At 72.0% G+C, this 56,263-nt stretch carries 56 protein-coding genes (2 of these 56 running past the window's edge); 27 read left to right on the top strand and 29 right to left on the bottom strand.

The features are described from left to right. A protein-coding gene (locus ABRP24_RS06870) for an SOS response-associated peptidase (RefSeq protein WP_349847095.1) crosses the window boundary here: on the bottom strand, positions 1-142 show its beginning. 590 nt of this gene lie to the left of the window's left edge; 142 of the gene's 732 nt are visible here — the first part of the coding sequence; its start codon is at positions 140-142; its stop codon lies off the left edge, out of view. 107 nt (positions 143-249) lie between these two features. Next, positions 250-894 (bottom strand): hypothetical protein, encoded by a 645-nt coding sequence (locus ABRP24_RS06875; protein WP_349847092.1) that lies wholly within the window; start codon positions 892-894, stop codon positions 250-252. 156 nt (positions 895-1,050) lie between these two features. On the opposite strand from ABRP24_RS06875, the gene ABRP24_RS06880 reads away from it, so the two are divergent. From ABRP24_RS06880 to ABRP24_RS06890, 3 genes are read left to right on the top strand one after another with little or no spacing between them, the layout of a single operon-like run. Continuing rightward, a complete protein-coding gene (locus tag ABRP24_RS06880) occupies positions 1,051-1,476 on the top strand; it encodes an organic hydroperoxide resistance protein (protein WP_301580687.1) in 426 nt (141 codons plus the stop codon). Positions 1,477-1,486: 10 nt separating this feature from the next. Next, complete coding sequence (locus ABRP24_RS06885; RefSeq protein WP_027465017.1) at positions 1,487-1,873, top strand: YchJ family protein; 387 nt, start codon at positions 1,487-1,489, stop codon at positions 1,871-1,873. A 34-nt stretch (positions 1,874-1,907) separates the two neighbouring features. Then, on the top strand, positions 1,908-2,861 hold the full coding sequence (locus tag ABRP24_RS06890; RefSeq protein WP_349847089.1) for an SDR family NAD(P)-dependent oxidoreductase: 954 nt from the start codon (positions 1,908-1,910) through the stop codon (positions 2,859-2,861). Positions 2,862-2,881: 20 nt separating this feature from the next. Here ABRP24_RS06890 and ABRP24_RS06895 read toward each other — a convergent pair whose 3' ends face one another. Beyond that, complete coding sequence (locus ABRP24_RS06895; protein ID WP_349847086.1) at positions 2,882-3,748, bottom strand: shikimate dehydrogenase; 867 nt, start codon at positions 3,746-3,748, stop codon at positions 2,882-2,884. 73 nt (positions 3,749-3,821) lie between these two features. Between ABRP24_RS06895 and ABRP24_RS06900 the strand changes: the two genes are divergently transcribed. Next, complete coding sequence (locus tag ABRP24_RS06900; protein ID WP_371836734.1) at positions 3,822-4,814, top strand: iron-siderophore ABC transporter substrate-binding protein; 993 nt, start codon at positions 3,822-3,824, stop codon at positions 4,812-4,814. A gap of 111 nt (positions 4,815-4,925) precedes the next feature. Here the strand turns inward: ABRP24_RS06900 and ABRP24_RS06905 are convergent, their stop codons facing one another. Then, positions 4,926-5,330 (bottom strand): DUF1304 domain-containing protein, encoded by a 405-nt coding sequence (locus ABRP24_RS06905; RefSeq protein WP_051596616.1) that lies wholly within the window; start codon positions 5,328-5,330, stop codon positions 4,926-4,928. Positions 5,331-5,390: 60 nt separating this feature from the next. Here ABRP24_RS06905 and ABRP24_RS06910 point away from each other — a divergent pair, with 60 nt between their 5' ends. Both ABRP24_RS06910 and ABRP24_RS06915 read left to right on the top strand, forming a co-directional pair. Continuing rightward, entirely contained in the window at positions 5,391-5,714 is a 324-nt protein-coding gene (locus ABRP24_RS06910; protein ID WP_027465022.1) for a chorismate mutase, read from the top strand. After that, a complete protein-coding gene (locus ABRP24_RS06915) occupies positions 5,711-6,799 on the top strand; it encodes a beta-propeller fold lactonase family protein (RefSeq protein ID WP_349847080.1) in 1,089 nt (362 codons plus the stop codon). The genes ABRP24_RS06910 and ABRP24_RS06915 overlap by 4 nt, the downstream gene beginning before the upstream one ends. A gap of 27 nt (positions 6,800-6,826) precedes the next feature. Here ABRP24_RS06915 and ABRP24_RS06920 read toward each other — a convergent pair whose 3' ends face one another. From ABRP24_RS06920 to purS, 4 genes are read right to left on the bottom strand one after another with little or no spacing between them, the layout of a single operon-like run. Then, positions 6,827-7,747, bottom strand: coding sequence for a 2-hydroxyacid dehydrogenase (locus ABRP24_RS06920; protein WP_349847078.1), 921 nt, complete (start codon positions 7,745-7,747; stop codon positions 6,827-6,829). 13 nt (positions 7,748-7,760) lie between these two features. After that, on the bottom strand, positions 7,761-10,142 hold the full coding sequence (purL, locus tag ABRP24_RS06925; protein WP_349847075.1) for a phosphoribosylformylglycinamidine synthase subunit PurL: 2,382 nt from the start codon (positions 10,140-10,142) through the stop codon (positions 7,761-7,763). A 17-nt stretch (positions 10,143-10,159) separates the two neighbouring features. Then, entirely contained in the window at positions 10,160-10,855 is a 696-nt protein-coding gene (gene purQ, locus ABRP24_RS06930) for a phosphoribosylformylglycinamidine synthase subunit PurQ (RefSeq protein ID WP_027465024.1), read from the bottom strand. Positions 10,856-10,860: 5 nt separating this feature from the next. Next, a complete protein-coding gene (purS, locus tag ABRP24_RS06935) occupies positions 10,861-11,112 on the bottom strand; it encodes a phosphoribosylformylglycinamidine synthase subunit PurS (RefSeq protein WP_017886272.1) in 252 nt (83 codons plus the stop codon). Between the two features lie 178 nt (positions 11,113-11,290). Between purS and ABRP24_RS06940 the strand changes: the two genes are divergently transcribed. Further along, positions 11,291-11,899, top strand: coding sequence for a PadR family transcriptional regulator (locus tag ABRP24_RS06940; protein WP_051596619.1), 609 nt, complete (start codon positions 11,291-11,293; stop codon positions 11,897-11,899). Next, positions 11,896-13,440 (top strand): DHA2 family efflux MFS transporter permease subunit, encoded by a 1,545-nt coding sequence (locus ABRP24_RS06945; RefSeq protein WP_027465025.1) that lies wholly within the window; start codon positions 11,896-11,898, stop codon positions 13,438-13,440. The genes ABRP24_RS06940 and ABRP24_RS06945 overlap by 4 nt, the downstream gene beginning before the upstream one ends. A gap of 94 nt (positions 13,441-13,534) precedes the next feature. Here ABRP24_RS06945 and ABRP24_RS06950 read toward each other — a convergent pair whose 3' ends face one another. Both ABRP24_RS06950 and ABRP24_RS06955 read right to left on the bottom strand, forming a co-directional pair. Beyond that, complete coding sequence (locus ABRP24_RS06950) at positions 13,535-14,356, bottom strand: cytochrome c oxidase assembly protein (RefSeq protein ID WP_138802560.1); 822 nt, start codon at positions 14,354-14,356, stop codon at positions 13,535-13,537. 166 nt (positions 14,357-14,522) lie between these two features. Further along, positions 14,523-15,836: an acyltransferase gene (locus tag ABRP24_RS06955; protein ID WP_214560056.1), complete on the bottom strand. Its 1,314-nt coding sequence runs from the start codon at positions 15,834-15,836 to the stop codon at positions 14,523-14,525. A gap of 169 nt (positions 15,837-16,005) precedes the next feature. On the opposite strand from ABRP24_RS06955, the gene ABRP24_RS06960 reads away from it, so the two are divergent. Both ABRP24_RS06960 and ABRP24_RS06965 read left to right on the top strand, forming a co-directional pair. Next, on the top strand, positions 16,006-16,527 hold the full coding sequence (locus tag ABRP24_RS06960) for a Fur family transcriptional regulator (RefSeq protein ID WP_250899105.1): 522 nt from the start codon (positions 16,006-16,008) through the stop codon (positions 16,525-16,527). Between the two features lie 95 nt (positions 16,528-16,622). Beyond that, positions 16,623-18,140 (top strand): catalase, encoded by a 1,518-nt coding sequence (locus tag ABRP24_RS06965; RefSeq protein ID WP_111056827.1) that lies wholly within the window; start codon positions 16,623-16,625, stop codon positions 18,138-18,140. Between the two features lie 76 nt (positions 18,141-18,216). On the opposite strand, the gene ABRP24_RS06970 is transcribed toward ABRP24_RS06965, so the two are convergent. The 3 genes from ABRP24_RS06970 to ABRP24_RS06980 form a co-directional block, all read right to left on the bottom strand. Next, on the bottom strand, positions 18,217-18,783 hold the full coding sequence (locus ABRP24_RS06970; protein WP_214521518.1) for a GNAT family N-acetyltransferase: 567 nt from the start codon (positions 18,781-18,783) through the stop codon (positions 18,217-18,219). Positions 18,784-18,893: 110 nt separating this feature from the next. Then, positions 18,894-19,763: a VOC family protein gene (locus ABRP24_RS06975; protein ID WP_349847068.1), complete on the bottom strand. Its 870-nt coding sequence runs from the start codon at positions 19,761-19,763 to the stop codon at positions 18,894-18,896. A gap of 69 nt (positions 19,764-19,832) precedes the next feature. Further along, positions 19,833-20,618, bottom strand: a complete 786-nt coding sequence (locus tag ABRP24_RS06980; RefSeq protein ID WP_259588641.1) for an SDR family oxidoreductase — start codon at positions 20,616-20,618, stop codon at positions 19,833-19,835. Between the two features lie 127 nt (positions 20,619-20,745). Between ABRP24_RS06980 and ABRP24_RS06985 the strand changes: the two genes are divergently transcribed. The 4 genes from ABRP24_RS06985 to ABRP24_RS07000 are packed head-to-tail and all read left to right on the top strand — an operon-like array spanning position 20,746 to position 23,676. Then, complete coding sequence (locus tag ABRP24_RS06985) at positions 20,746-21,321, top strand: hypothetical protein (protein WP_349847066.1); 576 nt, start codon at positions 20,746-20,748, stop codon at positions 21,319-21,321. Next, on the top strand, positions 21,318-21,965 hold the full coding sequence (lepB, locus tag ABRP24_RS06990; protein WP_301625409.1) for a signal peptidase I: 648 nt from the start codon (positions 21,318-21,320) through the stop codon (positions 21,963-21,965). Before ABRP24_RS06985 ends, lepB begins: the two co-directional genes overlap by 4 nt. Next, entirely contained in the window at positions 21,941-22,780 is an 840-nt protein-coding gene (locus ABRP24_RS06995; protein WP_349847064.1) for a helix-turn-helix transcriptional regulator, read from the top strand. Before lepB ends, ABRP24_RS06995 begins: the two co-directional genes overlap by 25 nt. 38 nt (positions 22,781-22,818) lie before the next feature. Beyond that, entirely contained in the window at positions 22,819-23,676 is an 858-nt protein-coding gene (locus ABRP24_RS07000) for a helix-turn-helix domain-containing protein (protein WP_259475510.1), read from the top strand. Positions 23,677-23,717: 41 nt separating this feature from the next. Here the strand turns inward: ABRP24_RS07000 and ABRP24_RS07005 are convergent, their stop codons facing one another. Then, on the bottom strand, positions 23,718-24,257 hold the full coding sequence (locus tag ABRP24_RS07005) for a hypothetical protein (RefSeq protein ID WP_349847062.1): 540 nt from the start codon (positions 24,255-24,257) through the stop codon (positions 23,718-23,720). Positions 24,258-24,534: 277 nt separating this feature from the next. Here ABRP24_RS07005 and ABRP24_RS07010 point away from each other — a divergent pair, with 277 nt between their 5' ends. Next, positions 24,535-25,266 (top strand): alpha/beta fold hydrolase, encoded by a 732-nt coding sequence (locus ABRP24_RS07010; RefSeq protein ID WP_071248357.1) that lies wholly within the window; start codon positions 24,535-24,537, stop codon positions 25,264-25,266. 81 nt (positions 25,267-25,347) lie between these two features. Then, positions 25,348-26,967: an MFS transporter gene (locus ABRP24_RS07015; protein ID WP_349847061.1), complete on the top strand. Its 1,620-nt coding sequence runs from the start codon at positions 25,348-25,350 to the stop codon at positions 26,965-26,967. A 99-nt stretch (positions 26,968-27,066) separates the two neighbouring features. Here ABRP24_RS07015 and ABRP24_RS07020 read toward each other — a convergent pair whose 3' ends face one another. After that, complete coding sequence (locus tag ABRP24_RS07020; protein WP_027465033.1) at positions 27,067-27,384, bottom strand: hypothetical protein; 318 nt, start codon at positions 27,382-27,384, stop codon at positions 27,067-27,069. Positions 27,385-27,472: 88 nt separating this feature from the next. On the opposite strand from ABRP24_RS07020, the gene ABRP24_RS07025 reads away from it, so the two are divergent. Next, a complete protein-coding gene (locus ABRP24_RS07025; RefSeq protein WP_349847059.1) occupies positions 27,473-28,705 on the top strand; it encodes a GAF domain-containing SpoIIE family protein phosphatase in 1,233 nt (410 codons plus the stop codon). Positions 28,706-29,516: 811 nt separating this feature from the next. Here the strand turns inward: ABRP24_RS07025 and ABRP24_RS07030 are convergent. Both ABRP24_RS07030 and purD read right to left on the bottom strand, forming a co-directional pair. Beyond that, positions 29,517-30,386, bottom strand: a complete 870-nt coding sequence (locus ABRP24_RS07030) for a phosphoribosylaminoimidazolesuccinocarboxamide synthase (RefSeq protein ID WP_349847058.1) — start codon at positions 30,384-30,386, stop codon at positions 29,517-29,519. After that, positions 30,383-31,651: a phosphoribosylamine--glycine ligase gene (gene purD / locus ABRP24_RS07035; protein WP_111056840.1), complete on the bottom strand. Its 1,269-nt coding sequence runs from the start codon at positions 31,649-31,651 to the stop codon at positions 30,383-30,385. Before purD ends, ABRP24_RS07030 begins: the two co-directional genes overlap by 4 nt. Before the next feature lie 57 nt (positions 31,652-31,708). Here purD and ABRP24_RS07040 point away from each other — a divergent pair, with 57 nt between their 5' ends. Then, positions 31,709-32,080, top strand: coding sequence for a sterol carrier family protein (locus ABRP24_RS07040; protein ID WP_071248502.1), 372 nt, complete (start codon positions 31,709-31,711; stop codon positions 32,078-32,080). Between the two features lie 280 nt (positions 32,081-32,360). Here the strand turns inward: ABRP24_RS07040 and ABRP24_RS07045 are convergent, their stop codons facing one another. Beyond that, a complete protein-coding gene (locus ABRP24_RS07045; RefSeq protein ID WP_349847057.1) occupies positions 32,361-34,949 on the bottom strand; it encodes a LuxR C-terminal-related transcriptional regulator in 2,589 nt (862 codons plus the stop codon). Positions 34,950-35,057: 108 nt separating this feature from the next. On the opposite strand from ABRP24_RS07045, the gene ABRP24_RS07050 reads away from it, so the two are divergent. Further along, positions 35,058-35,459 carry a hypothetical protein gene (locus ABRP24_RS07050; RefSeq protein ID WP_051596625.1) on the top strand — a complete coding sequence of 134 codons (402 nt, stop codon included), beginning with the start codon at positions 35,058-35,060 and terminating at the stop codon, positions 35,457-35,459. 85 nt (positions 35,460-35,544) lie between these two features. Here the strand turns inward: ABRP24_RS07050 and purF are convergent, their stop codons facing one another. Beyond that, positions 35,545-37,002: an amidophosphoribosyltransferase gene (gene purF, locus ABRP24_RS07055; protein ID WP_027465037.1), complete on the bottom strand. Its 1,458-nt coding sequence runs from the start codon at positions 37,000-37,002 to the stop codon at positions 35,545-35,547. A gap of 73 nt (positions 37,003-37,075) precedes the next feature. Here purF and purM point away from each other — a divergent pair, with 73 nt between their 5' ends. Next, entirely contained in the window at positions 37,076-38,191 is a 1,116-nt protein-coding gene (gene purM / locus ABRP24_RS07060; protein WP_349847056.1) for a phosphoribosylformylglycinamidine cyclo-ligase, read from the top strand. 690 nt (positions 38,192-38,881) lie between these two features. Here the strand turns inward: purM and ABRP24_RS07065 are convergent. After that, positions 38,882-39,100, bottom strand: a complete 219-nt coding sequence (locus tag ABRP24_RS07065) for a DUF3073 domain-containing protein (protein WP_017886249.1) — start codon at positions 39,098-39,100, stop codon at positions 38,882-38,884. A 158-nt stretch (positions 39,101-39,258) separates the two neighbouring features. On the opposite strand from ABRP24_RS07065, the gene ABRP24_RS07070 reads away from it, so the two are divergent. Continuing rightward, positions 39,259-40,404 carry an NAD(P)-binding domain-containing protein gene (locus ABRP24_RS07070; RefSeq protein ID WP_349847055.1) on the top strand — a complete coding sequence of 382 codons (1,146 nt, stop codon included), beginning with the start codon at positions 39,259-39,261 and terminating at the stop codon, positions 40,402-40,404. Positions 40,405-40,530: 126 nt separating this feature from the next. On the opposite strand, the gene ABRP24_RS07075 is transcribed toward ABRP24_RS07070, so the two are convergent. From ABRP24_RS07075 to ABRP24_RS07090, 4 genes are all read right to left on the bottom strand, one after another. Beyond that, positions 40,531-40,971, bottom strand: a complete 441-nt coding sequence (locus ABRP24_RS07075; RefSeq protein WP_349847053.1) for a DoxX family protein — start codon at positions 40,969-40,971, stop codon at positions 40,531-40,533. 120 nt (positions 40,972-41,091) lie between these two features. Then, positions 41,092-41,367: a DUF3072 domain-containing protein gene (locus tag ABRP24_RS07080; protein ID WP_017886246.1), complete on the bottom strand. Its 276-nt coding sequence runs from the start codon at positions 41,365-41,367 to the stop codon at positions 41,092-41,094. A gap of 124 nt (positions 41,368-41,491) precedes the next feature. After that, positions 41,492-42,247 (bottom strand): hypothetical protein, encoded by a 756-nt coding sequence (locus ABRP24_RS07085; RefSeq protein WP_214521529.1) that lies wholly within the window; start codon positions 42,245-42,247, stop codon positions 41,492-41,494. 11 nt (positions 42,248-42,258) lie between these two features. Continuing rightward, the gene (locus ABRP24_RS07090) at positions 42,259-44,517 is read right to left on the bottom strand and encodes an APC family permease (RefSeq protein ID WP_349847051.1); all 2,259 of its coding nucleotides are present in this window, start codon (positions 44,515-44,517) and stop codon (positions 42,259-42,261) included. Between the two features lie 130 nt (positions 44,518-44,647). Here ABRP24_RS07090 and ABRP24_RS07095 point away from each other — a divergent pair, with 130 nt between their 5' ends. Beyond that, positions 44,648-45,079, top strand: coding sequence for a MerR family transcriptional regulator (locus ABRP24_RS07095; RefSeq protein ID WP_111056844.1), 432 nt, complete (start codon positions 44,648-44,650; stop codon positions 45,077-45,079). A 94-nt stretch (positions 45,080-45,173) separates the two neighbouring features. Here the strand turns inward: ABRP24_RS07095 and ABRP24_RS07100 are convergent, their stop codons facing one another. The 3 genes from ABRP24_RS07100 to ABRP24_RS07110 all read right to left on the bottom strand — a co-directional run bounded on the left by ABRP24_RS07100 (position 45,174) and on the right by ABRP24_RS07110 (position 47,493). Then, a complete protein-coding gene (locus tag ABRP24_RS07100; protein ID WP_176708200.1) occupies positions 45,174-45,755 on the bottom strand; it encodes a PadR family transcriptional regulator in 582 nt (193 codons plus the stop codon). Then, positions 45,752-46,624, bottom strand: coding sequence for a DUF4097 family beta strand repeat-containing protein (locus tag ABRP24_RS07105; RefSeq protein ID WP_027465045.1), 873 nt, complete (start codon positions 46,622-46,624; stop codon positions 45,752-45,754). The genes ABRP24_RS07100 and ABRP24_RS07105 overlap by 4 nt, the downstream gene beginning before the upstream one ends. Before the next feature lie 179 nt (positions 46,625-46,803). Beyond that, positions 46,804-47,493 carry a hypothetical protein gene (locus tag ABRP24_RS07110; protein ID WP_349847049.1) on the bottom strand — a complete coding sequence of 230 codons (690 nt, stop codon included), beginning with the start codon at positions 47,491-47,493 and terminating at the stop codon, positions 46,804-46,806. Between the two features lie 61 nt (positions 47,494-47,554). Here ABRP24_RS07110 and ABRP24_RS07115 point away from each other — a divergent pair, with 61 nt between their 5' ends. The 3 genes from ABRP24_RS07115 (at position 47,555) to ABRP24_RS07125 (ending at position 53,298) form a co-directional block, all read left to right on the top strand. Then, entirely contained in the window at positions 47,555-49,006 is a 1,452-nt protein-coding gene (locus tag ABRP24_RS07115) for a PLP-dependent aminotransferase family protein (protein WP_349847047.1), read from the top strand. A gap of 166 nt (positions 49,007-49,172) precedes the next feature. Beyond that, on the top strand, positions 49,173-49,847 hold the full coding sequence (locus tag ABRP24_RS07120) for a DUF6518 family protein (RefSeq protein WP_349847046.1): 675 nt from the start codon (positions 49,173-49,175) through the stop codon (positions 49,845-49,847). A gap of 94 nt (positions 49,848-49,941) precedes the next feature. Further along, the gene (locus ABRP24_RS07125) at positions 49,942-53,298 is read left to right on the top strand and encodes an efflux RND transporter permease subunit (RefSeq protein WP_349847044.1); all 3,357 of its coding nucleotides are present in this window, start codon (positions 49,942-49,944) and stop codon (positions 53,296-53,298) included. On the opposite strand, the gene ABRP24_RS07130 is transcribed toward ABRP24_RS07125, so the two are convergent. After that, on the bottom strand, positions 53,295-53,591 hold the full coding sequence (locus ABRP24_RS07130) for a hypothetical protein (RefSeq protein WP_027465048.1): 297 nt from the start codon (positions 53,589-53,591) through the stop codon (positions 53,295-53,297). The genes ABRP24_RS07125 and ABRP24_RS07130 overlap by 4 nt on opposite strands. A gap of 135 nt (positions 53,592-53,726) precedes the next feature. Then, positions 53,727-54,743, bottom strand: coding sequence for an alpha/beta hydrolase (locus ABRP24_RS07135; RefSeq protein ID WP_139179289.1), 1,017 nt, complete (start codon positions 54,741-54,743; stop codon positions 53,727-53,729). A 106-nt stretch (positions 54,744-54,849) separates the two neighbouring features. Between ABRP24_RS07135 and ABRP24_RS07140 the strand changes: the two genes are divergently transcribed. Beyond that, complete coding sequence (locus tag ABRP24_RS07140) at positions 54,850-55,704, top strand: polyphosphate kinase 2 family protein (protein ID WP_181433175.1); 855 nt, start codon at positions 54,850-54,852, stop codon at positions 55,702-55,704. Positions 55,705-55,973: 269 nt separating this feature from the next. Then, positions 55,974-56,263 carry the 5' portion of a DEAD/DEAH box helicase gene (locus tag ABRP24_RS07145; RefSeq protein ID WP_349847041.1) on the top strand. Its footprint extends 1,906 nt past the window's final position, so only the first 290 of its 2,196 coding nucleotides appear in the window; its start codon is at positions 55,974-55,976; the stop codon falls past the right edge of the window.

Here is a 56,263-nt window from a genome sequence, read left to right on the forward strand (position 1 = left end):
GGGCGACGTTCCAGCTCGGGGCGAGGCCGGGGTGCACCTCGCCGGTGTCCTCGTCGACGTGCTCGGTCCGGGCGGCGAGCTCGCCCATGAGCTCGGGCAACAGATCGGCCGTGATGTCGGAGACGACGAACCTTCCACACATGCGCCCAGTGTGCCCGCCACCGCCGACAGTGGTGCGCGTCGGGGGGTCCTGTTCCGCTTCGTGAGCAGGAATGGTCGAGTGCCCCACAGCGACTCGACCGCTTCTGCTCACGAAGCGGGGCGGGCGGGGGTCTCGGGTGCGGGCGTCTCCGGGACCGGGTCGAGGGACTCGGCGGCCAGGCGGGCGCGTTCGGAGCGGCCGAGGTGGACGAAGTACTCCGACAGCCCGATTGCGTAGACCGCGATCCAGAGCACGTGGAACCAGCTGACGAGCCCGAGGACGAACGCCCCGAGGACGGCGACGAGAGCCGAACCGAGCAACGGTGTCGTCCGGGCGAGCGTGCCGATCACCCCCCGCCGCAGCAGGACCGTGTCGGTGCGGACGATGTCGCGGTGCTCCGGCAGGACCGGCACCGGACGACGCTGCACGTACCGCTGCGTGGCGCCCCGCGCGGCGAGCTGCCACGAGGGCCGCACCTGCCGACCGTTGATCGTGGTCGAGGGGTCCGGAGGCTGCCACGTCGGGACGCACGCGAAGGTGAGCAGTCCGACGCCGAGCGCCAGCAGCACCATCGCGACCACGCTGCGGACCGGAGTGGCCCCCGTCCAGTCGACCCGGGCCTCCAGGACGGCCATGCCGACCAGCGCGACGACCGCCGCGAAACCGGACCACCGGGCAGCACGACGGACGCGTGCCGGATCCAGCACGTCCGTGACGTGCCGGCGGAAGACCTGCCAGCCGAGCGTGAACATCCATCATGTCTACCTGATGGGGGTGCCGGGTGCCCGGATGCTTGCCTCGGCCGCTCCACCCGGACACGCCCGAGCGCTCCCCGCCCCGAGTCGCCGCACTCGCGACGTGGTGCTGCCGCTCAGGATTCGTCCAGGCGAGCACGGTGACCTCGGACCATGAGTCTCGACATCGTCTACACCGCCGCTGCCCACGCCACCGGAGGCGGCCGCGACGGACACGTCCGCAGCGAGGACGACCGGCTCGACCTCGACACCCGCCCGCCCAAGGAGATGGGCGGCAGCGGCGAGGGTACGAACCCCGAGCAGCTCTTCGCCGCCGGGTACGCCGCGTGCTTCCTCGGTGCCCTGCACGCCGCCGGCAAGGAGCTCGAGGTCGACACCACCGGCGCCGAGGTCTCCGCCGAGGTCGGCATCGGCGGCACCGGCAACGGCGCCTTCGGTCTCGCGGTCGAGCTCGACGTCTACGCCCCGAACGCCCCGCAGGAGCAGCGCCACCGCCTGGCCGAGCGTGCACACGAGATCTGCCCGTACTCGAACGCCACCCGCGGCAACATCACCGTCACGCTGTCCATCGTCGACTAGCGTTCGGCCGGTGGTCACCGACACGACGCGCTGCCCCTGCCTGAGCGGCAACCCCTACGGGGAGTGCTGCGGCCCCCTGCACGCCGGGGCCGTGGCACCGACCGCGGAACGGCTCATGCGCTCCCGCTTCAGCGCCTTCGCGCTGGGCCTGCCGGAGTACCTGCTGCTCACCTGGCACCCGCGCACCCGCCCCGCGGGTCTCGAGTTGGACCCGACCCAGCGCTGGACCCGGTTGGACGTGCTGGCGACCACCTCGGGAGGCCCGTTCGACTCCCACGGCACCGTCACGTTCCGCGCGTGGTGGCGTTCCGACGACGAGCGCGGCACGCTCGAGGAGACGAGCGACTTCGTCCGCGAGCAGGGACGATGGTTCTACGTGGACGGCGTGGTCGCCTGACGACTGCGCACCACGCCAGCTGACAGGAGCCCACATGCCCGCACGCGACCTCACCCGCTTCGGCGACCGGACCACGGCCGCCGAGGTCGTCGACGGCCTCGACCTGACGGGGCGCACGGCGGTCGTCACCGGTGCTGCGTCCGGCATCGGCGTGGAGACCTCCCGAGCGCTCGCGGGAGCCGGGGCGCGCGTGACGCTCGCGGTGCGGGACGTCGATGCCGGCCGACGGGTGGCGGACGACATCGCGCGGACGACGGGGACGGAAGCGCCGGCCGTCGTCGAGCTGCACCTGGACCGTCCGGCTTCCGTCGAGGCCTTCACCGCAGCGTGGTCGGGGCCGCTCGACGTGCTCGTCGCCAATGCGGGCATCATGGACGCGCCCGAGTCGTACACGCCCGCCGGGTGGGAGTCACACTTCGCGACCAACCACCTCGGGCACTTCGCCCTCGCGCTCGGGCTGCACGACTCCTTGGCCGCCTCGGGTTCGGCACGGATCGTCTCGGTGTCGTCGAGCGGACACGGTGGTTCGCCCGTCGTGTTCGACGACCTCTTCTTCCGCCGGCGTCGCTACGAGCCCGGGCTCGCGTACGGGCAGTCGAAGACCGCCAACGTGCTGTTCGCCGTCGCCGCCAGCCGCCGGTGGGCCGCCGACGGCATCACCGCGAACGCCCTCATGCCCGGCGGGATCTGGACCGGGCTGCAGAAGCACTGGGACCCGGAGGTCCTGGCCGCCACGAAGATCGCCGCGGCCGACGCCGTGAAGTCCCCGGAGCAGGGAGCCGCGACCTCGGTCCTGCTCGCCACCGCACCGGAACTCGACGGGGTCACGGGGCGGTACTTCGAGGACTGCCACGAAGCAGCGGTGGTGGAGCGGATCGAGGACGGCCTGCACGGCGTGCTGCCCTGGGCACTCGATCCGGACCAGGCCGATCGGCTGTGGGACGTCTCCGTCGCGCTGCTCGACGCCGAGGCGCGGTCCCGCGGCTGAGCGATGGCTGCCGGCGCCGGCTAGCTGCCGAGGACGGCGGGCAGGTCGACCGCGGTGCGCATCGCCCGGCGGACCCCGGCCTCGTCGGGGAGCAGTTCGTCCTCGTCACCGGTCAGGAAGAACCGGATCTGCCCGATCGCCTGCTCGGTGAGCATGTCGAGGCCGTTCAGCACGCGGCCCCCGGCATCGGTCCAGCGGCTGGCGACCACGGTGGGCCACGGTTCGTAGGCGACGTCGAACAGGACGGCGTCCGGCCCCGACGGACGGAACTCGAGCGGGTCGGCGGCGCCGCCCGGCAGCGTCGAGAGGACGAACCCGTGGTGCGTGCCGGCGAGTTCGCTCAGGGGGTGCACCTCGAGCGTCACCCCGAGCCGGACGGCCAGGTCGACCAGCGCGCGCGTCTTCGCGGTGTCACGGACGAACACCCGGACGAGCGACGCCCCGAGTCGCACGGCCGCGGTCAGGGCGCTCGCGGCAGTGGCTCCGCCGCCCAGGATCGTGGCCTCGCCGGGCAGGTGTCCGAGCGCCTCGACCGGGCGGACGAGCCCCTGAACGTCGGTGTTGGCGCCGGCTCGGACGAGCGTGGAGCCCTCGATGCGGAACGCGACCGTGTTGGCGACCCCGAGCTCGTCGACGAGCGGGGTGGTGCGGTCGAGCAGCGGCAGGACCTCGCGCTTGAGTGGCATCGTGAGACTCAGGCCACGCCATTCCGGACCCAGCCCCGCGACGAACGCGGCGAGCTCGCCGGACGCGACCTCGTGCCTCCCGTAGGTGAAGGGCAGGTCGAGCGCATCGTAGGCCGCTGCGTGGAGCGTGGGCGAGAGCGAGTGCGCGATGGGGGAGCCGAGCACCGCGAGGTGCGTGCGGCCTGGATCGGTGAACGCCACGGTCACCCAGCCTAGCCAGCCGTGTTCCTGAGCACCCCGTTAGGTTAGGCTACCCTTCGTGAACCGTTCTCCCTTGCGTCTCCGACGCGTGCTCGCCGCAGCCGGCGCCGTCGTCGCAGCGTCCCTCGTCCTCGCCGGATGCGCGTCCGGCTCCGACTCCTCGACCGACTCGGCGTCGTCGGGGTCGTCCGACGCCGCGTTCCCGGTCTCGATCACGACCGGCCTCGGCACCACCACCATCGAGTCGGCACCGAAGCGCGTCGTCGCGCTCGGGTGGGGCGACGCCGAGACCGCGCTCGAGCTCGGCGTCCAGCCGGTCGGTGCGAGCGACTGGCTCGCCTTCGGCGGCGACGGTGTCGGTCCGTGGCTCAAGGGTGCGTACGACAAGTCGCCGAAGATCATCCAGACGCTCGAGCCGAGCTACGAGGACATCCTCAAGCTCAACCCCGACGTCATCCTCGACGTGAAGTCCTCGGGTGACAAGGAGCGGTACGACAAGCTCTCCGCGATCGCGCCGACCGTGGCGATCCCGAAGGGCGGCGCGAACTACCTCGCCTCGACCGAGCAGCAGACGACCATGATCGCGAAGGCGCTTGGCAAGGAGTCCGAGGGCAAGAAGCTGCTCTCCGGCCTCGACGACGCCTACGCCGCCGCACGCAAGGCGCACCCGGACTTCGAAGGCAAGACCGCCGTCGTCGGTGCCTACAGCTCCGAGGGCTTCGGGGCGTACGCCTCCACCGACAGCCGTTCGACCTTCATGCGGAACCTGGGCTTCGAGATCCCGAAGGCCATCGACGAGCAGGCCGGCAAGGAGTTCTCCGTGCACCTGTCCGACGAGAACCTCGACCTGCTCGACGCCGACCTGACGCTGATCCTGCCGATCTACGTCGACGCGTCAGAGGCCTCGTCGAACAAGCTGTTCCAGAAGGTGCCGTCGGTCGAGGCCGGGCACGCGATCGTCTTCGACGACAAGGACGTCTCGTCGGCGTTCTCGATGGGTACCACGGCCGCGATCGAGTGGGCGCTCGACAAGCTGCCGGCGCAGTTCGAGGAGAAGCTCGGCTAGGGCTGGTCGTCGCTGCTGCCCGGTTCCGCTGGTCAGTACCACGAAAGCGACAGGGTGCCGCCGATGTCCGGTGGAACCCTGTCGCTTTCGCAGTTCGGGGGAGGAGCGGGGCTAGACGCCGATCGTGGAGCCCAGCAGCGCGAAGAGCAGCGCGATCAGGGGGAGCGTGCCCTGCTTGAACGCGGAGTTGACGTACTTGCGACCCGAGCCGAGCAGGATCACCGCGGCACCGAGCATGCTCGCCGTCGAGAACACCACGAGGGTCCAGCCGCTCACGGTGTTGCCGGCCAGCACGAGCACGACGCCGAGGATCGCCCCGATCGCCAGGAACAGGTTGTAGAAGCCCTGGTTGAAGGCGAGCGAGCGAGTCGCCACGGCTTCGGTCTCGGAAGCGATGCCGAAGATCCGGCGCGCTTGCGGACTGGTCCAGATGACCGATTCGAGGAAGAAGATGTACACGTGGATGAGGCCCGCGAGGACCGCACAGACACCCGAGATCACCAGCAGGACCGACATGTGCACATTCTCGCAGCAGCGGGCCGGGTTCCGCTGCACGTCCGCCAGTAGGCTCGGACCATGAACGACGACGTCACCCCGACCGAGGCCGACGCGAGCGCCGTCGCCGAACTGCGGAGCATCCGGCAGAGCATCGACAACATCGACGCCGCCGTCATCCACATGCTCGCGGAGCGTTTCAAGTACACGCAGCGCGTGGGGCACCTGAAGGCCGAGTCGGGCATGCCGGCCGCCGACCCGGACCGCGAACGGATCCAGGTCGCACGGCTCCGGTCGCTCGCCGCCGACTCCCACCTCGACCCCGCCTTCGCCGAGAAGTTCCTCAACTTCATCGTCGCCGAGGTCATCCACCACCACGAGCGCATCGCGGGCCGCGACGAATGAGCGCCGAGCTGCCGTCGCTGCTCATCGGGTCGTACACGGCGACCGGCGGCGGGAACGCCACGGGCATCTCGCTGGTCGACGCCGGACCGATCGGAGCCCTTCCGGCACCCCGGACCGTCGCGGTGCTCGACGATCCCTCGTTCCTGGCGGTCTCGGCCGACCGGGTCTACGCGGTCTCCGAGACGAACGACGGCGCCGTGTCGGCCTTCCGGCTGCAGGGCGGCGCACTCGAGCACCTGTGGGACGCCCCCGCCGGCGGAGACGCCCCGTGTCACGTGCGGGTCGACCCCTCGGGCGCGCTCGTCGTCACGAACTACGTCTCCGGTACGGTCACGGCGATCTCCCTCGCCCCGGCCGAGTCGCACGCCGCCTCGGTGACCGCCAGCGACGGCGTGGTGCTGCACGGGGACGCCGACCAGCGCTCCGTGCCGGCCGAAGCCGTCGCGGTCGCCGTGCTGCCCGACGCCACGGGTCCTGACGACGACCGCCAGGACGGCCCGCACGCCCACCAGTCGATCGCGACCCCGGACGGCACGGTGCTCGTCGCCGACCTCGGCGGCGATGCCCTGCACGAGTTCCGCGTCACGGTGTCGGCCGACGGGGTCCCCGACATCGAGGCGCTCCGTGTGCACCACGTGACACCCGGCGCCGGCCCGAGGCACATGGCGTGGGTCGACGGCGACCTGCTCGTCGCCGGTGAACTCGACGGGCACGTGCACCGCCTGCGCCGGGACGACTCCGGGTCGTTCGTGACGATCGCGGCCGTGCCCACGTTCGACGGTGCCGTGGGGGAGTCGCTGCTCAGCCACATCGAGGTCGACGAGGCCGGCCGCGCGTACGTGGCGGTGCGCGGGCGCGACCTGCTCGTGGTGCTCGACGCACGTGACGGTGGGCTCGCGGTCGTCGGGTCGGTGCCCTGCGGTGGGGTCTGGCCGCGGCACTTCGCGCGGGTGCCCGGGTTCGTCCTGGTGGCGAACCAGATGTCCGACGCCGTTGCCGTCCTGCCGCTCGACGCCGAGGGCATGCCCGGCGAGGCCGTCGCGCAGATCCCGGTCGGCACCCCGACCTGCGTCGTCCCGCTCTGACGCCGGCGTGTTCGGAGCCGCAGCCGGCTAGAACTCGATCAGGTTCTGGAACGGGCGGCCCTCGGCCAGTGCGGCGACCTGCTTGCGCATGAGTTCGATCGACCGCGGCACGCTCAGGTCGGTGTTGCCGCCGACGTGCGGGGTGAGCACGGTGTTCGGCGTCGTCCAGAGCGGGTGTCCGGCGGGCAGCGGCTCCGGGTCGGTGACGTCGAGGGCCGCGAACAGCCGCTCCGACCGCAGCTCGGCGACCAGGGCGTCCGTGTCGACGACCTTGCCGCGCGCCACGTTCACCACGAGGGCGCCGTCCGGCAGTGCCGCGAGCAGCTCCGGGTCGACCAGGCGTTCGGTCTCGGCGGTGAGCGGCGCGATGAGCACGAGCACGTCGGTCGTCGGGGCGAGCTCGGGCAGCTCGCCGAACGCGTGCACGTGCCGACCGTCCTGCTCGCGAGCGGTCCGGGCGACCACCGTCACCTCGGTGCGGAACGCCTCGAACCGGGTGGCGATCGCGGACCCGATCGCCCCGTAGCCGACGACGGTCACCCGGCGGTCGGCGAGCGATCGGGTCTCGCGGGCGTCCCAGACGCCGTTGGCACGGTCGACCTGGAACGCCGAGATCTCACGGAGCGACGTCAGCGCGAGACCGACCGCGAGCTCGGCGGTCTCGTCGTCGTGGATGCCGCGGCCGTTCGCCAGCTGCGCGTGACCGGGCACGTGCGGGACGGCGTGCTCGTACCCGGCGCTCGGCAGCTGCAGCAGCTGGAGTTCGGGCAGGTCGTGCACGAACTGCCAGCGGTGCCGCCCCTCGAAGTAGAACGGCAGGAACGTGATCGCGACGTCGTCCGGGCGACCGTACGGCGACTCGACGTCCCAGACGTCCAGCTCGATGCCGTCCGGCACGGGGCCGAACCGGTCGACGAGCTCGGCGAAGGGCAGGGTGACGATCGGCATCCGCGACCCGGGCCTAGGCGTCGGTGCGCGGCGAGAAGGCACCGTCGGAGTCGAGCGGCCCGCGGCCGACGTACCCCTCGGTGACGTCCTCGACGATCACGTCGCCGAAGCGGGCCGGCAGCGTCGCGGCGTGGGTGCCGCGCAGTTCGTCGACCGTGGCCTCGAACGCGCCCTGGACCTCGAGCGTGGTCGACGTCGCGTCGGTCACGCCGATGCGCAGCACCGGGAAGCCCCGGCCGTCGCACATGCCCTGGAACCGCACGTCGTCCTCGCGGCGGACGGTCACGATGACGCGACCGGTCGACTCGGAGAACAGGGCCGTCGCGGTGTCGATGCCGTCGCGGGTCTCGAGCTCGTCGAGGACCACGCGGGCGCCGATGCCGAAGCGGAGCACCGACTCGGCGAGGGACTGGCCGAGGCCGCCGTCCGCCAGGTCGTGCGCGCTGGTGAGCAGCTGCTCGCCGGACGCCGCGTACAGCAGCTCGGCGAGGGCCTTCTCGCGCTCGAGGTCGACCGCCGGCGGACGCCCGCCCAGGTGTCCGTGCACGGTGCCGGCCCACGCGGAGCCGTCGAGCTCGAGGCTCGTGGTGCCGAGCAGGTAGATGTTGTGGCCGTCGTCCTGCCACCCCGACGGCACGCGCTTGGCGACGTCGTCGATGATGCCGAGCACGCCGACGACGGGCGTCGGGTGGATGGGGGTCGAGCCGGTCTGGTTGTAGAACGACACGTTGCCGCCGGTGACCGGGATGCCGAGCTCCATGCAGCCGTCGGCCAGGCCCTCGACCGCCTCGGAGAACTGCCACATGACCTCGGGGTTCTCGGGGGAGCCGAAGTTCAGGCAGTCGGTGACGGCGGCGGGGACGGCACCGGTGACGGCGACGTTGCGGTAGGCCTCGGCCAGGGCCAGGCGTGCACCCTGCTTCGGGTCGAGCTGGCAGTAGCGTCCGTTCGCGTCGGTGGCGATGGCGACACCGAGCCCCGTTTCCTCGTCGACGCGGATCATGCCGCCGTCGTCGGGGAAGGACAGCGCGGTGTTGCCGAGCACGTAGGTGTCGTACTGGTTCGTGACCCAGTTCTTCGACGCCAGGTTCGGCGAACCGAGCAGGCTGAGGAACTGTGCCTTCAGCGCGGGGCCGTCAGCGGGTCGGTCGAGCGAGGCGGCGGTGTCGGCCTGCAGCGCGTCGATCCAGGTCGGGTAGGCGACCGGGCGGTCGTAGACCGGGCCGTCGACGGCGACGGTGCGCGGGTCGACGTTCACGATCTCCTGGCCCTGCCAGTCGATGACGAGTCGGCCGGTGCCGGTGACCTCGCCCAGCACGCTGGTCTCGACCTCCCACTTGCCGACGACGCTCAGGAACTCGTCGAGCTTGTCGGGGCGGACGACCGCCATCATGCGCTCCTGGCTCTCCGACATCAGGATCTCTTCGGCGGTGAGCGTGGGGTCGCGGAGCAGGACGTCGTCGAGCGAGATGTGCATGCCGCCGTCACCGTTGCTCGCGAGCTCCGAGGTGGCGCAGGAGATGCCCGCGGCGCCGAGGTCCTGGATGCCCTCGACCAGGTCCTTCTGGAACAGCTCGAGGCAGCACTCGATCAGGACCTTCTCGGCGAAGGGGTCGCCGACCTGCACGGCCGGACGCTTGGTCGGGCCACCCTCGGTGAAGGTGTCGGACGCCAGGATCGACGCGCCGCCGATGCCGTCGCCGCCGGTGCGGGCACCGAACAGGACGACCTTGTTGCCGGCACCGGACGCGTTCGCCAGGTGCAGGTCCTCGTGGCGGAGCACGCCGACCGCGAGGGCGTTGACCAGCGGGTTGCCCTGGTACACCGGGTCGAAGTAGGTCTCGCCGCCGATGTTCGGCAGGCCGAGGCAGTTGCCGTAGAACGAGATGCCACCGACGACGCCGTGCACGACGCGTGCGGTGTCCTCGTGGTCGATCGCACCGAAGCGGAGCTGGTCCATCACGGCGACGGGGCGGGCGCCCATCGAGATGATGTCGCGGACGATGCCGCCGACACCGGTGGCCGCGCCCTGGTACGGCTCGACGTAGGACGGGTGGTTGTGCGACTCGACCTTGAAGGTCACCGCCCAGCCGTTGCCGACGTCGACGACACCGGCGTTCTCGCCCATGCCGACCATCAGGTTCTTCGTCATCTCCGGCGTGACCTTCTTGCCGAACTGACGGAGGTAGTTCTTCGAGGACTTGTAGGAGCAGTGCTCGCTCCACATCACCGAGTACATCGCCAGCTCGCCCGAGGTGGGGCGGCGGCCGAGGATCTCCTTGATGCGGGCGTACTCGTCCGGCTTCAGGCCCAGCGCGTCGTACGGCTGCTCCTTGTCGGGGGTGGCTGCCGCGTCCTGCACGGTGTCGGGCTTCGGGCGAACGGGTGTCGTCACGGTGTCGTTGTTCCCTGTCACTTGACGAGCGCGTGCTCGATCACGGAGGTGAAGAAGGTCAGGCCGTCGGTGCCCGAGGCCATCGCAGCGGGGGTGTCCGGGCCGAAGCCGGCCTCGGTCGCGTGCTCGGGGTGCGGCATCAGGCCGACGACGTTGCCGCGCTCGTTCGAGACGCCGGCGATGTCGTCGATGGAGCCGTTCGGGTTCACACCGACGTAGCGGAACACGACCTGGCCGTTGTCCTCGATGCGCTTGATGGTGTCGGCGTCCGCGACGAAGCGGCCATCGGCGTTCTTCAGCGGGATGGTGATCTCCTGCTGGGCGCTGAAGCCGGAGGTCCAGGCCGTCGCGGTGGTCTCGACGCGGAGCTTCTGGTCGCGGCGGATGAACTGCTGGTGCGCGTTGCGGGTGTGCGCGCCGGGGACCAGACGGGCCTCGGCCAGCATCTGGAAACCGTTGCAGATGCCGAGCACGGGCATGCCCTTGCCGGCGGCGTCGATGACCTCGGCCATGATCGGGGCCTTCGCGGCGATCGCGCCGGCACGCAGGTAGTCGCCGTACGAGAACCCACCGGGCAGCACGATGGCGTCGACGCCCTGCAGGTCGTGGTCGCCGTGCCACAGGGCGACGGGGTCGGCGCCGGCGAGACGGACGGCGCGCTGGGCGTCGCGGTCGTCGAGCGAGCCGGGGAACGTGATGACGCCGATGCGCATCCGGGTCACTGGCCTTCGACGGTCACGGACACGACGTCCTCGATGACCGCGTTCGAGAAGACGTCGGCCGCGATGTCACGGACCTCGGCGAGCTTGGCGTCGTCGACGGGGCCGTCGACGGTCACCTCGAAGCGCTTGCCGATGCGGACGTTGGTCAGGTCGGCCTTGCCGAGGCGGGCCAGGGCGTTGCCCACGGCCTTCCCCTGGGGGTCGAGGATCTCGGCCTTGGGCATGACCTCGACGACGATCGTTGGCACGTGTTCTCTCCAGCACTTCAGGGGTGGGGGGACGCGACCAGTCTACGGGGCGCGCGCGACACGCCGGGACGGCCCCGGGCCTCCAGGCGGGTCCTTGCTGTGCGTTTGCTCACGTCTGTTCCAACGCGTATATTCCAAGCCGAATAGTCAACAACGAACAAGCGGACTGGAGGCACGTGTGCCGTCGCTCACGCCACTCGCGTTCGCCGCGCTCGGGCTCCTGGCCGAGGGGCCGACGCATCCCTACGAGATGTTCCAGACGATGACGCACCGCCGGGACGGCCGGAACGTCAAGGTCCGGCCCGGCACCCTGTACCACCAGGTCGGCCGCCTGGTGGAGCTCGGCCTTGCCGAGGTCGTCGGGACCGACCGGGCGGGCAACCGTCCGGAACGCACCACCTACGCCATCACGGACGACGGGTGGACGGCCCTGCACGACGGGCTCGTCCGGCTGATCGCCGAACCGGCCGAGGAGTACCCCGTCTTCCACCTGGCCGTCGCCGAGATCGAGAACCTGTCGGTCGACGAGGCTGAGTCCGCCCTCCGGGCGCGGGCCGTCGCACTCCGGGCCCAGCGCGACGAGGCGGACGAGATCCTCGGGGTCGTCCGTGCGAAGGACCTGCCCGAGCGGTACTGGCTCGACGTGTCGTACGTGCGTGCCATGCTCACGACGCAGATCGAGTGGCTCGCCGCCACGGCCGACCGGATCGCCGCCGGCCACATCTCCTGGGACGCCTCCGTCGCGTCCGCAGACACCACCACGAACAGCAAGGAAACCACTCGATGACCACCGTCACGCCTCCGCGGACGACCGAGAAGAAGCCGTGGCCTGCCCTGTGGGCACTCGTCGTCGGGTTCTTCATGATCCTCGTCGACTCGACCATCGTGTCGGTCGCCACCCCCACCATCGCCCAGAAGCTCGACGCGGACATCAACTCCGTGATCTGGGTGACGAGCGCCTACCTGCTCGCCTACGCCGTGCCGCTGCTCATCACCGGCCGGCTCGGCGACCGCTTCGGCCCGAAGGTCATGTACCAGATCGGCCTCGTGGTCTTCACGCTCGCCAGCCTGTGGTGCGGCCTGGCCGGCTCGATCGAGGTGCTGATCGTCGCCCGCGTCGTGCAGGGCCTCGGCGCCGCGATGATGAGCCCGCAGACCATGTCGGTCATCACGCGCATCTTCCCGCCGCAGAACCGCGGCGCGGCCATGGGCCTCTGGGGCGCCGTCGCCGGTGTCGCGTCGCTCGTCGGCCCGATCGTGGGCGGCCTGCTCGTCGACGGCTTCGGCTGGGAGTGGATCTTCTTCGTGAACGTCCCCGTCGGTGTCGTGGCGTTCGTGCTCGCGCAGCGCTTCGTGCCGTCGTTCGAGCGTCACGGACACCGCTTCGACTACCTCGGCATCTTCCTGTCGGCAGCGGGCCTGTTCCTGCTCGTCTTCGGCATCCAGGAAGGCGAGACCTACGACTGGGGCGTCATCGCGGGACCGATCTCGGTGTGGTCGCTCATCATCGTCGGCCTCGTGGTGCTCGCCGGCTTCGTCGTCTGGCAGGGCGTGCAGAAGGGCGAGCCGCTGCTGCCGCTCGGCCTGTTCAAGGACCGCAACTTCACGCTGGCCAACGTCGCCATCACCGCCGTCGGTGTCGCGATCGCCTCGTTCGCGCTGCCGATCATGCTGTGGGCCCAGGACGTCCTGCGCTTCTCGCCGACCCAGGCCGCACTGCTCCTCGTGCCGCAGGCCGTGCTGTCCGCCGCACTCGCGCCGATCGTCGGCAAGAACCTGAACCGCTGGAACCCGCGCTGGGTCGCCTCGTTCGGGCTCGCCTGCTTCTCGGTCGGCCTGTTCTGGTTCGGCGCCCTGCTGTCGAGCGGTGCCGAGTGGGGCTGGGTGCTCCTGCCGAGCGCGCTCCTCGGCCTCGCCAACGCCTGCATGTGGGGACCGCTGTCCGTCTCGGCGACACGCAACCTGCCGCCGAAGCTGGCCGGTGCCGGCTCGGGTGTCTACAACACCACGCGCCAGATCGGTGCCGTGCTCGGTTCCGCCGGCATCGCCGCCCTGATGGAGGCCCGGATCACGGCGAACTTCCCGGCGTCGTCCGGTGGGGCCACGGCCGGTGGCGCGGAGCAGCAGGTCGGCGCACTGCCGGGCTTCCTGCTCGAGCCGTTCTCCAAGGCCATGGGTGAGTCGCTCTACCTGCCGGCGATCGTGCTCATCGTGGCCATCGTCGCGGCGCTGTTCCTGGCGAAGCCGAAGCAGACCGTCGCCTGGCAGCAGACCGGCTCGGTGACCACGCAGCCCGACGCCGAGCCCGCGGGGGCCCCGTCGAAGTAGGGCACGAGCGCACTTCGTGAGCAGGAATGGTCGGGTCGCCTTCGGGTACCCGACCATTGCTGCTCACGAAGCAGGACGAGGGACCTCCCGACGCTCAGCCGCGGCGCTGCAGGTGCGCTCGGGTCAGCTCGTCCATCTGTTCGTCGGTCAGGGCGTCGACGGCCCGGGCCTCGCGGCGGTCGGTCCGCTGCCACCGGATGAACAGGGCGACGAGCACGGGGATGTCTGCCACCTCGGCGATGAACCACAGCAGGTCGCCCGCCAGGTGCTGGTCCTGCAGCGGCGACGGGTACCAGGCCCGCCCGACCACGGGCACGAGGGACCCGTCGAGCACGTGGTTCGTGATCCGCAGCACGATGCCGGGCACCGCGTCGACGACGAGCTCGACGAACGCCAGCAGGAACTCGGCCGTGGCGAACGTCGACGAGACGAGCACGCCGACCTCGGACAGCGGTGCGAGCAGGCCGAACCCGAGCGCCGGCACGGCCACGGTGATGACGGCGGCCCATGCGGGGGACTCCCGGATCACCGCCGAGAACGGGGTGAGCAGGACGGCGAACAGCGCGAGCGCGACCAGCGGCGCGACGATCGCGTTGCCGAGCAGGCGCACCGGACGTGACCCCATGACCGCGTCGGCGACCTGCGCGAGGCGAGCCGGGCCTCCGATCCGGAGCAGTGCGACGGGCGCACCGAGCGCGGCGAAGGTGGGGACCGCGAAGAACAGCAGGGCGGCCCGCAGGACGAAGGCCCAGCGCAACCGCTCGTCGTCGACGCCGACGATGCCGAACTGCAGGACGCCGAACAGCACGAGCGCCGTGGCGAAGGCGAGCGTGCGCCACCACGGCCACCGGGCACCCCGTCGAGCCGCGCCGACGACCCACCGGCCGTAGGCGACCGCGGCGACGACGAGGAGCACCGCCGCCAGTGGATCGAACCGCCAGGTGCTCCAGAACTCGGGTGTCGACGGCGTGGGGAGCCTCCTGGGGATCAGGCGAACTCGTCCTTCGCGCCGCCGGAACCATCCTCCGTCCGCCCGACGTCCGGCGGGGGTCCGTCGTGGCCCCGCGTCGGTGAGAACCGGTTCAGATCCGGGCGACCCCGCGTGCCGGAACGGTCCGCGACAGCAGCCAGACGCCCACCGGCACGGCCACGGCACCGACGAGCGCGACGCCGAACGACAGGTGCAGCTGCATCACGAGGAACGCCGGGCCGATCGTGCAGAGCGCGGCGAACGCGACGACCGGCCACGACGGACGGTCGGCCGACGGCAGCAGCCGGGGGAGCGGCCGGTCGAACCAGCGCAGGGCCCTGGCCACCCCGATCGCGACGGCGAGCACCACCACGAGTGCGACGATGCGCGACGCCCACCACGGACCGGAGCCCGGCGCCGGGAACGGCACCCCGACGAGCAGGGCGACGCCGTTCAGCGCGATGAACAGCGGCAGGTGCCACAGGTAGATGGTCATGCCGTCGCGGCCGAGGACGAACACGGCCCCGAGTGCGGCCCGCGTGCGCATGAGCCTGGTGAGCGGAGCGTGCACGAGCTGGACCAGGCAGGCCTGCGCGATCGCCAGGAACGCCAGCGGGAGCATCGGCGGGTTGAGGTCCTGCAGCATGTCCGGTGCCCAGAGCCCGACCGAGGTCATCGGCACGAGCACGGCGTACGCGGCGACGGCGATGCCGAGCAGGAGCACCTTCGACCGGCGAGCGAACCAGCCGTCGGCCCACAGGAAGCCGAGCTGCTGCGCGAAGAGCCACACCGGGCCCAGGTTCAGCAGCCCGACCTCGGCGACCCCGGTGGCCAGACGGACGGCGTCCACCGCCCCGGCGAGCACGAGCAGCACGGCAAGGGTGGCCCACGGTGCTCGCTCGTGCAGGCGCATCATCACGGGCACGCAGCACTGGGTGATGCCGTAGGCGGCCAGGAACCAGAGGGGCGAACCGATGCCGAACGCGACCTCGGCCAGGAGCTCCGGCGGCGTTCCAGCGGCCGTGGCGACCCCGAGCCCGAGCGCGAGGAACACGAACAGCGGTACCGCGGGCCGGAACAGCCGCACCAGGCGGGTGGCCACGTAGTCGCGGGCGGGGCTCGGCGCGCCACGGGCGACGGTGCTGCGCCAGCCGACGGCGCTCGCGAACCCGCCGACCACGAAGAACAGCGGCATCACCTGCCCGACCCAGGTGGCGGCGACGTACCAGGGGAGTTCCTGCAGCGGGCTCGTGACCCGCACCCCCTGGTCATCGGCAGCGACGCCGACCATCGTGACGTGCACGATGACGACGAGGACGACGCAGGCCGTCCGGATGAGGTCGACGACCAGGTCCCGCTTCGCGATGATCCCCCGGACGTCCGCGGTGCTGTTCGCCTGTTCAGGCAGACCCTGGCTCGTGGACATGTCCGGACGTTAGCGTGCGGAACGGTCGGTCCAGTGTCGTCCCAGCTGATCGCGACCGGATCGTGACACTTCGTATTCCGGTAGCGGCATGTGGGTCATCGCTGGTCGGCAGCAGAAGCTCGTGTACAGTGAACGCGTTGTCTTGATTCCTGCAAAAGAAAGGCTCAGCATGGACGCCGACGCCGATCTGCTCCGTTCCTCGGGGCTCCGGGTCACGACCCCACGACTCGCGGTGCTCCGCGCGACGGACTCGATGCCGCACGCCACCGCGGACGACATCGTCACCGCGCTCGCCGTGGAGCTGCCGACCACCAGTCACCAGGCCGTCTACGGCGTGCTGAACGCCCTGACCGGCGTCGGGCTCGTCCGCCGCATCGAACCCGCCGGCAGCCCTGCCCGGTACGAGCGCCGCACCGGTGACAACCACCACCACATCGTCTGCACCCTGTGCGGCGCGATCGAGGACGTCGACTGTGCGGTCGGCCACTCGCCCTGCCTGACGCCGTCCGAGACCCACGGCTTCGCGGTCACCACCGCCGAGGTCACCTACTGGGGCATCTGCGAACGCTGCGCAGCGGCAGAGCGCGACGACGCAGAGCGCGACGACGCAGAGCGCGACGACGCAGAGCGCGACGCCCCAGACGCGCCCGACGCGAGCGCGCAGGCACCCAGCGCCCCCACGCCCGCCTGACGGCGACCGCCCACCGCACCGGCCGCACGACGCGCCGGACCCCGAACCACCCGAGCACCCCTGACCGAACCAACGTCCCACCTCCAGGAGGAACCGTGTCCGACCAGAACACGCCGACCGGCACCCCGACCACCACGACCAACAGCGGCGCCCCCGTCTCGAGCGACGAGCACTCGATGGGCGTCGGGGCCGACGGCCCACTCGCGCTGCACGACCACTACCTGGTCGAGAAGCTCGCCCAGTTCAACCGCGAGCGCGTCCCGGAGCGGGTCGTGCACGCCAAGGGCGGCGGTGCCTTCGGTACCTTCACCGTCACGCACGACGTCTCGCGCTTCACCCGTGCCGCGTTCCTGCAGCCCGGGCAGACCACCGAGATGCTCGCCCGGTTCTCGAGCGTCGCCGGTGAGCAGGGTTCCCCCGACACCTGGCGTGACCCCCGCGGCTTCGCGCTGAAGTTCTACACCGAAGAGGGCAACTACGACCTCGTCGGCAACAACACCCCGGTGTTCTTCATCCGCGACGGCATCAAGTTCCCCGACTTCATCCGCTCGCAGAAGCGCCTGCCGGGTTCGCACCTGCGCGACCACGACATGCAGTGGGACTTCTGGACCCTGTCGCCCGAGTCGGCGCACCAGGTCACGTGGCTGATGGGCGACCGCGGCCTGCCGGCGAGCTGGCGCGAGATGGACGGCTTCGGTTCGCACACCTACCAGTGGATCAATGCCGCAGGCGAGCGCTTCTGGGTGAAGTACCACTTCATCACCGAGCAGGGCCACAAGACCCTGACGCAGGAGGACGCAGACCGCATCGCCGGCGAGGACGCGGACTTCCACATCCGTGACCTGCACGCCGCGATCGAGCGTCAGGACTTCCCGCGCTGGACCCTCAAGGTGCAGGTCATGCCCTACGAGGACGCCGCGACCTACCGCTTCAACCCGTTCGACCTGACGAAGGTGTGGCCGCACGCGGACTACCCGCTCATCGAGGTCGGCACGATGGAGCTCAACCGCAACCCGGAGAACTACTTCGCGCAGATCGAGCAGGCGACCTTCGCCCCCTCGAACTTCGTGCCCGGCATCGCGGCGAGCCCGGACAAGATGCTCCTGGCGCGCATCTTCAGCTACGCGGACGCACACCGCTACCGCGTCGGCACGAACCACGCGCAGCTGCCGGTGAACGCCCCGAAGAACGAGGTCCACTCGTACTCGAAGGACGGCGGCATGCGCTTCGACTTCCAGAAGTCCGAGGTGCCGGTGTACGCGCCGAACTCGCTCGGTGGTGCGCACGCCGACCCGAACGCGACCGACGACGCCCCGGGCTGGGAGTCCGACGGTGCGCTGCAGCGTTCCGCCGCGACCCTGCACCCGGAGGACGACGACTTCGGCCAGGCCGGCACGCTCGTCCGCGAGGTCCTGGACGACGCCGCCCGTGAGCGCCTGGTCGGCAACATCGCTGGCCACGTCTCGAAGGTGACGCGCGACGACCTGCGCGAGCGCGTGTTCGCCTACTGGACGAACGTCGACGCCGACCTGGGTGCGCGCGTGCGCGCCGCGGTCGCGCCGAGCGCGCCGGGCTCCAACGAGGACCCGGAGAAGGTCGCGGTCGAGGCGTAAGCCCCGCTGGACGACCTGACGGACAGGAGGCCCGGTACCAGCTGGTACCGGGCCTCCTGTCCGTCGGTCGTTGTGTCTAGACCTGCTGGCCGTTCAGCCAGATCGGGCCGTCCGGCCAATCCTCGAGCTGCGCTGCCACCGGCAGCGCCATCCAGCCGCCCTGCTCGGTGTTGCTGACGCCCGCGCCCTCGGCGGTGAACGCCGAGAAGGTGCCGACGGCCTCGGGGAACTCGTGCCAGCCGAGCTTCGCGTAGAAGGGGATGCGGTCTTCGCCCGCGCCGAGGAACCCGAAGGGGACGCGGAGTCCCTCGAGGACCGCCGCGGTGCGGGTCATCAGCTCGCGGCCGACGCCGGTGCCCTGCAGTCGGGGCGACACGGCGACCAGGCCGGTGTCGCCGACCAGGAGATCCTGCCCGCCGACGGAGATGTACATGCGGCGGATGCCGACGTGGGCCAGGACGACCCCGTCGGCGTCGTGCGCGAGCACCCGGCGTTCCGGCTGCATGCCGGACCAGCTCCGGCCGCCCACGTACCAGTGCGACCAGTCGGGGAAGGCCTGCCCGAGCAGCGCCGCGATCGCTTCGTGGTCGGGGAGCGACAGCGTGCTCTCCTCGACCACCTCCCACCGGATGTCGTCAGTCACGGGTCCATCCTGCCGGTCCGGCGGCCGGTGTGGTGAGGTTTCGCGCTGCGCGACACCTCGCGGGTCCGGGCGTGCGTGGGGTGTCGGTCAGCGCGAAGTGTCGCGACGCGTTACCCGCGACCGGGCGTGGTCACCTCGATGCGGTTCGCCCAGGGGTCGTCGAACGCCACGGTCCGGCCGTCGTCGGCGAGCTCCACGCCGCCGTGCCGTATGCGCTCGGTCAGGGCACCGAGGTCGTCGGCGGCGGGGACCTCGATGCGCACGAGCCCCAGGCCGAGTGCGAGCTGTCGCCGCCCGGCGCCGCGGGAGTTCCAGGTGTTCATCGCCATGTGGTGGTGGTAGCCGCCGGCGCTGACGAACAGTGCCTCGCCGAAGCCGGCGGTGGTCTCGAAGCCGAGGGTGTCCACGTAGAAGGAGCGTGCGGTGGCGACGTCGCCGACGGACAGGTGCACGTGGCCGACCTTGCCCGGGCGTGCCGCGGCGGTGTCCAGGGCCTCCTGCGTCAGGTGGGACTGCAGGAACGCGTTCGGGTCGACGTACTTCGTGTCCATGTCGACCATGCCGTGCGTCCACGACCACTCGGTGCGGTCACGGTCCCAGTACAGCTCGACGCCGTTGCCCTCGGGGTCGGTGAAGTAGAACGCGTTGCTCACCAGGTGGTCGGCGCTGCCGGTGAAGCCCGCCGGGTACTGCGTGGCGACCGAGTAGAGCGCGGCGGCCAGGTCGGCGCGGGTGTCGAACAGGATCGCCGTGTGGAACAGCCCGGCCTCGCGGGGGCCGGCGTGCCGCATCGCGGGGGCGTGCTCGAGGACCACGATCGGCGTGCTGCCCCGGCCGAGCACGGCGACGCCGCCGTCGTGGGAGAGCAGCGACAGCCGCACGCCGTCGCGGTAGTACCGGATCATCGCGTCGAGGTCGGCGACGCGGAGCGTGACGGCGCCCATCCCGGTGTCGGCGGCGAGCAGTTCGTGCGTTTGCATGCACCCAGTGTGCGCCCGTTTGGTTGACGCGTCAACCAATTCGATGACGCGTCAACCAAACTCGGTGCCCTAGGCGCTGTTCGAGATCCCGCCGTCCGACTTCAGCAGCTGCCCGTTCACCCAGGCGCCCTGCTCCGAGCAGAGGAACCCGACGAGCGCGGCGGTGTCCGACGGGCGTCCGAGCCGGCCGAGCGGGGTGCCCTCGACAGCCCACCCCTTGACCTCGTCGGACATCCAGCCGGTGTCGTTCGGGCCCGGGTTCACCACGTTGGCGCTGACGCCGAGGCTGCCGAGCTCCTTCGCGGCGCCGAACACGATCCGGTCGAGTGCGCCCTTCGACGCCCCGTACGGCAGGTTGTACGCGATGTGGTCGCTCGTCAGCGCGACGATCCGGCGGCGGTCCCTCGGTGCGGCGTCCCCGGCACGCTCGAGCCCGGCCGCGTAGGCCTGCACGAGCAGGAACGGTGCGCGGGCGTTCACGGCGAAGTGGCGGTCCCACGACTCGACCGTGGTGGTGCGGAAGTCGGAGTCGACGGACTCGCAGTGCGACATGACGAGGGCGGTGACGGGGGCGCCGGCTTCCGTCTCGGCGCGGCCGACGAGCGCGGCCGCCTGCTCCGGGTCCTCCAGGTCGACCGGGAGGCGCGTCACCCGTGCTCCCGCCGCCTCGCACTCCTGCACCACCGACTCGACCCCGTCCGGGTCCGCCCCGCCGCTCACGCGGTCGTCGTAGGGTCCCCACCACGAGATGGCGAGGTCCCAGCCGTCGGTCGCCAGCCGGGTGGCGAGCGCTGCGCCGATGCCGGCTCTGCGGCCCACCCCGGTCACCAGGGCGAGTGGTCGTGCGGACGTCATGCGTGCCTCCTGTCCGGCGCTCCGTCGCACCGATCGGCACCCAGTCTGCCGGAACCGGCCACCCGTGTGACCATCGCACCCGGTGTCCTGTCGGCGGACGGCCGACCGCGGGGGCCAAGATGGACGGATGCCACGCACACGACGGCCCTCCCGACCGGGGCGGGGACCCCGCGGCGGTCGCCCGGACCCCCGCGACCTGCCGCTCGAGCACGTCCGCGACCGGATGTCGTCGTACATCTACGGCAACATCACGGTGCTCGCCGTCGCGATCGCGGTGAACCCGGAGCAGATCCACCACGGCGCCGCGGTGGCGACCGTCCTGGCGACCGCGGTGCTGACCTACCTGGCGCACGTGCTCGCACACCTGGTCGCACACGGGCTCGGCGACGACGGCGAGGAGTCCGCTGCGGACCGCGCTGCCCGCCGCGACTCGGTCGCGACGATCGTCCGGAACGCCAACCCGATCGCGACCTCGGGCATGATCCCGGCGGTCCTCTACGCGGCTGCCTGGATCGGGTGGCTGCCGGCGGAGTGGGCACAGGTCGCGGCGACCGTGATCCTGGTCGTGCGCATCGGGCTGGTGGGCGTGTTCATGCAGCGGTTCAGTGGGAAGCAGCCCACGTTCCTCGGGTTGTGGGGCGGCATCGTGCTGGCCGCCGTGGCGTGCGTGATCGGCCTCGTCAAGGTGGTGTTGACGCATTGAGCGACACGCACGCCGACGCCGGACCGCACGCCGAACCCGCGCCCGAGAGCGAGCCGAAGCGCGGCGGTCTGCGGTTCCTGCGCGACCTCGTCATCATCGTCGTCGTGGCGCTGTTGGCGTCCTTCCTGGTGAAGGCGTACCTGGTCCGTTCCTTCTACATCCCCTCGGCCTCGATGCAGAACACGCTGCTCGTCGGGGACCGGGTGCTCGTCAACGAGCTCGTGCCCGGGGTGGTGCCGCTGCAGCGCGGTGACGTCGTGGTGTTCCAGGACCCGGGCGGCTGGCTCGGCATGGGCCAGGGCGACGACCTGATCAAGCGGGTCATCGGCCTGCCGGGTGACACGGTGTCGTGCTGCGACGCCCGGGGCCGCCTGTCGGTGAACGGGCACGCGGTGGACGAGCCCTACGTCGTGCTCGAACGCGGATCGGACCGTGTCGCCGGGAAGAACTTCGAGATCACCGTGCCGAAGGGGCGCATCTGGGTGATGGGCGACAACCGCTACGACTCCGCCGACTCGCGCGTGCACGGCACCGTGCCGGTCGACGACGTCGTGGGACGCGCCTTCGTGACCACCTGGCCCGTCTCGCGGTGGTCGGTGCTGTCCCGGTACGGCGACGAGTGGGACCGGGTCCCGACGCCGTGACCGCGGGCGACGAGGGCTTCGGCTACGAGACCGGCGGGGACGACGACCTGTCGATCCACCGGATCGCGACACCGGGCAAGCGGTCGGGGACGATCGGTCCGCGGCCCGACCACGTCGTGTTCTGGCTCGCCGACGGCCGGGCCAGGCTGACCGCCGACGACGGCGAGCACTGGGAGGTCGGTGCCGAGCGGCCGATGATGCTGTCGGCGTCCGTCGCGTACGGCTTCGAGACCGACGCGACCGCCACGACGCTGCTGCACCTGTCACCGTCGCTGCTCGGCGACACGGGGGAGTCCTCGGTGTTCGGGCAGCCGGACGCGGCCGATCCCGCACTCGAACCGCTGCGGGCACTGCTGCGCGAGGCCTCCGGGCGCATCCTCGACCCCGGCCTGCCCGCCGACGACCGTGCGGCCCTGAACCGGCGGATCGCGACCGTCGTCCTGTCGACCTTCGCCAGGTCGCGATCGGACGTCGCGGACCGGATGCGGCGGGCGATCGGCTTCGTGCACGACCACGCCGACCGGACGCTGACGGTGGCGGACGTCGCAGCGGCCTGCGACCTGAGCGAGCGCGGGCTGCAGGACCTGTTCCGCCGTCGTCTCGGCGTCACCCCCATGCAGTACCTACGCGAGGTCCGTCTCGACCGGGTGCACCTGGAGCTGGGGCGGCCGGGTTCCCGCGCGCTGCTCGTCAGTCAGGTCGCGCGGCGGTGGCGGTTCACCCACCTGGGGCGGTTCGCGGCGTACTACCGGGAGCGGTTCGGGGAGCAGCCGCACCAGACCATCGCGCGGAGCGGCACACCCGGAGAACGGTAGTTCTCGCGTTCTTTGCGGATTCCGGCTATCCTGCTCGCGTGGATGCGCGACGGTCCGAACTGGGGCAGTACCTCCGCGCCCGTCGGGCACTCGTCCAGCCCGAGGACGTCGGCCTCACCCGCGAGCCCGGACGACGAGTGGACGGCCTGCGCCGCGAAGAGGTCGCACGGCTCGCGGGCATCAGCCCCGAGTACTACCTGCGGCTCGAACGCGGCCGTGACCACCAGCCGTCCGACCAGGTGCTCGTGGCGCTCGGCCGCGCACTGCGGCTCGACCACGAGGCCGTCGACTACCTGCGCCGCCTCGCACACGCCGAACGCCGCCGCCCCGAGGGGGTCGTGCCGCCGGGGCTCGACGACTCGGTCCGGTCGCTGCTGGCGCAGTGGTCGCACACCCCGGCGTTCGTGATGGACCGCAACCAGGACATCATCCTGTCCAACGCCCTGGCGAGCGCCCTCGGCCCCGGGTACATGGAGCCCGGCGCGAACCTCGTCCTGCAGATGTTCTCCGAGGCGTCCCGGCAGCACGCGGCCGAGTGGGACCGCACCGCACACCGGGTCGTCGCCGCGCTCCGGCTGCACGCCGAACCCGAGGACCCCCGGCTGCAGGAGATCGTCGGCACCCTGACCCTGCAGGACCCGGACTTCGCCCGCATCTGGGCTCGGCACGACGTCGCCGTGCAGCGCACCGGGGTCTCGCGGCACTGGATCGACCCGATCGGGTGGGTCGAGTTCCGCTGGCAGAACCTCGCGATCCCGGGCAGCTCGCACGTGCTCGTGACCTTCTGGGCCGACCCCGGCACCCCCGCAGCTGCGGCCGTCGCGTACCTCGCCGCGCAGGTGCAGCAGGGCACCGCCCGCCGGCAGCCGGTCGCGGGCGAGACCGCGGTGGGGTAGCGAGGCGGTCGCTGCGGTCGCTGCGGTCGCCGCGCTCCCGGTCAGGCGGTCGTCGCGTCCTCGTCGAGCAGTCCCCGGAGCGTCGTGAGCCGCGCGGCGGACTCCTCGTCCGCTGCCGTCCACACCACGAGCACGTGCTCGGGGTCCTCCAGCCGACGCAGCTGCTCCCACCGCAGGTCGATCCGGCCCACCAGCGGGTTCTCGAACGTCGACTCCCCGCGTCGAGCCGGCCGCACCGCGCCGCCGGCCCACTCGGTCGCGAACGTCGTGCTCCGCGCCATCAGCTCGCCCAGCAGCTCCTGGAACCGGTCGTCGGCGTCGTGCTCGTCCAGCGAATCCCGGAGCATCGCGGCGGTGCGGTGCGCCTCGGCCTCCCAGCCGTCGACCGAGTCCTCGACCCAGGGGTTCAGGAAGGTGAACCGCGCCAGGTTCGTGCCGACGGTGAGGGACGCGGACAGGGCGCCGGCGAGCCGGTTCGTTGCCACGACGTCCAGGTGGCGGTCGAAGACCACGACCGGTTCGGCGAGCGCGTCCACGAAGTCCTGGGCCGACGTCGTCGTCGTGCCGTCCTCGTGTTCCATGCGATCACGCTAACCGGCCGGGCAGTGGAGCAGGGGGGAGAAGGGGACCCCGTCGGGGACCCCGTCGCCGTGCCTCCGCCCCGCAGAGGGACCCCGGCACGGTGTGTCCGGCCGTCGGAGAGCACCGTGCGCCGCACCCGGGGCCGCCGAGGCGCGCTGTCGTCGGGGTGACGGGCAACGACAGGGACACGACCGCCCCGCGCCCGCAGCCCTAGCGTGACGACGCCGGGACCCCCGGTCCTGCACAACCCGACGTTCGTCACGAAGGAGACCCGCAATGGCTGCACCCACCATCGTCCTCGTCCACGGCGCGTTCGCCGACTCCGCCAGCTGGGCGCCCGTCACCCGCGAGCTGCTCGACCGCGGCCACACGGTCCTCGTCCCGCCGGTCTACAACCGCAGCCTCGCCGAGGACGCCGCCTCGATCCGCGCCGTCGCCGAGCACGTCGACGGGCCGGTCGTCCTCGCCGGGCACTCGTACGGCGGCGCCGTGATCACCGTCGCCGGCGAAGCCGAGAACGTCGTCGGACTCGTCTACGTCTCCGGCTACGTGCTCGAGGTCGGCGAGAGCCTCGGGCAGCTGCAGGGCGGGTTCCCCGACTCGGACCTCGCCGCGAACCTGGTGTACACGCCGTACCCGGTCGCCGGCGCCGAGGACGGCACCGACGTCTCCGTCGCGATCGACGCGTTCCCGCAGGTCTTCGCCGCCGGGGTCGACCCGCGCGTCGCCGAGGTCCTGGCGGTCTCGCAGCGCCCGCTGTCCGGCGCCGCCTTCGGTGAACCGGCCTCCGCCGCCGCGTGGAAGACCACGCCCGCGTGGGCGATCGTCTCGTCCGACGACCACACCATCAACCCCGAGGTCGAGCGCTTCGGCTACTCCCGCGCCGGCATCACCGACGTGACCGAGCTCGCCGCCCCGCACCTCGTCATGCAGACCCACCCGAAGGACGTCGCCGACGTCATCGAGCGCGCCGTCGCCGCGACCAGCGCGACCGACGCCGCCGCCTGACGCGACCACCCCTGGAGGCGCGGCGTGCGCCCGACGCGCACCGCGCCTCCAGGATGTCCCCGTTCCACCCCAGGAGGCGACGTGACCACGGAACGCACCACCCCCGCACCCCGCGGCGGCGCCCTGGCGCCGCTCGCGATCCCGGTCTTCCGCGCCCTGTGGATCGCGGTGCTCGTGAGCAACATCGGCAGCTGGATGCAGACCGTCGGCGCGCAGTGGCTGCTCGTCGACGAGCACGCCGCACCCGTCGTCGTCGCCCTCGTGCAGACCGCGTCGAGCCTGCCGGTGCTGCTCGTCGGGATCCCCGCCGGGGTGATCGGCGAGTTCGTCGACCGGCGGCGGCTGCTCATCGGCGTGCAGGCGTTCCAGGTGGTCGTCGGCGTCGTGATGACCGTGCTCACCGCGACCGGCGACATGACCCCGGCGCTCCTGCTCACCGTCACGTTCCTGCTCGGTACCGCCTCGGCGCTCCAGCTGCCCGCGTACCAGACGCTCGTGCCCGAGATCGTGCCGCGCGCCGCGATCACCGACGCCGCGGCGCTCAGCTCCGTCGGCGTCAACGTCGCCCGGGCGATCGGACCGGCGCTCGCCGGGGTGGTGATCGCGCAGCTCGGCGTGCCGTTCGTGTTCGCCGCCAACGCGCTGTCGTTCGCGCTCTTCCTGGTGGTGCTCGTCGCCTGGCGCGGGTACCAGCGCCCCGAGACGCGGGCCGAACCGTTCATCGACGCCACCCGCGCCGGGCTGCGGTACGTCCTGCATGCGGCGGTCGTCCGCCGGCTGCTCGTGCAGCTCGCCGTCTTCATGGTGCCCGCGAACGCGCTGTGGGCGCTCCTGCCACTCGTCGCCGACGGCCCGCTCGGCCTGTCCTCCGGTGGGTACGGACTGCTGCTCGCCGCAGTCGGCACCGGGTCGGTCGGCGGGGCGTTCCTGATGCCGGCGGTCCGCGCGCGGCTCGGCATCGGCCGCACGGTCGGGGTCGCCTCGGTGGTGTTCGGCGTCTGCACCGCGGTCGTCGCGCTCGTCCCCGTGCTGCCGGTCGTGCTCGTCGCGCTGCTGGTCGGCGGGGTGGCCTGGATCGCCGTGGTGACGACGCTGAACGGCACCGTGCAGGCGTTCCTGCCCGCCTGGGTCCGGACCCGCGGGCTCGCCGCCTACCAGCTCGTGCTCTTCGGCTGCACCGCCATCGGTGCGGCGCTCGCCGGTGCCGTCGCCACGCCGCTCGGGGTGACGGGGGTGCTCGCCGGAGCCGGTGTCGTCACCGCGCTCAGCGCCGCGCTGCTGCTCGTGTCCGGGTTCCCGGTGCTCACCGACCGGCAGCGCGCCGTGACGCCGATGCCGTTCGGCGACGAGGTGTTCGCGCCGGACGACCACGGCGCGGCGACGGGGGAGACCCTCGTGCTGCTGCACTGGACGGTCCCGGCGGACGCGGTCGACGAGTTCCGGGCGCGCGCCGGACGGCTCGGGCGGAGCCGGCGGCGGACCGGTGCCCGTGACTGGAACCTGTACCGGGACCAGGCGTCCGGGCCGGACGCCTGGGTCGAGGCGTTCCGGGTGGGGTCGTGGCAGGAGCACGTCGACCAGCACGAGGTCCGGCAGACCGGGGACGACGCGCGGACCCTGCAGTCGGTGCGCGAGGTCGCCGGCGAGCCGCGGGTCGAGCACCTGGTCGCGGAGGGGGTCGGCGGTCCGTCGTCGGGGTGACGGGCAGGGTCGGCGGCTCGTCGTCGGGGTGACGGGCAGGGTCAGCGGCCCGTCGGGGTGACGGGCTGGGTCAGCGGTCCGTCGTGGTGGCGGGCGGCGTCAGCAGCCGGTCGTGGTCAGGGTGACCGTCGCGACCGTGCCGTCGGACACCTTGGTCGTCTGCGGGCAGAGGTCGCCGGCGCGGACCGTGACCTGGCCGAGGGGAACACCCGCGAAGTCGGCCGTTCCGCCCGGGAACACCCGCTGGTGCTCGGAGAGCTTGCCGGTCGAGGCGAACACCTTGACCTCGTAGGGGTGGTCGGCGGCGTTCGACGACACCGTGACCGACACCTGGCCGGTGGAGTCGTGGGCGCCACAGCCGGCGAGGGCCAGGAGCGCGGCCACGCCGAGGACGGTTGCGGGGACGACTCGGAGCACGACGACCAGGGTACGCCGACGCGCCCGACGATCTGCGCCCTCCGGACTGGGGCCAGGCCCTGTCCGTTCAGCGCGTTACCGTGGGAGCATGCAGCCGGAAACCGCGATGTCCGTGCCCGCGCCGACCGGGGCCGATGCCGTCCGGCGAGCGGCCCTGATCGCGGCACTCGACGTGGTCGACGGCGGCGTCGAGGAACGGTTCGAACGGATCACCCGGATCGCACGCGAGGCCCTCGGGGTCTCCGGCTCGTTCCTCAACCTGGCCGGCGAGACCACGCTGACGATCAAGTCACAGCAGAGCGACGCTGCCTTCGGCCCGGTCATCCCGCTGCAGGACACGTTCTGCGGACGCACCCTGGGCGAGCAGGGCCCGGTGGTGGTCCCCGATGCCCGCGAGGACGCCCGGTACGCGGACCTGCCGATGGTGCTCGGTGACCCGAACGTCCGGTTCTACGCCGGTGTCGGGCTCCGGGCCGGCGACGACGACCTGAAGATCGGCACCCTCTGCCTGATCGATCCCGAGCCCCGCACCCTCGACCCCGACGAGCTCGAACTGCTGCAGGAACTCGGCATCTGGGCGGAGCGCGAGCTCCTGGCCGGAGCCGACGAGGACCGACTGCGCACCGTGCTCAACGGCCTGCAGCCGGCCGCGGTGCAGGTGCCCGGGTACCGGATCACGGGGATGTCGATCCCGCACGGGCTCGTCTCCGGCGACTTCCACGACTGGCACCGCTCCGGCGAGGACTCGATCCACCTGACCGTGTCGGACGTCATGGGCAAGGGGATGTCCGCCGGGCTCCTCGCCGCGAACATCCGCGGAGGCTTGCTCGCCCGCGGCGACCAGGACCCGGGCACCGCCGTCGCCGAGCTCGAGGCGCAGGTCGCCCCGGAGCTCAGCCGCGCCGAGTCCTTCGCGACGATGTTCCACGGTCGGCTGACCCCGTCCACCGGGCGCCTCGACTTCGCCGACGCCGGCCACGGACTCGTGTTGCAGCTCCGCGACGACGGCGCCGAGCGGATCCTGCGGTCGTCGGACCTGCCGATCGGGCTGCACCCCGCCGGGATGCCCCGCGCCGCCGGCTCGCTCGTACTCCGGCCCGGTGACGTGCTCATCGTCGTGACGGACGGCGCGCTCGAGCTCTGGGACTCCACGCTCGCGTCGCTGTCCGAGCTCGGTTCGCTGTACCGGGAGTCCCCGGACGTCGAGACGTTCCTGCAGCGGGTGCGCGCACGCGTCGCCGAGCACGACCCGGGCGATGACCTGACCGTCGTCGTGGTGGCGCGCGAGGCGCTCGGGGCGCACGGGGCGCTCGGGGCCTGACCGGTCGAGAACTGTCGCCGGCTCGCCGGCGGCTCGTCGGCGGTTGAGTGGCCGGTCGTCGCCGGTCGAGTGGTCGTGACGTGTCGTGCATGGGCCGCCGGGTGGTCGCGAACCGTCGGTTGGCGGGGCCTCGGCCGACGGTTCGTGACCGTTCGATGGGGCTGAGCGGGGTGTCGTGACCGTTTGGGTGGCACCGGGTACTGGCGCGGCGGGTGGTCGCGACGTGTCGTGGGTGGGCCGCGGAGTGGTCGCGAACTGTCGGTTGGCGGGGCCTCGGCCGACGGTTCATGACCGCCCGATGGAGCTGAGCGGGGTGTCGTGACCGTTCGGGTGGCACCGGGCACCGGCGCCGCGGGTGGTCGCGACGTGTCATGGGTGGGCCGCGGAGTGGTCGCGAACTGTCGGTTGGCGGGGCCTCGGCCGACGGTTCGTGACCGCCCGACGGAGCTGAGCGGGGTGTCGTGACCGTTCGGGCGGCACCGGGTACTGGCGCGGCGGGTGGTCGCGACGTGTCGTGGGTGGGGCGCGGAGTGGTCGCGAACCGTCGGTTGGCGGGGCCTCGGGCGACGGTTCGTGACCGTTCGATGGAGCTGAGCGGGGTGTCGTGACCGTTCGGGTGGCATCGGGTACCGGCGCGGCGGGTGGTCGCGACGTGTCGTGGGTGGGCCTCGGAGTGGTCGCGAACTGTCGGTTGGCGGGGCCTCGGCCGACGGTTCGTGACCGCCCGATGGAGCTGAGCGGGGTGTCGTGACCGTTCGGGCCACGCCACGCCACGCGCCGCGCCTCGCCACGCGTCGGACCGGGCGCGGCGTCAGGCGCCGAGGCGCTCGATCAGCTCGGCGTAGCGCGCAGCCGTGCGCTCGACGATCTCGTCCGGGAGCACCGGCGGCGTGCCCTGGCGGTCCCAGTGCGCGCTGAGCCAGTCCCGCACGATCTGCTTGTCGAACGAGTCGGTGCGGTCGGCCGAGCGGGCGTCCCAGTAGCGGCTGGAGTCGCTCGTCAGGACCTCGTCGGCGATGCGGATCCGGCCGGTGGCGTCCTGCCCGAACTCGAACTTGGTGTCCGCGATGACGACGTCCCGCTCGAGGGCGATGGCCGCGGCCTCGGTGTAGACGTGCAGCGAGAGGTCGCGCAGGGTGGCGGCGGTCTCGGCACCGACCAGGTCGACGGTCTGCTCGTACGAGATGTTCTCGTCGTGCTCGCCCTGGGCTGCCTTGTACGCCGGCGTGTAGATCGGTTCCGGCAGGCGGTCACCGTTGGACAGCCCGGCGGGGAGCGCGACGCCGCACACGCTGCCGGTCTCCTGGTACTCGGCCCAGCCGCTGCCGACCAGGTACCCGCGCACGACGCACTCGACGGGGAACATCGTGAGCGGCATGACGTGCATCGACCGTGCCTCGACCTCGGCGGGCACCGGGGTGCCACCGGAGGAGGGGCCGATGATGTGGTTCGGGACGTCGCTCAGCTGGGTGAACCAGAACCGGGACAGGCGGGTCAGCAGTTCGCCCTTGCCCGGGATCGGCGGCTTGAGCGCGAAGTCGTACGCGCTGACCCGGTCCGAGGCGACGAGCAGCAGTTCGGACGCGCTCGCCAGGTCCGCGGTGCCCTCGGGCACGTAGAGCTCGCGCACCTTGCCGGACGAGACGTGCCGCCAGCCGGCGATCGGCGCGGGGGCGGTCACTTCGCGACCTTCGCGGCGATGTCGGTGCGGAACTGCGCGCCGTCGAGCGTGATGTCGCCGAGCCCGGCGTAGGCGCGCTCGCGGGCCTGGGTGAAGTCGGACCCGGTCGCCACGACGCTGAGCACCCGGCCACCGGTGGCCACGAGCGTGTCGTCGAGGACGCCGGTGGCGGCGTGCGCGACGGAGACGCCGTCGCGGGCGTTCGCGTCGTCGATGCCGGTGATCGGCCGACCGGTCTGCGGGTTCTCCGGGTAACCCTCGCTCGCCAGGACGACGGTCACGGCGACCTCGTCGCGGAACACGGGCGCGGGCACGGCACCGAGCTGCCCGGTCGCGGCGGCCAGCAGGAGTTCGCTGAGCGGCGTGGCCAGGCGGGGGAGCACGACCTGCGTCTCCGGGTCACCGAAGCGCGCGTTGAACTCGATCACGCGGACGCCCTGCTCGGTGACGATGAGGCCGCAGTACAGGAGCCCGACGAAGGGCGTGCCCTCGTGCTCGAGGCGGCGGACGGTCGGCAGCGCGACGAGCTCGGTGACCTCGTCGACGAAGGCCTGCTCGGACGGCCAGCGCTCGGCGAGCCACGGCAGCGGCGAGTACGCGCCCATGCCGCCGGTGTTCGGGCCGAGGTCGCCGTCGGCCAGGCGCTTGTAGTCCTGCGCGGGGCTGAGCGCGCGGACGTCGTGCCCGTCGCTCAGGAAGAACAGCGAGACCTCTTCGCCGTCGAGGAACTCCTCGACCACGACGTGTCCGTGCTGGAGCCAGTAGGTGGCGTGGTCGATCGCAGCCTGGCGGTCGTCGGTCACGAGCACGCCCTTGCCGGCGGCGAGCCCGTCGGCCTTGACCACGTACGGGGCACCGAGCTCGTCGATCGCGGCGACGGCTTCGTCTGCCGTGCCGGCGTAGACCGGACGCCCGGTGGGCACACCGGCCTCTCCCATGATCCGCTTGGCGAACGCCTTCGAGCCCTCGAGCTGCGCGGCGGCCTTGCCCGGCCCGAACACCGGGATGCCGCGGGTGCGCACCGGATCGGCCACGCCGGCGATGAGCGGGGCCTCGGGGCCCACGACGACGAGTTCCACGTCGTTCTCGATCGCGTACTCGGCGACGAGCGCACCGTTGGTGGGGTCGAGGGAGACGGTCTCGACGTCGGCGGCGATGCCGGCGTTGCCGGGCGCTGCCGTGATGACGTGGCCCGCATGCTCAGCGAGGAGGGCCGTGATGATCGCGTGCTCGCGGGCACCGGAACCGAGGACGAGGATTCGCACCCGATCACCCTACCCAGCCCGACTCGCCGCCCGCGATGCGAGGGCTAGCCTGTGGAGATGCCACCCAGGAGGATCGAGGACGCCGACGGGCGCGCGGCACTGGCCGCGGTGCGTCGTGGGGAGACGGCCCGTCCGGCCGTCGCGACCGCGGTGCGGTGGACGTTGCAGTGCCTGGCGGACGAAGTGCCGGGCAACAGCGTCGAGGTGCGGGTGCCGCCGTTCGCCGCCGTCCAGGCCGTGCCCGGACCCCGGCACACCCGCGGCACGCCGCCGAACGTGGTCGAGACCGACGCGACCACGTGGCTGGCGCTCGCGTCGGGCGAGCTGACCTGGGCCGAGGCGGTCGCGCAGTCGCGCGTCAGCGCCTCGGGCTCGCGCGCCGACCTGACGGCGTTCCTGCCGGTCCGGCTGCCCGCCCCCGGCGCCTGACCCGCCGGAACCAGACCCGCAGGAACCATACCCACCCACGCCGAAGGCGCCTGCGGAGGAGACCCGCGCGAATTAGGTAGTGCCTACCGATGCGCCCGCATCGACCTGGTTCCTAAGCTTGAAGTCGCCGGGATTCGGACCCGACCCGAACGGGTCCGAACCCGGCGACAGGCACCAAGGTACGCGATGTTCCACACAACGTGTCAATCGTGGCGGCGCGTCGTGCTGCAATCCGCAACGTTCTTGCGTGTGCGACAGCCGATGCCGAACGCCGAGCAGCTCAGAGCAGCTCGCTGAGCTCCGACCGCGCGTGCAGGTCCCACTTCGCGAAGACACGGGACAGGTGCGCGTCGATCGTCCGCGTCGAGAGCCCGAGGGACTCCGCGATCCGCCGGTTGCTCAGCCCCTGCGCCGCGAGCTCGGCGACCTCGTACTCGCGCTTCGTCAGCGGCGGTTTCGAGCGCCCGGCGGCCACCGAGACCCCGTGCGCCGCGAGCACGCCCTGCGCCGCGATCACCCGTGTGCGGTCGTCGGCGCGCACGGCGTCGGCGTACTCGATCACGGCGGCGGCGAGTGGTCCGTCGACGCGGGTGGCGGCCTCGCGCATCCGCTCGAGCGAGCCGGTCGAGTCGCGCCCCTGCGACATGCCGACCGCGTGGTGCAGGGCGTACCCGTACATCACGTGCGTCCACGAGCCGTTGGCCGTGCTGCGTTCGATGATCTCGTCGGCGTGCTGCAGCCCGGCCGGGTTGCCGAGCACGGCCTCGGTCCAGGCGATCGACACGGCGACCTGTTCGCCGGTGATCCGCATCGCCCGCTGTGGGGTGGTCCGGGCCCGTTCGAGCGCACCGGAGGCTGCTTCCGGGCGTCCGGCGTAGGCGTGCGCCAGCGCCAGACGTGCCCAGGGGTAGGCCGCGAACCCGCCGTGGTCGGCGATGTCGTACCGTTCGCACGCCGCCGAGAACGCGGCGACGGCGTCGTCCCAGCGGCGCTGCGCGATCGCCAGGTTGCCCTGGCCGATGAGCTCGAGCGTGAAGTCGTACTTCAGGTAGGGGCTGGACCGGCCGGCGGGCACCTCGATGATCAGGTCGTCCAGGTCGCCGCGCCACATCTGCACCTGGTGCAGGACGGAGGAGTTCTCGCCGACGCTCCAGGGCGCCGCCTCGACGTGCGCCACGGCGGTGGCCAGGGCGCGGTGGCCGAGCGCGGACGCGTCGTCCAGTCGGCCGGCGGTCGCCAACGCCATCACGGCGCAGGGTGCGACGGCGAGGAACGACATCGGCATCGTCGGGGCGTCCACGATGCCGCTGCGCTCGATCTCGGCCCGGACCTCGGCGAAGTCCCCGCCCCAGCCCTGGTGCGCCATCCGGAGCAGCCGCAGCCGTTCGACGGCCTCGTCGGACACCACCAGGCGCGCGGCGGCATCGGTCAGGGCGACCGCCGCCGCGACGTCGTCGTCGTGGAACTGGCGGATGTTCGCCAGGGTCTCGCACGCTTCGATGACGGCCTCGTCGGTGACGTCGCCGACGTGCCGCTTCGCCGCGCCCCAGGCGGCTTCGGCGTCGGCGCGGCCGGCTTCACGGCCGTCCGAGTACGAGTACGCCAGCGAGCGGAGACAGTGCGCCGCGACCTGTTCGGTGGGGGTGAGCGTCGTGCGGAGCGCTGCCGAGGCCAGGGCGATCCCGCTCTCGTGCTCCTGCAGCCGCACGGCGACCTGCGCCGCGTCGAGCAGCTGGTCGACCGACGGCAGGACCCCGCACTCGAGCGACCACAGCGCGGCACGCAGCCGTGCGGCGGGCGGTGCACCCTCGGGCCGGTCGGTGCGGAACGCGTTGGCGCGCGCGAAGAGTGCCGTGCGCCGGGCCACCGGCACCAGGGTCCGGATGACCTCGCCGACGAGCGGGTGCGACGGCCGGACGACCGCGGCGCCGTCCTCGAGCGAGTCGATCCGGATCAGGCCGAGCGCGACGACCCGGTCGACGTCCCCGCCGGTGACCAGGCCGAGCAGGCGCGCGAGCGGGATCGGGTCGGCGAGGGCGACGATGTCGACGACGTCGCGCAGGTCCTCCGGCAGCGACCCGAGCTCCGTGCGGTACATGTCGGCGAGGCTGTCCGACGCGGTCACCCGTCCGCGCCAGTACCACCCGGTCGCGGTGTGGTCGAGGGCACCGGAGACCCGCGCCGCGCGGACCACCTCGCGCAGGTACAGCGGGTTGCCGGCGGTGGCGCGGTGGACGCGCTCGGCCGAGGCGTTCTCGAGCGGCGAGCCCAGCGCCTCGGCGACGAGCGCCGCGGTCTCGTGCAGCGCCAGGGGCCGCAGGTCGATGCGCTCGAGCAGGTCGTCCTGCCACAGCGCGCGGAGCGGCTCGGGGAGCGCCGTGAAGTCGCGGCAGGTCAGGACGAGCCGGGCGCCCTGCCGGCGGACCAGCCAGGCGACGTACCGCGCGGAGATCGCGTCGAGGTGGTCGGCGTCGTCGACGCGGAGCAGGACGTCGCGGTCGACGAGGTCCTCGATCGCCCGGAGGCGCTGCTCGGCACCGGTGTCGTCGGACAGCTCCGAGATGGACGCCGGCAGCTCGCCGAAGCGCTCGGCGACGGCGCCGAAGGGCATCGACCGGCTCGCGGCGACCGCCGTGATCGGCACGACGACGGTGCGGCCGGTGCCGTCGCGCCCGGCGACGCGGTCGGTGACCCGAGCCGCGGCCGTGCTCTTGCCGATGCCGGGGGCACCGACGAGCGCGACGCTCCACCGGTGCTCGGCGACGACGGCGACGGCGCGGTCCTCCTCGACGCGCTGTGCGACGGGCCAGGCCACGCGGGCGGGGGTGGTCGGTCGGCGTCGGCGGGCGGGTGCGGTTCGTTCACGCATCCGACACACCTCCTCCGCTTGGGATACCGACCAGTAGCGACCATCCTCTCCCGGATCGGTCGCCGCGGACAGGCCGCGGGACGTCCCACAGTGGGGGACAATGGACGGGTGAGCAACACCGATCAACCCGACGAGCAGCCGCTCCCCACGCCGGCGCCGGCTCCCAGCGCGGTCGCCAGCCCCGACGAGGTCACCATCCGCCGTGCACCGAAGTTCGGCGTGTTCATCGTCGGCGGTGCCGTGCTCGGATTCCTCGCGACCCTCGTCGTGGTCGCCCTCACCATGAACCTCGGTGGTCAGCGGGACCAGACCAGCTTCGGCAGCCTGGTCGGCTACTTCAGCCTGTGGGGCGTCACGATCGGTGCCTTCATCGGTGCGGTCGTCGCCGTCGTGTTCGACCGGGTCTACGCCCGGCGGTCGGCCCGCCTGACGGCGGAGCGCGTCGAGGTCGAACTGCCGCCCGAGACGGTCGACGGTGAGCTCGACGACCACGGTGACCAGCGGCCGTAGCCGCTCCCGATCAACGGACTGGAGGCCCGGTGCCAGCTGGCACCGGGCCTCCCGTCCGTCTGGTGGTCGCGATCGCGACCCCCACTCAGCTGAGCTGGTTGGCCTCGACCCAGGACAGGTACTCCGGGCTCACGGTGCCCGTGACGTACTCGCCCGTGAAGCAGCTCATCTCGAGGTCGGTCACGTCGGAGCCCTCGATGATGGCGTCGCGCATGTCCCCGACCTCCTGGTAGATCAGGTGGTCGCTGCCGAGCACGCGGTTGATCTCCGGGATCTTCCGGTCGTGCGCGATGAGCTCCGCGCGCGTCGGCATGTTGATGCCGTAGACGTGCGGGAACCGGACAGGAGGAGCGGCGCTCGTGAACGTGACCTCGTTCGCGCCGGCGGCCCGGGCCATCTCGACGATCTCGCGGCTCGTGGTGCCACGGACGATCGAGTCGTCGACGATCAGGATGTTCTTGCCCTTGAACTCGGACGACATCGCGTTGAGCTTCTGGCGCACCGAACGCTTGCGCTCCGCCTGCCCCGGCATGATGAAGGTGCGGCCGACGTAGCGGTTCTTGTAGAAGCCCTCGCGGTACTCGATGCCGAGCTTCCGGGCGACCTGCATGGCCGCCGGACGGCTCGAGTCCGGGATCGGCATGACCACGTCGATGTCACCGGTCGGCGCGTACTGCTCGATGGTGTCGGCGAGACGGTTGCCGAGGCGCAGACGCGCGTCGTAGACCGAGATGCCGTTCATCACCGAGTCGGGACGTGCCAGGTAGACGTACTCGAACGAGCACGGCACCAGGCGCGGGTTCTTCGCGCACTGGCGGGCGTGCATCTGGCCGTTCATCTCGATGAAGACGGCCTCGCCCGGAGCGATGTCGCGGACGATCTCGTACCCGCCGGACTCGAGCACGAGCGACTCGCTCGCGACGACCCACTCCGGCTGCCCGGCCTCGTCGAACTTGTGGCCGAGGATCAGCGGGCGGATGCCGAACGGGTCGCGGAAGGCCAGCAGTCCGTGCCCGGCGATGGTCGCGATCGTGGCGTAGGAGCCCTCGACCCGCTCGTGCACGCGCTCGACGGCGTCGAAGACCTGACCCGGGTCGAGGTTCGCACCGCGGACCTGGCCCTGCAGCTCGTGCGCCAGCACGTTCACCAGGAGCTCGGTGTCGCTCGTCGTGTTCAGGTGGCGACGGTCGATGTCGAACAGTTCACGCGTGAGTTCCCGCGTGTTGGTGAGGTTGCCGTTGTGGACGAGGACGATGCCGTACGGCGCGTTCACGTAGAACGGCTGGGCCTCTTCCTCGTTCGTCGCGGCGCCCTTGGTGGCGTAGCGGACGTGTCCGAGCCCCATGGTGCCGAGGAGGGCACGCATGTCGCGGGTCCGGAACGCCTCACGCACGTGGCCGCGGGTCTTGTGCATGTGGTGCACGTGACCCTCGACCGTGGCGATGCCCGTCGAGTCCTGCCCGCGGTGCTGCAGGAGGAGCAGTGCGTCGTAGATGGATTGGTTGGCGGGGCCCTGCGCAACAAGGCCGACGATGCCGCACATTCGCGGGTGTGCTCCAGACCGTAGAATCGGGGGGTACCGAACAAGTCTGCCATGTCACCGCGAAGGACTCCGCATGCCCAACCCGTACGCCGAAGCCGGAGTGGACACCGCTGCCGGTGACCTGGCCGTCGAACTGATGAAGTCCGCGGTCGCGGCCACCCACAACGCCTCGGTCCTCGGCGGCGTCGGCGGGTTCGCCGGGCTCTACGACGTCTCGTTCCTGAAGGACTTCTCACACCCGCTGCTCGCGACCTCGACCGACGGCGTCGGCACCAAGGTCGCCATCGCGCAGGCGATCGACAAGCACGACACCATCGGGCAGGACCTGGTCGGCATGGTCGTCGACGACATCGTCGTGGTCGGCGCGAAGCCGCTGTTCATGACCGACTACATCGCCTGCGGTCGCGTCGTGCCCGGCCGGATCGCCGACATCGTCGCCGGCATCGCCCGAGGCTGCTCGGAGACCGGCACCGCCCTGGTCGGTGGCGAGACCGCCGAGCACCCGGGGCTGCTCGGCCCGGACGACTACGACGTGGCCGGTGCGGCGACGGGTGTCGTCGAGGCCGACGCACAGCTCGGAGCGCACCTGGTGCAGGACGGCGACGTGGTCCTGGCGATCGAGTCGTCGGGCCTGCACTCGAACGGCTACTCGCTCGTGCGGCACATCCTGTCGTCGCGGGGCGTCGGCTTCACGGACCAGCTGCCCGAGCTGAGCGGCGTCGGGTTCGGCGGCGCGGTCTCCGTCGGCGAAGCCCTGCTCGAGCCGACCCGCCTGTACACCGCACCGCTCCTGGCGCTGCTCGAGCAGCACCCGGGTGCGGTGCACTCGCTCTCGCACGTGACCGGTGGTGGCATCGCCGCGAACCTGGCGCGCGTGCTGCCCGTCGGCTCCTGGGTCGAGGTCGAGCGTTCCACCTGGCAGCCGCTCCCGGTCTTCCGGGTCCTGGCCGAGATGGCCGGCACCCCGATCGAGGACACCGAGGGCACCTGGAACCTGGGCATCGGCATGTTCGCCGTCGTCTCGGCCGGGGCCGCTGCCGAGGTCATCGCCTCGCTCGGTGCCGCCGGCATGCCCACGTGGCCCGTCGGCACGATCGCCACGTCCGCGCGGGACCTGACCGGGTTCGAGCAGGGCGCCAAGGGTGTCGACGGCGGCGCGGTCCGGCTCGTCGGGAGCTACGCGGGCTGACCCGCTCGGTGCCGTGGCGTGCCGTGCCGTGCCGGGCCGCGCCTTGCCGTGGTGCGTGCGGTGGGTGGTCACGAACCGTCGTTCGGCGGGCCTGCAACCGACGGTTCTTGACCACTCGGCGTCATGCACGCGGTGAGTCGTGACCACTCGAGGCCGGGGACCCGGGCGTGGCACCGGGGCGTGGCACCGGTGTGGCGAGTGCGGGTGGCCCCTGCCGCCGGCGTGGGGTGTCCCGGGACCCGCCGTGGTGCGTGCGTGAGTGGTCACGAACCGTCGTTTGGCGGGCTTGCAACCGACGGTTCGTGACCACTCGGCGTCATGCACGCGGTGAGTCGTGACCACTCGAGGCCGGGACTCCGGCGCGGCAACGGGCGCGGCAACGGGCGCGGCAACGGGGCGTGGCACCGGGAATGTGGCGAGTGCGGGGTGGCCCCTGCCGCCGGCGTGGGGTGTCCCGGGACCCGCCGTGGTGCGTGCGTGAGTGGTCACGAACCGTCGTTTGGCGTGCCTGCGACCGACGGTTTGTGACCACTCGGCGTCATGCACGCGGTGAGTCGTGACCACTCGAGGCCGGGGACCCGAGTGCGCCGAGGGGTGTCTGGGCGCACTCGGTGCCTGGGCGCGCCCCGTGTCCGGGCACGCGGAAACGCCGCGCTGCCCGAGGGCTGCGCGGCGTGACTGCGAGAGAGGTCAGGCGGACTTGTTCTGGTCTGCCTGGGTCTCGAACTCGTCTTCGTCTTCCGCCGGTTCCGGACCGTACTGGTCCGCCCAACGGTCGACGTAGTTCTCGTCGGAGTGTTGTCCGGCGGAGAGCTCCTGCTCGAGCGCACCGTAGTTCGTCTGCGGGCTGAAGTACTTCAGCTCACGGGCGACCTTGGTGTGCTTCGCCTTCTGACGGCCGCGCCCCATGCGTGACCCCCTCGTTCGGCTCTGGTCCGGTCCTGGCGAATGACGGAGGATCACTCGGGGAACCAGACGGTTCGTGGTTTGAAATCTGCCGATCACTCTACCATGTACCTCGATCTGGACGTCGCGCGACGGCTGGCCCGCACAGCAGAATCGAAGTGATGACGGAACCCCTCGAGACCCCGGTCGACCAGCACGCCCGCGTGGTGGTGATCGGTGCGGGGCAGGCGGGGCTCTCGGTGGGATACCACCTGCGTCGCCTCGGGCTCGTCCCAGGCAGCGACCTGGTGATCCTCGACCGCGCGCCGAGCACCGGTGGGGCGTGGCAGTTCCGGTGGGAGGCGCTGCGGCTCGGGGCGGCGCACCGTGTGCACGACCTGCCCGGCATGCGCGCGATGGGCCTGGAGTTCGACGACGCCGACCGGTCACGACCCGCGCGGGACGTCGTCGGGGAGTACTACCGGCGGTTCGAACAGCACTACGACCTACGGGTGCGGCGCCCGGTCACGGTGACGTCCGTCTCACGCATCGACGGCGACGGCGGCGTGGCGGGCGACGCCCCGACGGACGGCGGCCTGTGCGTCACGACCCGGAGTGCCGACGGCACCGTCACGCGCATCCGTGCCGAGGTCGTGGTGAACGCGTCCGGCACGTGGGGCACCCCGTTCGTACCGTGGTACCCGGGGCGCGACGTGTTCCGTGGGCGGCAGGTCGACACGACCGAGTACCGCAGCGCCACCGAGTTCACCCGCCAGGACGTCGTGGTGTTGGGCGGTGGGACGAGCGCCATCGGGTTCCTGCTCGAACTCGACGGCGTCGCCCGTTCGACGCGGTGGTTCACCCGCCGCCCGATGGTCTGGGCCGGCACCGCGTCGCTCGACGTCGAGTCCGCGGTGGCCGCCGTCGACGAACAGGACCGGGCCGCCCGCGCCGGCGAGGTCCTGCCGAGCATCGTCAGCGGTACCGGGGTCCCGGTATCGCGGCGGATCCGCGCCGGCATCGACCGCGGCGTGCTGCGTGACGAGCCGATGTTCACGCGGATGGACGAGACCGGCGTGTGGACGGCAGACGGCACCCATGTACACGCCGATGCGGTGATCTGGGCGACGGGGTTCCGGGCCGACCTGCGGCACCTCGCGCCGCTGCACCTGCGGACCACGGCGGGCGGGGTGGTGGTCGAGGACGGCCGGTCCGGCGAGGAGCCGCGGTTGTTCCTGGCCGGCTACGGTCCCCAGGCATCGACCATCGGTGCGAACCGGGCCGGACGGCGCATCGCCCGCCAGGTCATGGACGCGCTGGCGGGCTGACGACGCTGCGGCCCCTCGCACGGTGCGAGGGGCCGCGTGAACGGTGCGAGGTTCCGTTCCCGGTGCGGCCCTCGTGAGCTCGCACCGGCGACGGAACCTCGCACCGGACGAGCTGAAGCGCGCGGCTCAGGCGGGCAGGGGCTCCTCGACGCCACGACGACGGCGCGACGACTTGAGCACCAGGGCATCGAGCGAGAACCGCCCGGGCCCGGTCAGCGCCACGGCGAGGGACGCCACCGCGAGGACGAGCACGTACTCGAACCCGCCGTCCTGCGAGTAGAAGCCGGCGGTGCCGTGGGCCAGGAACCCGGCGACGACCATGTCGACGGCCAGCAGCACGCCGCCGACGCGGGTCGCGACACCGAGCACGAGCAGGATGCCACCGACGAGCTCGAGGCCGGCGACGAGGGGGGCTGCGACCTCGGCGAGGGGGACGCCCATGCCCGAGAAGCCCTGCACCACGTTGGGGATGCCCTGGGCGAACTTCTGGGCGCCGTGGGCGATGAACACCACCCCGAGGACGATGCGGAGCGCGGTCAGGCCGATGGAGGTCGATGTCGTTCGCATGGCCACGAAGGTAGCCGGTGACGCGTCATCGATCGTCCTCGAACAGGGGACTGACCGCGCTTCGCCAGAACATGCCCAGAGCATGCCCAGACAGCGGTCCGCCGAAGGGCGGACCGCTTCTCAGGAATCGGCGCCGCGGCCGGTCTGCTGCTGGAGGCGGTCGATGTGCTCCGACGCCTGCGCCTTGGTGAGGTCGGCGGGGAGTTCCTCGCCGGCTTCACGGGCCAGGGTGTCGAGGTAGCTGCGCTGCGGTCCGGTCATGGGCTCGTCGCCGGTGACCCACTGCTCGGGGTCCTTGCTCGCGTCGGTGGAGGGGTCGGGTCGGGGGCCGCCGAGGGTCTCGCCCTGGATCGGTGCGTCCGGGGTCTGCTGCTGGTCACGGTCTGCGTCACTCATGTCCGCGACGGTACGCCGCACCCCCGTCACGACACGCAGCAGCGGCGTCCCCCGAAGCGGCTCACCGGCACAGCGCGCACACCGGCACAGCGCGCACGAAGGCACGCAAACGCACCGAAGCGGCTCAGACCGCGGTCGCCGCGTACCGCACCAGATCGGCCCCGACGGCACTCGTGGCGATCGGCACGACGCGGTCGTCCCGCCGGATCCAGATGGTCGCCGCACGCTCGTCGATCCGGTCGACCTCGTGCAGCTCGCCGTCGAGCAGCACCGACGCCGTGACCCGGACGTGCCCGCTCGCCGGACGTGGGGGCAGCCCCACCACGTCGTCGCCGTAGGCCGGGTGTTCGCCGGGCTGCAGGAACGGGGACACCGGGGCCGTGACGACCTCGAGTCCCTCGTTGACCGCGGTCACCGCCACCAGGCGGACGGCCTGGTCGGTCGGCAGCGGCACGTCGACGACGGGCTCGGCGGTGGGGCCGGCCAGTGCGCGGAAGGCGGGCCGACCGTCGGGGGCGAGGTGGGCCTCCAGGCCGTCGATCCGGACGCGACCGCGCCCACGGGAGTCGGCGTAGACACCGGGCTCGATGCCGGACTGCCGCGCCTCGAGCCGGGTGAGGACGACGCGGTCCGGGCGGTACCAGTCGCGGAGGGCGGCCGGGTCCACCCAGCCGACGCTCGGGACGCCGCGGGAGAGCGCGGCGGACTCGTCGGCGGCACGCTCGTCGCGCGCACCGAGGGGGTGCTCGCCGCGCACGGCGACGAGCCCTTCGAGCGGGCTGCCGGCCGGCGGTTCGTGGTCGAGCACCTCGACGCGCTTCGAGACCTTGCCGCCGTGTCCGTCGAACGTGGCGAACGTCCGCAGGTCACTGATGGTCATGGGGCCACATGCTACGACTCGTCGGCTCCCCGTCGCGGCGGCGAGGGCACGAGGGCGTGGATCTCGCCCGTGCAGAGCGCGGGGTCGATGCCCTCGGCGGGGCCGGCCGGACGGGTCGCGCGGCGCGGCTGGATGCTGTTGCGCTCGGCGGACCGGAGCAGGCGGTCCTCGGCCGAAGCCGAAGCCGAAGCCGAGGCCGCGGCCTCGGCCGACGAACCGGGCTGCGCGGGGCGGCGGAGCGGGGGCCGGATGGGCTCGCCGCGGCGCTCCTGGCCGGGCAGCGGGCGGGAACGGCGGCCGTAGAGCAGCTCCGACGAGTCGAGCAGCCACGGCACCAGGGCCACGGTGACGCCGTGCACGAGCAGCAGCTTCTTGCGGATGCGGCGGCCGCGGTGGTTGTGGAGCAGGCCCTCCCACCAGTGCCCGACGATGAAGATCGGGGTGTAGACGGTGACGACCTCGGAGCCGTGCTCGGCCCGGTGTGCCTTGATGTACTTGATCAGGGGCATCGAGATGTCGCGGTACGGGCTCGGCACGATCGTCAGCGGTACCTGGAGGCCGTACTCCGCCCACTGGTCGCGCAGGCGTTGGGACTCGGCGTCGTCGATCGCGACGTGCACTGCCTCGATGCTCGCGTGCTCGGCGGCGACCGCGTAGTCGAGCGCCTTGAGCACGGGCTTCTGCAGCTTGTTCACCAGGACGATCGCGTGGTCGCCGGTGGCGCCGAACTTCGTCTCGACGTCGGCCTCGATCTCGTGCGAGACGTCGCGGTAGTAGCGGTTCACGCCGAGCATGAGCACGTACAGCACCGGCATGATCAGGAACACGAGCCAGGCGCCGTGGGTGAACTTCGTGATCGTGACGATGACGAGCACCACGAGGGTGAAGGTCGCACCGATGGCGTTGATCGTCCGGGAGCGGACGACCTGCCCACGGTTCACCGGTGGCTCGCCGTCGGCGGCGGGCGCCCCGTCCCGGTCCCGATCGGCCCGCAGCAGTCGTGTCCAGTGCACGACCATGCCCGTCTGTCCGAGCGTGAACGACACGAAGACACCGATGATGTAGAGCTGGATGAGGCTCGTGACGTTCGCCCGGTAGACCACGAGCAGCGCCGCGGCGACCAGGGCCAGGACGATGACGCCGTTCGAGTAGATGAGCCGGTCGCCGCGGGTCGAGAGCGCCTTCGGGGCGTACGAGTCGCGCGCCAGGATCGAGCCGAGCAGCGGGAACCCGTTGAAGGCCGTGTTCGCCGCGAGGAGCAGGACCGCGGCGGTCGTCGCCTGGATCACGAAGAACAGCACCGAGTTGTTGCCGAAGGTCGCGGCCGCGATCTGCGCGATGAGCGAGCGCTGCGGCGTGGTGGCGCAGTTCGCGAAGCCCTGCAGGTCGCAGGCACGCTCGGCGTAGTGCACGTGCGACACCAACGCCAGGGTGATGAGCCCGATGAACAGGACGATCGCGATGCCGCCCATCGCGACCAGGGTGGCCTGCGCGTTCTTGATCTTCGGACGGCGGAACGCCTGCACGCCGTTCGCGATGGCCTCGACGCCGGTCAGGGCCGAGCAGCCCGAGGCGAAGGCGCGGAGGAGCAGCAGGATGAACGCCGCCTGCGTGGTGTGCTCGACGTTCTGCACGGTGTACGCCGCAGACTCGGCGACCGGGGCGTTGCCGGCGGCGACCCGGACGAGCCCGGTGACGACCATCACGAAGACGCTCGCCACGAACAGGTAGGTCGGGATCGCGAAGGCCTTGCTCGACTCCCGCACACCCCGCAGGTTCGCGGCGGCGAGCAGCACGACGAACAGCAGGGCGAGCTCGACGCGGAAGTGGTCGAGCATGGGGAGCGCCGAGATGATGTTGTCGACACCGGAGGCAACCGACACGGCCACCGTCATCACGTAGTCGACGAGCAGCGCGCTCGCGACGACGAGCCCGGCCTTCTCACCGAGGTTCCGGTGCGCCACCTCGTAGTCGCCACCACCCGACGGGTACGCCTTGATGAGCTGTCGGTACGAGGCGACGACGACCACGAGCAGCAGCACGACGAGTGCGGCGACCCACGGCGCGAACGTCAGGAAGGCCATGCCGCCGAGCAGCAGGATCATCAGCAGTTCCTGCGGCGCGTACGCGACAGAGGACAGCGGGTCACTCGCGAAGATCGGCAGGGCCAGGTGCTTCGGGAGGAGCTGTCCTTCGAGCTTCTCAGAGGGGAGGGGATCCCCGATCAGTCGTGCTTTCAACGACCGGATCTCGTTCGTCACGAGCGGCAAACCTACTCAGTTCCGGGCGCGAGTCAACACGGTTCGCCTGCCGCATATTCCCGGCTGCCCACTGGTGCTCCACCCTGGGGGCCGTACACCCCTTGCAGTTGACGCAGCGTCAAGCATTACAGTCGCCAGCATGAGCGCATCGACAGGCCCGGACGACCCAGCTGCGAAAGCTCCCCACGTCATCACCGAGGTGGCGCGTTCCGCCGGTGTCTCGAGTCGGACCCTTCGGCACTACGAGGCCGTCGGACTGCTGCCGGCCACCGCCGTCGGCGCCGGTGGGCTCCGGCGCTACGACGACCGTGCGCTCGTCCGACTGCAGCGCATCCTGCTGCTGCGCGGGCTCGGACTCGGACTTCCCGAGATCGCGCGACGGCTCGACGACGAGGGTGACGACGTCGCCGCGCTCACGGCGCACCTGACGTGGCTCGAGCACGAACGGGACCGCCTGGCCCGGCAGCTCGCGGCCGTGCGCACCACCGTGGCGCGCGTCGAGCACGGGGAGGACCTGGCGGTGGCCGACGCGTTCGCCGGCTTCCCGCCGACGCGGCTGCCCGGTTCCTGAGGCGCCGGCAGCCCCCCGCACGCGGCGGGCCGACAGTCGGTGCGGACGACGGCCGGGAGGCCCGTGGTCGCGACAGCCTGTCGGCCGCCGGCCGTCAGAGTGACTTGCGCAGGGCCTCCAGGCCGTCACGCAGACGCGTCACGGTGTCCGCACCGAGCGTGCCGCGGGTCGCCCGGCGGCGCAGGTCCGCACGCACCTGCTGCCGGAACGACGACAGGGCCATCTCGAGCTCGCGCAGGGCGCGGGCGCTGTCCGACGGCACGGACACGGGCTCCTCGGCGGAACCCGTCGCCGGGCTCTCGGCGGCGGCGGCCAGGTCGGCACGGAGCGAGCGCATGGCCTCGCCGACCGAGGCGCGCACGCCGTCGGCCAACGACTTCACCGAGTCGCTCACGCCGGACTCGACCGCGGTGATCTCGTCGGCACGCGCCGCGAGCTCGGCACGGCCGGCGTCCGTGATCGCGTAGACGGTCTTGCGGCCGTCAGCGGTCTTGGTGACCAGGCCGTCGTCCTCGAGCTTGGCGAGCCGGGGGTACACGGTGCCGGCGCTCGGCACGTAGGTGCCGCCGAAGCGGTCGCCGAGTGCCTGGATGAGCTCGTAGCCGTGCATCGGGTGGTCGGCCAGCAGGACGAGCAGGTAGAGGCGCAGGTGGCCGTGAGCGAAGACGGGGCTCATTCGGGCACCTCGCTCTCGTTCGTCGGGGTGGTCGACGGGGTGGTCGGTGTCGTCGGCGGCGCCGGCTCGGCGACCGGCGGGGCGTGCAGCACCGCGATGTCGCCGGAGACGGAGTTCACCCGCAGGTCGAGCCACTGGCCGGACAGCTCGCCGCCCTGCTTGACGTACGAACCGCGCACTCCGCGGATCTCGGCGTCGTCGAACTGCAGCTTGCCGGTCGCGGTGTTCACCGTGCACTTGTAGGCGACGCCGTCCGCCAGGCGGACGCTCACCGACCCGGACACCGTGTTGACGCGGGCGGACTCGGGGACCCCGTGCAGGTCGAGCACGACGTCGGCCGAGACGCCGTCGGCCTGGAACCGCGGGATCTCGCCGGTGGCCACGACGTCGCCGGAGACGGTGTGCACCGCGAGCGCACCGTCGAGGTCGCGGATCGTGGTCGCGCCCGAGACGGCGTTGACCGTGACGTCACCCGCGACGCCGTCGACGACCAGGTCGCCGGACACCGTGTTGAGGGTGGCTCCGCGGTTCGTGCCGGACAGCAGCGCACCGGCCGAGACGACACCGAGCGTGATGCCGGCGTCGCGGGGGACCAGGATGCTGACGTCGGCGTGGGCCTTGCCGCGGAAGGACTTCAGGAACCCGATGGGGTCGTCCCACCGGACCTGGGGGTGGTCGACCGTGAGGGTGTCGCCGTCGACCTCGATGAGCATCTGCTTGCCGGACACACTGTGGATCTCGACCCGGGCCGTGGGTTCGTCGTGTGCGACGACGTCCACCTGCCCGCCGACGAGGCCGACACGCACGGTGCGCACGATGCCGGTGTCGATGACCTTGGGCTCGTCGACGAGCCACTTCTCCTGCGCCATGTTGCCTCCTGAAACTCGCGATGTATCGCGTCTGTGCAGGTCACGCTATATCGCGTTTCCCACGGCCGCAAGGGTTCACACGCGATCGCCGGGCGATCGCCGGTCGAGCGCCGGGTGATCGCTCGGGCGATCGTGAGCAGGAATGGTCGGGTCGGCGCCGTGGACCCGACCGTTCCTGCTCACGAAGCGGGCGTGGCGGGGGTGGGGCGGGCCTCCAGGGCGGGTGTGACGGCTTGTGCTGCGACGCCGTGCGCGGCGGCCGTGCGCTCGGGGCTCCACGGGAACCGGCGGAAGTGCGGCATGAGCGGCTGGACCATCGGGCCGATCGCGAACGCCGCGATGACGGTGCCGGCACCGACGTCCCCGCCGAGGACCCACCCGACGATCACCACGGTGACCTCGACCAGGGTCCGTGCGAGCCAGATCGGCCAGCCGAGCCGCTGGTGCAACCCGACCATCAGGCCGTCCCGCGCCCCGGTGCCGAACCCCGCACCGATGTAGAACGCCGTCGCGACCGCGAGCAACACGAGTCCCGCGGCGAACAGCGCGATCCGGGCGACGATCCCCGACGGCTCCGGCACCAGCCAGAGCACCAGGTCCGCACTCGGCCCGATCGCCAGGGCGTTCAGCAGCGTCCCGATGCCCGGCTTCTGGCGCAGCGGGATCCACAGCAGCAGGATGACGCCGCTCGACACGACCGTGATGACGCCGAACGACCACGGGACGACGTTCTCGAGCCCCTGGGTCAGCACGGTCCACGAGCTCACGCCGACCACCGCTCGGACCTGCAGTGCGGTCGAGGCGCCGTAGAGGAACAGTCCGACGAAGAGCTGGACGAAGCGCAGGGTGAGAGCGGTGCGGCGGGGCATGCGGCCATCGTCCCGACAGATTGGCCTGCTGGTCGAGAGCCAATCGCGCTACCGTGGACCCGTGCCCCCTGTCCTGATCAGTGCCCGCGCCGCCGCCCACCTGCTGACCGACTGGCGCGCGAGCACCGACGCGCCGGCCTACGAGGCGCTCGCCGACGCGCTCCGGGTCCTCGTCATCGACGGGCGGGTCGCCCAGGGGGTCCGGCTCCCGGCCGAGCGTGGCCTGGCCGCAGCCCTCGGCGTCTCACGCACCACCGTCGCGAACGCCTACGCCCGCCTGCGCTCCGACGGGTTCCTGGTGTCCGTCCGTGGCTCCGGCAGCGTGGTCCACCTGCCCCGTGACCTGGTCGGCCGGCCCGACCCCGAACGCCTGGGCGGGGTCGTCGAGGGGGACCTGCTCGACCTGCGCAAGGCGGCCCTGCACGCGGCCCCCGGCATCGACGAGGCCGTCGAGCGGGCGGTCCGGCACGTGCCCGCGGCGCTCGCCGGCATCGGTTACGACACCGTCGGCGACCCCGGCCTCCGCGCCACGATCGCCGCGCGCTACACCGAGCGCGGGCTGCCGACCGAGCCCGCCCAGGTCATCGTCACCATCGGCGCGCAGCACGCGATCGCCCTGCTCGCGCGGGTGCTCGTCCGCCGTGGCGACGCCGTCCTCGTCGAGTCCCCGACCTACCCGCACGCGCACGAGGCCTTCCGCGAAGCCGGCGGCCGCCTGGTCGGCGTCCCCGTCGATGCGCGGACGGGGTGGGACGCCGCCGCGCTCGAGACGACGCTGCGTCGGACCGCGCCCTCCGTCGCCTACGTCATGCCCGAGCTCCACAACCCGACCGGTGCGACCATGTCCGCATCGACCCGCCAGCTCCTGCTGTCGGTCGCGGCCTCGGTCGGCACGACCGTCATCGCCGACGAGACGATGGGGGAGCTCCGGATCGACGGCTCGCCGTCGCCGCCGTTGGCAGCGGCGGACCCGTCGGGGGCGTCGGTCGTGATGATCGGTTCCGCCGCCAAGGTCTTCTGGGGCGGGCTGCGGATCGGCTGGATCCGCGCCGACCCGGCGCTGCTGCAGCGGCTGCTGCTCGCCCGCCCGACGGGCGACCTCGGCACCCCCGTGCTCGACCAGCTGGTCGTGCGCGAGCTGGTCCCGCGCACGGCGGCCGTCCTGGAGGCGCGGCGTGCGTCCCTGCGCGAAGGTCGCGATGCGGTCGTGGGGGCGCTCCGGGCGCGGCTCCCGGAGTGGGACGTCCCGGCGCCGGCGGGCGGGTTGACGACGTGGGTGGGGCTCGGGCGGCCGGTGTCGAGCGCGCTCGTGCTCGCTGCCCGGGCCGAGGGCGTGGTGCTGGCCTCGGGCGGGGTGTTCGGGCCGGACGGCGGGTTCGAGCGGTTCCTGCGGGTGCCGTTCACGATGGCCCCGGCCGACCGGGGACGGTTGGTCGACGTGCTGTCGCGTGCGTGGGAGCGGGTCGGTGGCGAGTCGACCGGGGTGCGGGGGTCGTTGGCGGCGGTGGTCTGAGCGGTGCGTCGTCCGGGCTCGGTGTCGTCCGCCGGGCTCGGTGTCGTGCGCCGGGGCTCGGTATCGTGCGCCGGGGCTCGGTGTCATCCTCTGGGGTGAGGCCGGGTCGGGGGTTGTCGCTCCCCGGGGTGATGCGGCGGCGGTGGGGTCCGGCGAGGCTGGAGCCATGAACGCGACCCTGTCCGCCGGAACCCGCTCCGCTGTGCCGACGCCCGTCGACCCGCCCGCGCCGGTCCCCGCCGTGGTGCGGGTCACCATCGCGCTGAGCGGGGCGGCCCTGGCCGGCGTCCTGACGTCGTTCGGGCAGGCGGTGCCCGCACTGGCATCGGTGTCGAACTCGGCCGGGCCGTGGTTCCTCGTCGCCGCGCTGCTGTGCCTGGCGGCGGGAGCACGAGCGGGCCGGGTCGCCCTGCCGCTCGCGATGGTGCTCGGCGTCGTGCTCCTCGAGCTCATGCACGTCGGGTACTGGGCCACGACGGTCCTGCGTGGGTTCCCGGACGTGCTGTCGATCACGAACTCGTGGGTGCTGCTCGGGGTGCCGGCCGGGCTGCTGGCCGGGGCGGTCGCCGTGGCGGTGCGGTCCCGCGACGCCCGGTGGCGCGCGGGGGCGCTCGGTGTGACGGCCGCGGTGCTCGTCGGTGAGGGGATCCGCGGGCTGCTGCAGGTCGCCGCGACGACCGGGCACGTGACCTGGGTCGTCGAGATCGTCGTCGGCGTGGTGCTCCTCGGCATCGGGGTCCTCGGCACCCGTTCACCCGTTGCGCGCGTGGTGGCGCTCGGCACCGGGGTCGTCGGGACGGTCGCGGTGCTCGGGGCCTACCTGGTGCTCGGCGGGTTCTGATCCGTCGGTGGGTCCTGGCCCTCGGTCCTGATCCGACGGCGGGTTCTGGCTGCCAGCCGAGCGTTCGTCGGTCGGTCCTGCGAGGATCGATGACGTGCACCTCCTCTCGGTCTTCAGCCTGCGCAACCGGGCCCTCATCGCGCTCGTCACGATCGTGGTCGCGGTCTTCGGCGGCATTGCGCTCTCGAGCCTCAAGCAGGAGCTGATCCCCAGCGTCGAGTTCCCGCAGGTCGCGATCGTCAGCGCCTACCCCGGAGCCACGCCAGAAGTCGTGTCGAACGACGTCTCGACCAAGATCGAGCAGGCGATCCAGGTCGTCCCGGACCTCGAGTCGACCAGCGCGACCTCGTCCACCGGGCAGAGCGTGGTGTCGGCATCGTTCCAGTACGGATCGAACCTGGCCAGCGCCGAGGACAAGATCCAGACCGCGGTGAACGCGCTGTCGCTGCCCGACTCGGTGCAGACGCAGATCGTCACCGGGTCCTTCGACGACCTGCCGGTGCTGCAGATCGCGGTCTCGGCGTCCGGCAACCAGGAGCAGCTCGTCGACCGGCTGCAGGCCTCGGCGATCCCCGACCTCGAGAAGCTCGACGGCGTGCGGCAGGCGGACGTCTTCGGCAACCCGGGTCGTCGGGTCGTCATCACGCCCAACCAGGACGAGCTCGCCGCCCGCGGCCTGACCCAGACGGCGATCTCGGACGCGCTCGACGACAACGGCACCCTGATCCCCGGCGGCACCATCACCGAGGACGGCTCGACGCTGTCGGTGCAGACGGGCGAGCGGATCGCTTCGCTCGACGACATCCGCGCCCTGCCGCTGACGAGTTCGTCGAGCTCGTCGAGCTCTTCGGGCTCATCGGGGTCGGACGGGTCCGGGTCGGGTGCCGCCGGTGCCGCCGGGACGACACCGTCCGGTGACGGCACGGCTGTGGGTGCCGCCGGTACGGGTGCGACCGGCACCGGGGCGACCGGTGACACCGCGACGGGCGGGTCCACGACCGCGGCCACTCCCACCGACACCACGTTGGGCGACGTCGCGAAGGTCGCCATCACCGAGTCGCCGCGCACCTCGATCAGCCGCGTGGACGGCCAGCAGGCCCTGACGATCTCGATCACGAAGACGCAGGAAGCCAACACCGTCGACGTCTCCAAGACCGTGCGCGACGCCCTGCCCGGCATCCAGGACAAGATCGAGGGGGACCCCCGCTTCACCGTCGTCTTCGACCAGGCGCCCTACATCCAGCAGTCCATCGACTCCCTGGCCGAGGAAGGCCTGCTCGGGCTCGCCTTCGCGGTGATCGTCATCCTGGTGTTCCTGCTGTCGTGGCGCTCCACGCTCGTCACCGCGATCTCGATCCCGACGTCGGTGCTCCTCGCCGCGATCGGCATGCGCGCCGCCGGGTACACGCTCAACATCATCACGCTGGCGGCCCTCACGATCGCGATCGGCCGCGTGGTCGACGACTCCATCGTCGTCATCGAGAACATCAAGCGGCACATGCTCCCCGGCGTCGACCGCGGCCGTGCCGTGCGGGACGCCGTGCGCGAGGTCGCCGGTGCCGTCACCGCGTCGACGCTGACGACCGTCGCGGTGTTCCTGCCGGTCGCCTTCGTCGCCGAACTCGTGGGGGAGCTGTTCCGGCCGTTCGCCGTGACCGTCACCCTGGCGCTCGTCGCGTCGTTGTTCGTCTCGCTCACCATCGTCCCGGTGCTCGCGTACTGGTGGCTGCGCCCGCCGAAGGCGAAGCCGGGCGACGCGACGACGGCATCGGAGGCGGAAGCGGAAGCGGTCGCAGCGCCGTCGGCTCCCGACGTCGAGCACGATCGCTCCGAGGGTGCGCTCGCCTCCGCCGCCGACCTGCACGACGCCGGCACCGCCGACCGTCTGCGCCGCGTCTACCTGCCGGTGCTCCGGTGGGTCGTCCGGAAGCCGGTCGTCGTCATCCTGCTCGCCGTGATCGTGCTCGGCGGAACGGTCGCCACGCTGCCGTTCGTCACCACGAACTACCTCGGCGACTCGGGGCAGAACACCTTCACGGTCACGCAGGACCTGAAGGCCGGCTCCAGCCTCGCCGTCCAGTCCGAGTCCGCACGCAAGGTCGAGCGGGCGCTGCAGGGCGTCGACGGCGTCGAGACCGTGCAGACCACCATCGGCACGAGCGGCCAGTCGATCCAGGCGGCGTTCGGCGGTGGCGGCAGCGCCTCGGTGCAGTACGCCGTCACGACCGACGCCGAGGCCGACCAGCCGACGATCCAGGCCGACGCCCGGAAGGCGATCGGGTCGATCGAGAACGTCGGCGAGGTCACCATCGCGTCCTCCGGCGGCGGGTTCGGCGGCAGCAGCGACATCGAGGTCGACGTCACCGCGCCGACCCAGGCGCAGCTCGAGACGGCGTCGCGCCAGGTGCTGAAGACCATGCAGTCGGTCCCGGACACCACGGGCGCCACGAGCAACCTGTCCGCCGCGGAGCCGTTCCTCGCCGTCCGGGTCGACCGTCAGAAGGCCGCGTCACTCGGCCTGACCGAGACCCAGGTGGGTGGCCTCGTCGCCGCAGCGGTCTCGCCGCGGGACACCGGCAGCATCGAGATCGACGACGCGACGCTCGACGTCTACATTGCCGACCCGGAACCGCCGACCACCATCGGCGCACTCCGTGCCCTCGACGTGCCGACGAGCACGGGCACGGTCCCGCTGTCCGACGTCGCCACGGTCGAGGAGTCCGAGGGCCCCACCACCGTCACCACGACGAACGCGGCCCGCACCGCCACGATCACCGTGACGCCGGATGCCATGAACCTCGGTGCGGCCGTGCAGTCCGTCACGACCGCCGTCGACGAGCTCGACCTGCCGAAGGGCGCGACCGCCTCGATCGGTGGCGTCGCCGCCAGCCAGTCGTCGGCGTTCTCGCAGCTCGGGCTCGCGGTGCTGGTCGCCGTGCTGATCGTCTACGTGATCATGGTCGCGACGTTCCGGAGCCTGCTCCAGCCGCTGCTGCTGCTCGTGTCGGTGCCGTTCGCGGCGACGGGCGCGATCCTGCTGCAGATCGCGTCGGGCGTCCCGATCGGCGTCGCGTCGCTGATCGGTCTGCTCATGCTCGTCGGCATCGTCGTGACCAACGCGATCGTGCTCATCGACCTCGTCAACCAGTACCGACGGCGCGGCTTGCGGGTGCGCGAGGCGTTGATCGAGGGCGCCACACGACGCCTCCGTCCGATCCTGATGACGGCGATGGCGACGATCTTCGCGCTGCTGCCGATGGCGATCGGGCTGACGGGCAAGTCCGGCTTCATCTCGCAGCCGCTGGCCCTGGTCGTGATCGGTGGCCTGGTGTCCTCGACGCTGCTGACGCTCGTGGTGCTGCCGGCGCTGTACTTCGTGGTCGAGCGGGCTCGAGAGCGCCGCGCGGATCGGCGGGCAGCGCGGCAGACGGAGCCGGGCGAAGCGGTCTAGCGGCGGTACTCGGCGTCGATGGCGGCGAGGGGCGAGACGACGACGCGCTCGGTCCGCTCCTCGCGCTCGACCGCCCGGAACCACGACACGAGCACCAGGGTCAGCGTCACGAGGAACACCACGGCGGCGCCCTGCGACACGACGGCCAGCTGCCCGGTGACCGAGGCGTACCCGCCGAACGACACCGCGGCGACGAACGACAGCCCGAGCAGCAGCTCCCCGAACGTCTGCAGCGCCGGGCGGTCCCAGCGGGTCGCAGCGGCGCGGGCAGGGCGGGTCGAGGTGTCGGTCACCCTCGAAGTCTGCGGCCGGGGGCGCGGCAGCGGCAGTCCCGACTCCGGGTGGCACCCACCCGGGGCACGCGGTCGGACGCCCTGCGCGGTCGGCCGGTCGGACGCCATGCGCGATCAGGCGGTCAGCCGGCGCGGTCAGCCCAGCTGCGTCCGCAGGAACGTGACCACGCGGCGGCTCATCGCCTCGTCGAGCTGGGCGATCGAGTGCGCCGTGCCCTCGACCGCCACGAACGTCACCGGGACGTCGTGGGACCGGAGCGTCGCGGCGAACTCCTGCGACTCCCACATCGGGATGAACTCGTCGGTGGAGTGCCCGATGAAGAACGGCGCGGTGTCCGAGGTGACGTGGAACTCCGGCGACGCCCTGGTGGCCGCCGGGCACCTGGCGTACGACCGGCACCCCAGGTAGAGCAGCTGCTTGCGCTGGAAGGCCGCCGACACCCCGTCGGGCTCGGTGGACCGGGTGGTCAGGTTCGTCGGCCCGCTCAGGTCGACCACGGCACGGATCCGGTCGCCGTCGGCGTACGCGGCGGAGTCGTGGTCGGTGACGGCGAGCATCGCGGCGAGGTTGCCGCCGGCGCTGCCGCCGAACACGCCCACGCGCTGGGAGTCGACGTCGTAGGTCTCGAGCGTCGCCGGACGGAACACGTAGTCGAGCGCACGGCGGACGTCGTCGAGCCCCGCCGGGAACGGGTCGGTCGGCGCCAGCCGGTAGTCGACGTTGAACGTCACGAAGCCCTCGGACGCCAGGTACTTGCACACGGACCGGTAGGCGGCGGTCGCCTTGTCGCCGTGCGACCAGCTGCCGCCGTGGATCATCAGGACCGCCGGGCGTCCGGTGGCGGCCCCGACCGCTCGGGCATCGGGATCGGCGGTGGCCGAGGCGGACGGCGTCGCGGTGGGGGTCGCCGTCGTCGCGGGGTCGCTGTCGGCCGGCAGGCACACGTCGAGGCGCTGCAACGGATCGGTGCCGTAGGGCACGTCGGCCACCACGTCGATGCCGTGGTACCGCAGCGACAGCGGGTAGATGATGCTGTCCGCGGTCACCGTCGCGTTCTCGTCGCCGACCGGGTCCGTGCTGCAGGACGCCATCGCGCCGAGCGCCACGACCGCGGCGACGAGCGCGAGCACTGAGCGGCGGCCGGACTTCATCACGTCCACGCTAGCCGCACCGGCAGCCGCCCACGTCACCCGAGCGGAGGACGGCAGTGCGAGGATGAGCACGGCAGCCGCCGACCGGAGCACCGCAGGAGGACCCGTGAGCAATCGCAAGGCCTGGAACGCCGATCCCGAACCACTGCTCCGCGTCGAACCCGGGTTCCGCCTCGACCAGGTGGACCCGGACGGCACCCCGGGCTTCCCCGGCCGCAAGATCGACGGCCTCGAAGCCCTCGCCGCCGGCGCCTCCCGTCTCGCCGCCCTGCAGGAGCGCCTGTACGCGGCGTCGACCGCCGGCGACGAGCGGCGGGTGCTGCTCGTGCTGCAGGCGATGGACACCGCGGGCAAGGGCGGCATCGTCTCGCACGTCGTCGGTGCGGTCGACCCGAACGGCGTGCACTACGCCGGCTTCAAGGCCCCGACGGCCGAGGAGCGCGAGCACGACTTCCTCTGGCGCATCGAGAAGCAGCTGCCCGCAGCCGGGCAGCTCGGCGTGTTCGACCGCTCGCACTACGAGGACGTGCTCGCCCAGCGGGTCCGTGGGCTCGCCGCGCCGGACGAGATCGAACGTCGGTACGGCGCGATCACCGCCTTCGAGGACGGCCTCGCCGCCGCCGGCACGACCATCGTCAAGGTGATGCTGCACATCTCGAAGGACGAACAGCGCGAGCGCCTCGGCGACCGGCTGGACCGCCCCGACAAGCACTGGAAGTTCAACCCGGGCGACATCGACGACCGCCTGCTCTGGGACCGCTACCAGCAGGCGTACCAGATCGCCCTCGACCGCACGTCGACCCCGCAGGCTCCCTGGTACGTCGTGCCCGCGAACCGCAAGTGGTACGCCCGCCTCGCCGTGCAGCAGCTCCTGCTCCGGGCGCTGGAGGACATGCACCTGTCGTGGCCGAAGGCGGACTTCGACGTCGCCGAGCAGCGTCGTCGGCTCGCGGAGTCCTGAGCGCACGACCCCGGCCTGGAGGCCCGTCCCGCGCCCGGCACGCCGCCGCCGGACCGCGCGGGGCTGGCGTCAGGGCACCGGCTCGCGTAGACTCGCTCGGTCGGCCTTCGACGTCGTGACATTGTGATCACGGAAATTCTGCTGGGTGTGTGTTGCTCGAGGGCTGGAATCACGTCGACTCGCGACGGGATGAACCCCCTCTCCGCAAGCAGCCCCCGCCGATGTCGCTGTCGGGCGCTGCGGTACGTTGCGCACCCGAGAAAGCAGCCATGGCCCCGTACAACAAGGGCGGCGCGGACAACCGCGCCTCCGACCGCGTCCGCCACCCGAACGGCACCCCCGCCGCCCGCAGCAGCAAGCACCGCGGGTTCCGCGCCGCCGACTCCTCGCAGCCGCGCCAGAAGCAGCGCTGGGACGCCGAGGAGCGTCGCGGCCGTGCGTCGCAGGGCGAGCGTCCGGCCCGTCCGAACTGGGAGCCGCGTGACAGCGGCGGCCAGCGGCGCCCCGACCGCGACGACCGTGGCGGCCGTGGCTTCAACCGCGACGCTCCCTACTCGCA

This window comes from Curtobacterium sp. WHRI 8282 (genome assembly GCF_040223925.2).
GTDB lineage: Bacteria > Actinomycetota > Actinomycetes > Actinomycetales > Microbacteriaceae > Curtobacterium > Curtobacterium flaccumfaciens.

Coding starts and splice junctions, on each gene's coding strand:
- ABRP24_RS06875 (WP_349847092.1), bottom strand. CDS start 894: ATGTTCACGCTCGGCTGGCAGGTCTTCCGCCGGCACGTCACGGACGTG.
- ABRP24_RS06880 (WP_301580687.1), top strand. CDS start 1,051: ATGAGTCTCGACATCGTCTACACCGCCGCTGCCCACGCCACCGGAGGC.
- ABRP24_RS06890 (WP_349847089.1), top strand. CDS start 1,908: ATGCCCGCACGCGACCTCACCCGCTTCGGCGACCGGACCACGGCCGCC.
- ABRP24_RS06905 (WP_051596616.1), bottom strand. CDS start 5,330: ATGTCGGTCCTGCTGGTGATCTCGGGTGTCTGTGCGGTCCTCGCGGGC.
- ABRP24_RS06910 (WP_027465022.1), top strand. CDS start 5,391: ATGAACGACGACGTCACCCCGACCGAGGCCGACGCGAGCGCCGTCGCC.
- ABRP24_RS06915 (WP_349847080.1), top strand. CDS start 5,711: ATGAGCGCCGAGCTGCCGTCGCTGCTCATCGGGTCGTACACGGCGACC.
- ABRP24_RS06920 (WP_349847078.1), bottom strand. CDS start 7,747: ATGCCGATCGTCACCCTGCCCTTCGCCGAGCTCGTCGACCGGTTCGGC.
- purQ (WP_027465024.1), bottom strand. CDS start 10,855: ATGCGCATCGGCGTCATCACGTTCCCCGGCTCGCTCGACGACCGCGAC.
- ABRP24_RS06945 (WP_027465025.1), top strand. CDS start 11,896: ATGACCACCGTCACGCCTCCGCGGACGACCGAGAAGAAGCCGTGGCCT.
- ABRP24_RS06955 (WP_214560056.1), bottom strand. CDS start 15,836: ATGTCCACGAGCCAGGGTCTGCCTGAACAGGCGAACAGCACCGCGGAC.
- ABRP24_RS06960 (WP_250899105.1), top strand. CDS start 16,006: ATGGACGCCGACGCCGATCTGCTCCGTTCCTCGGGGCTCCGGGTCACG.
- ABRP24_RS06975 (WP_349847068.1), bottom strand. CDS start 19,763: ATGCAAACGCACGAACTGCTCGCCGCCGACACCGGGATGGGCGCCGTC.
- ABRP24_RS06980 (WP_259588641.1), bottom strand. CDS start 20,618: ATGACGTCCGCACGACCACTCGCCCTGGTGACCGGGGTGGGCCGCAGA.
- ABRP24_RS06985 (WP_349847066.1), top strand. CDS start 20,746: ATGCCACGCACACGACGGCCCTCCCGACCGGGGCGGGGACCCCGCGGC.
- ABRP24_RS07005 (WP_349847062.1), bottom strand. CDS start 24,257: ATGGAACACGAGGACGGCACGACGACGACGTCGGCCCAGGACTTCGTG.
- ABRP24_RS07010 (WP_071248357.1), top strand. CDS start 24,535: ATGGCTGCACCCACCATCGTCCTCGTCCACGGCGCGTTCGCCGACTCC.
- ABRP24_RS07025 (WP_349847059.1), top strand. CDS start 27,473: ATGCAGCCGGAAACCGCGATGTCCGTGCCCGCGCCGACCGGGGCCGAT.
- ABRP24_RS07040 (WP_071248502.1), top strand. CDS start 31,709: ATGCCACCCAGGAGGATCGAGGACGCCGACGGGCGCGCGGCACTGGCC.
- ABRP24_RS07045 (WP_349847057.1), bottom strand. CDS start 34,949: ATGCGTGAACGAACCGCACCCGCCCGCCGACGCCGACCGACCACCCCC.
- purF (WP_027465037.1), bottom strand. CDS start 37,002: ATGTGCGGCATCGTCGGCCTTGTTGCGCAGGGCCCCGCCAACCAATCC.
- purM (WP_349847056.1), top strand. CDS start 37,076: ATGCCCAACCCGTACGCCGAAGCCGGAGTGGACACCGCTGCCGGTGAC.
- ABRP24_RS07065 (WP_017886249.1), bottom strand. CDS start 39,100: ATGGGGCGCGGCCGTCAGAAGGCGAAGCACACCAAGGTCGCCCGTGAG.
- ABRP24_RS07070 (WP_349847055.1), top strand. CDS start 39,259: ATGACGGAACCCCTCGAGACCCCGGTCGACCAGCACGCCCGCGTGGTG.
- ABRP24_RS07075 (WP_349847053.1), bottom strand. CDS start 40,971: ATGCGAACGACATCGACCTCCATCGGCCTGACCGCGCTCCGCATCGTC.
- ABRP24_RS07080 (WP_017886246.1), bottom strand. CDS start 41,367: ATGAGTGACGCAGACCGTGACCAGCAGCAGACCCCGGACGCACCGATC.
- ABRP24_RS07085 (WP_214521529.1), bottom strand. CDS start 42,247: ATGACCATCAGTGACCTGCGGACGTTCGCCACGTTCGACGGACACGGC.
- ABRP24_RS07095 (WP_111056844.1), top strand. CDS start 44,648: ATGAGCGCATCGACAGGCCCGGACGACCCAGCTGCGAAAGCTCCCCAC.
- ABRP24_RS07100 (WP_176708200.1), bottom strand. CDS start 45,755: ATGAGCCCCGTCTTCGCTCACGGCCACCTGCGCCTCTACCTGCTCGTC.
- ABRP24_RS07105 (WP_027465045.1), bottom strand. CDS start 46,624: ATGGCGCAGGAGAAGTGGCTCGTCGACGAGCCCAAGGTCATCGACACC.
- ABRP24_RS07110 (WP_349847049.1), bottom strand. CDS start 47,493: ATGCCCCGCCGCACCGCTCTCACCCTGCGCTTCGTCCAGCTCTTCGTC.
- ABRP24_RS07120 (WP_349847046.1), top strand. CDS start 49,173: ATGAACGCGACCCTGTCCGCCGGAACCCGCTCCGCTGTGCCGACGCCC.
- ABRP24_RS07135 (WP_139179289.1), bottom strand. CDS start 54,743: ATGAAGTCCGGCCGCCGCTCAGTGCTCGCGCTCGTCGCCGCGGTCGTG.